General features: G+C 64.0%; 50 protein-coding genes and 1 riboswitch (1 of these 51 running past the window's edge). Of the genes, 25 read left to right on the forward strand and 25 right to left on the reverse strand.

Going from position 1 to position 56699, the window contains the following annotated elements:
- Window positions 1–129: 129 nt before the first annotated feature.
- Complete coding sequence (locus tag IB277_RS27730) at window positions 130–564, forward strand: GFA family protein (protein WP_034798487.1); 435 nt, start codon at window positions 130–132, stop codon at window positions 562–564.
- Between the two features lie 59 nt (window positions 565–623).
- Here the strand turns inward: IB277_RS27730 and IB277_RS27735 are convergent, their stop codons facing one another.
- A complete protein-coding gene (locus tag IB277_RS27735) occupies window positions 624–2294 on the reverse strand; it encodes a SulP family inorganic anion transporter (protein WP_034798485.1) in 1671 nt (556 codons plus the stop codon).
- Between the two features lie 307 nt (window positions 2295–2601).
- Between IB277_RS27735 and IB277_RS27740 the strand changes: the two genes are divergently transcribed.
- On the forward strand, window positions 2602–2919 hold the full coding sequence (locus tag IB277_RS27740; protein WP_034798484.1) for a potassium channel family protein: 318 nt from the start codon (window positions 2602–2604) through the stop codon (window positions 2917–2919).
- A gap of 43 nt (window positions 2920–2962) precedes the next feature.
- On the opposite strand, the gene IB277_RS27745 is transcribed toward IB277_RS27740, so the two are convergent.
- The 3 genes from IB277_RS27745 to IB277_RS27755 all read right to left on the reverse strand — a co-directional run bounded on the left by IB277_RS27745 (window position 2963) and on the right by IB277_RS27755 (window position 4251).
- Complete coding sequence (locus tag IB277_RS27745) at window positions 2963–3565, reverse strand: nitroreductase family protein (RefSeq protein ID WP_060583919.1); 603 nt, start codon at window positions 3563–3565, stop codon at window positions 2963–2965.
- A gap of 62 nt (window positions 3566–3627) precedes the next feature.
- Window positions 3628–3891, reverse strand: coding sequence for a hypothetical protein (locus IB277_RS27750; protein ID WP_250807752.1), 264 nt, complete (start codon window positions 3889–3891; stop codon window positions 3628–3630).
- A gap of 165 nt (window positions 3892–4056) precedes the next feature.
- Window positions 4057–4251, reverse strand: a complete 195-nt coding sequence (locus IB277_RS27755) for a hypothetical protein (protein ID WP_034798505.1) — start codon at window positions 4249–4251, stop codon at window positions 4057–4059.
- Between the two features lie 106 nt (window positions 4252–4357).
- Between IB277_RS27755 and IB277_RS27760 the strand changes: the two genes are divergently transcribed.
- From IB277_RS27760 to IB277_RS27775, 4 genes are all read left to right on the forward strand, one after another.
- Window positions 4358–5257: a LysR substrate-binding domain-containing protein gene (locus tag IB277_RS27760; RefSeq protein WP_060521913.1), complete on the forward strand. Its 900-nt coding sequence runs from the start codon at window positions 4358–4360 to the stop codon at window positions 5255–5257.
- A 129-nt stretch (window positions 5258–5386) separates the two neighbouring features.
- Window positions 5387–6211 (forward strand): N-formylglutamate amidohydrolase, encoded by an 825-nt coding sequence (locus IB277_RS27765; protein WP_060583920.1) that lies wholly within the window; start codon window positions 5387–5389, stop codon window positions 6209–6211.
- A complete protein-coding gene (locus IB277_RS27770) occupies window positions 6208–8091 on the forward strand; it encodes a flavohemoglobin expression-modulating QEGLA motif protein (protein WP_192372158.1) in 1884 nt (627 codons plus the stop codon). Before IB277_RS27765 ends, IB277_RS27770 begins: the two co-directional genes overlap by 4 nt.
- Window positions 8092–8099: 8 nt before the next feature.
- Window positions 8100–9146, forward strand: coding sequence for a glutathione synthetase (locus tag IB277_RS27775; protein ID WP_089042871.1), 1047 nt, complete (start codon window positions 8100–8102; stop codon window positions 9144–9146).
- A gap of 18 nt (window positions 9147–9164) precedes the next feature.
- On the opposite strand, the gene IB277_RS27780 is transcribed toward IB277_RS27775, so the two are convergent.
- The 4 genes from IB277_RS27780 to IB277_RS27795 all read right to left on the reverse strand — a co-directional run bounded on the left by IB277_RS27780 (window position 9165) and on the right by IB277_RS27795 (window position 13414).
- Window positions 9165–9641: an RbsD/FucU family protein gene (locus tag IB277_RS27780; protein ID WP_060644571.1), complete on the reverse strand. Its 477-nt coding sequence runs from the start codon at window positions 9639–9641 to the stop codon at window positions 9165–9167.
- A gap of 145 nt (window positions 9642–9786) precedes the next feature.
- Window positions 9787–10800, reverse strand: a complete 1014-nt coding sequence (locus tag IB277_RS27785) for an ABC transporter permease (RefSeq protein ID WP_060521908.1) — start codon at window positions 10798–10800, stop codon at window positions 9787–9789.
- A gap of 1 nt (window position 10801) precedes the next feature.
- The gene (locus IB277_RS27790; RefSeq protein WP_060522066.1) at window positions 10802–12364 is read right to left on the reverse strand and encodes a sugar ABC transporter ATP-binding protein; all 1563 of its coding nucleotides are present in this window, start codon (window positions 12362–12364) and stop codon (window positions 10802–10804) included.
- 117 nt (window positions 12365–12481) lie between these two features.
- Window positions 12482–13414: a sugar ABC transporter substrate-binding protein gene (locus IB277_RS27795; protein WP_034798471.1), complete on the reverse strand. Its 933-nt coding sequence runs from the start codon at window positions 13412–13414 to the stop codon at window positions 12482–12484.
- A 297-nt stretch (window positions 13415–13711) separates the two neighbouring features.
- Between IB277_RS27795 and IB277_RS27800 the strand changes: the two genes are divergently transcribed.
- Complete coding sequence (locus IB277_RS27800) at window positions 13712–14713, forward strand: LacI family DNA-binding transcriptional regulator (RefSeq protein ID WP_112976639.1); 1002 nt, start codon at window positions 13712–13714, stop codon at window positions 14711–14713.
- Window positions 14714–14764: 51 nt separating this feature from the next.
- On the opposite strand, the gene IB277_RS27805 is transcribed toward IB277_RS27800, so the two are convergent.
- From IB277_RS27805 to bioB, 5 genes are read right to left on the reverse strand one after another with little or no spacing between them, the layout of a single operon-like run.
- Window positions 14765–15754 (reverse strand): beta-ketoacyl-ACP synthase III, encoded by a 990-nt coding sequence (locus IB277_RS27805; protein ID WP_112976638.1) that lies wholly within the window; start codon window positions 15752–15754, stop codon window positions 14765–14767.
- Complete coding sequence (locus IB277_RS27810; RefSeq protein ID WP_192372160.1) at window positions 15751–17019, reverse strand: adenosylmethionine--8-amino-7-oxononanoate transaminase; 1269 nt, start codon at window positions 17017–17019, stop codon at window positions 15751–15753. Before IB277_RS27810 ends, IB277_RS27805 begins: the two co-directional genes overlap by 4 nt.
- Window positions 17016–17654, reverse strand: a complete 639-nt coding sequence (gene bioD / locus IB277_RS27815; protein ID WP_134887773.1) for a dethiobiotin synthase — start codon at window positions 17652–17654, stop codon at window positions 17016–17018. The genes IB277_RS27810 and bioD overlap by 4 nt, the downstream gene beginning before the upstream one ends.
- On the reverse strand, window positions 17651–18796 hold the full coding sequence (locus IB277_RS27820) for an 8-amino-7-oxononanoate synthase (RefSeq protein WP_112976635.1): 1146 nt from the start codon (window positions 18794–18796) through the stop codon (window positions 17651–17653). Before IB277_RS27820 ends, bioD begins: the two co-directional genes overlap by 4 nt.
- Window positions 18793–19809 (reverse strand): biotin synthase BioB, encoded by a 1017-nt coding sequence (gene bioB, locus IB277_RS27825; RefSeq protein WP_192372162.1) that lies wholly within the window; start codon window positions 19807–19809, stop codon window positions 18793–18795. The genes IB277_RS27820 and bioB overlap by 4 nt, the downstream gene beginning before the upstream one ends.
- Window positions 19810–20233: 424 nt before the next feature.
- A riboswitch (TPP riboswitch) is annotated at window positions 20234–20354 on the forward strand.
- A 161-nt stretch (window positions 20355–20515) separates the two neighbouring features.
- Here bioB and thiO point away from each other — a divergent pair.
- Genes thiO through IB277_RS27845 form a run of 4 tightly spaced genes read left to right on the forward strand, consistent with a single transcriptional unit; the run spans window position 20516 to window position 23060 of the window.
- Window positions 20516–21487, forward strand: a complete 972-nt coding sequence (gene thiO / locus IB277_RS27830; RefSeq protein WP_192357022.1) for a glycine oxidase ThiO — start codon at window positions 20516–20518, stop codon at window positions 21485–21487.
- Window positions 21484–21681, forward strand: coding sequence for a sulfur carrier protein ThiS (gene thiS / locus IB277_RS27835; protein ID WP_060583946.1), 198 nt, complete (start codon window positions 21484–21486; stop codon window positions 21679–21681). Before thiO ends, thiS begins: the two co-directional genes overlap by 4 nt.
- Window positions 21682–21684: 3 nt before the next feature.
- A complete protein-coding gene (locus IB277_RS27840) occupies window positions 21685–22458 on the forward strand; it encodes a thiazole synthase (protein WP_192372164.1) in 774 nt (257 codons plus the stop codon).
- Window positions 22455–23060, forward strand: a complete 606-nt coding sequence (locus IB277_RS27845) for a thiamine phosphate synthase (RefSeq protein ID WP_060529364.1) — start codon at window positions 22455–22457, stop codon at window positions 23058–23060. Before IB277_RS27840 ends, IB277_RS27845 begins: the two co-directional genes overlap by 4 nt.
- A gap of 34 nt (window positions 23061–23094) precedes the next feature.
- On the opposite strand, the gene IB277_RS27850 is transcribed toward IB277_RS27845, so the two are convergent.
- Window positions 23095–24780, reverse strand: a complete 1686-nt coding sequence (locus IB277_RS27850; protein ID WP_192357020.1) for an amidohydrolase family protein — start codon at window positions 24778–24780, stop codon at window positions 23095–23097.
- Window positions 24781–24951: 171 nt separating this feature from the next.
- On the opposite strand from IB277_RS27850, the gene IB277_RS27855 reads away from it, so the two are divergent.
- From IB277_RS27855 to IB277_RS27865, 3 genes are all read left to right on the forward strand, one after another.
- Complete coding sequence (locus IB277_RS27855) at window positions 24952–29067, forward strand: adenylate/guanylate cyclase domain-containing protein (RefSeq protein WP_192372167.1); 4116 nt, start codon at window positions 24952–24954, stop codon at window positions 29065–29067.
- Window positions 29064–30623: a radical SAM protein gene (locus IB277_RS27860; RefSeq protein WP_090296481.1), complete on the forward strand. Its 1560-nt coding sequence runs from the start codon at window positions 29064–29066 to the stop codon at window positions 30621–30623. Before IB277_RS27855 ends, IB277_RS27860 begins: the two co-directional genes overlap by 4 nt.
- A gap of 169 nt (window positions 30624–30792) precedes the next feature.
- On the forward strand, window positions 30793–31854 hold the full coding sequence (locus tag IB277_RS27865; RefSeq protein WP_192372169.1) for a GH25 family lysozyme: 1062 nt from the start codon (window positions 30793–30795) through the stop codon (window positions 31852–31854).
- A gap of 43 nt (window positions 31855–31897) precedes the next feature.
- On the opposite strand, the gene IB277_RS27870 is transcribed toward IB277_RS27865, so the two are convergent.
- Window positions 31898–33376: a patatin-like phospholipase family protein gene (locus IB277_RS27870; RefSeq protein ID WP_192357014.1), complete on the reverse strand. Its 1479-nt coding sequence runs from the start codon at window positions 33374–33376 to the stop codon at window positions 31898–31900.
- A gap of 225 nt (window positions 33377–33601) precedes the next feature.
- Between IB277_RS27870 and IB277_RS27875 the strand changes: the two genes are divergently transcribed.
- Together IB277_RS27875 and IB277_RS27880 are read left to right on the forward strand one after the other, a co-directional pair.
- Window positions 33602–34276, forward strand: coding sequence for a response regulator transcription factor (locus IB277_RS27875; protein ID WP_192372171.1), 675 nt, complete (start codon window positions 33602–33604; stop codon window positions 34274–34276).
- Entirely contained in the window at window positions 34273–35643 is a 1371-nt protein-coding gene (locus tag IB277_RS27880) for a HAMP domain-containing sensor histidine kinase (RefSeq protein WP_192372173.1), read from the forward strand. Before IB277_RS27875 ends, IB277_RS27880 begins: the two co-directional genes overlap by 4 nt.
- A gap of 113 nt (window positions 35644–35756) precedes the next feature.
- Here the strand turns inward: IB277_RS27880 and IB277_RS27885 are convergent, their stop codons facing one another.
- The 6 genes from IB277_RS27885 to IB277_RS27910 all read right to left on the reverse strand — a co-directional run bounded on the left by IB277_RS27885 (window position 35757) and on the right by IB277_RS27910 (window position 44702).
- Window positions 35757–37130 carry an alpha-glucosidase/alpha-galactosidase gene (locus IB277_RS27885; protein ID WP_192372175.1) on the reverse strand — a complete coding sequence of 458 codons (1374 nt, stop codon included), beginning with the start codon at window positions 37128–37130 and terminating at the stop codon, window positions 35757–35759.
- 23 nt (window positions 37131–37153) lie between these two features.
- A complete protein-coding gene (locus IB277_RS27890) occupies window positions 37154–38827 on the reverse strand; it encodes an ABC transporter ATP-binding protein (RefSeq protein WP_060583954.1) in 1674 nt (557 codons plus the stop codon).
- A gap of 12 nt (window positions 38828–38839) precedes the next feature.
- Complete coding sequence (locus IB277_RS27895) at window positions 38840–39967, reverse strand: ABC transporter permease (RefSeq protein ID WP_060583955.1); 1128 nt, start codon at window positions 39965–39967, stop codon at window positions 38840–38842.
- Window positions 39964–40974 carry an ABC transporter permease gene (locus IB277_RS27900; RefSeq protein WP_060521888.1) on the reverse strand — a complete coding sequence of 337 codons (1011 nt, stop codon included), beginning with the start codon at window positions 40972–40974 and terminating at the stop codon, window positions 39964–39966. Before IB277_RS27900 ends, IB277_RS27895 begins: the two co-directional genes overlap by 4 nt.
- Window positions 40975–41043: 69 nt before the next feature.
- On the reverse strand, window positions 41044–43128 hold the full coding sequence (locus IB277_RS27905) for an ABC transporter substrate-binding protein (protein WP_060583957.1): 2085 nt from the start codon (window positions 43126–43128) through the stop codon (window positions 41044–41046).
- 110 nt (window positions 43129–43238) lie between these two features.
- Window positions 43239–44702, reverse strand: coding sequence for an alpha-glucosidase/alpha-galactosidase (locus tag IB277_RS27910; protein WP_060583959.1), 1464 nt, complete (start codon window positions 44700–44702; stop codon window positions 43239–43241).
- Between the two features lie 188 nt (window positions 44703–44890).
- Here IB277_RS27910 and IB277_RS27915 point away from each other — a divergent pair, with 188 nt between their 5' ends.
- Entirely contained in the window at window positions 44891–45832 is a 942-nt protein-coding gene (locus IB277_RS27915) for an AraC family transcriptional regulator (protein WP_060583960.1), read from the forward strand.
- A gap of 12 nt (window positions 45833–45844) precedes the next feature.
- Here IB277_RS27915 and IB277_RS27920 read toward each other — a convergent pair whose 3' ends face one another.
- The 3 genes from IB277_RS27920 to IB277_RS27930 all read right to left on the reverse strand — a co-directional run bounded on the left by IB277_RS27920 (window position 45845) and on the right by IB277_RS27930 (window position 47523).
- Window positions 45845–46342, reverse strand: coding sequence for an EVE domain-containing protein (locus IB277_RS27920; protein WP_159415747.1), 498 nt, complete (start codon window positions 46340–46342; stop codon window positions 45845–45847).
- 126 nt (window positions 46343–46468) lie between these two features.
- Entirely contained in the window at window positions 46469–47188 is a 720-nt protein-coding gene (locus tag IB277_RS27925; protein ID WP_060583961.1) for a GNAT family N-acetyltransferase, read from the reverse strand.
- Window positions 47189–47376: 188 nt separating this feature from the next.
- A complete protein-coding gene (locus IB277_RS27930; protein WP_064817045.1) occupies window positions 47377–47523 on the reverse strand; it encodes a DUF1127 domain-containing protein in 147 nt (48 codons plus the stop codon).
- 260 nt (window positions 47524–47783) lie between these two features.
- Between IB277_RS27930 and IB277_RS27935 the strand changes: the two genes are divergently transcribed.
- Together IB277_RS27935 and IB277_RS27940 are read left to right on the forward strand one after the other, a co-directional pair.
- Window positions 47784–48494, forward strand: coding sequence for a GntR family transcriptional regulator (locus IB277_RS27935; protein ID WP_034798498.1), 711 nt, complete (start codon window positions 47784–47786; stop codon window positions 48492–48494).
- A gap of 113 nt (window positions 48495–48607) precedes the next feature.
- Complete coding sequence (locus tag IB277_RS27940) at window positions 48608–49570, forward strand: dihydrodipicolinate synthase family protein (RefSeq protein ID WP_034798428.1); 963 nt, start codon at window positions 48608–48610, stop codon at window positions 49568–49570.
- A gap of 102 nt (window positions 49571–49672) precedes the next feature.
- On the opposite strand, the gene IB277_RS27945 is transcribed toward IB277_RS27940, so the two are convergent.
- Window positions 49673–50710: an Ldh family oxidoreductase gene (locus IB277_RS27945; protein ID WP_060584817.1), complete on the reverse strand. Its 1038-nt coding sequence runs from the start codon at window positions 50708–50710 to the stop codon at window positions 49673–49675.
- Window positions 50711–50866: 156 nt separating this feature from the next.
- Between IB277_RS27945 and IB277_RS27950 the strand changes: the two genes are divergently transcribed.
- The 6 genes from IB277_RS27950 to IB277_RS27975 all read left to right on the forward strand — a co-directional run.
- Window positions 50867–52384, forward strand: coding sequence for an aldehyde dehydrogenase (NADP(+)) (locus IB277_RS27950; protein WP_060529350.1), 1518 nt, complete (start codon window positions 50867–50869; stop codon window positions 52382–52384).
- A gap of 219 nt (window positions 52385–52603) precedes the next feature.
- Window positions 52604–53410, forward strand: coding sequence for a transporter substrate-binding domain-containing protein (locus IB277_RS27955; protein ID WP_034798420.1), 807 nt, complete (start codon window positions 52604–52606; stop codon window positions 53408–53410).
- Window positions 53411–53481: 71 nt separating this feature from the next.
- Window positions 53482–54147 (forward strand): amino acid ABC transporter permease, encoded by a 666-nt coding sequence (locus tag IB277_RS27960; RefSeq protein WP_060529349.1) that lies wholly within the window; start codon window positions 53482–53484, stop codon window positions 54145–54147.
- Between the two features lie 13 nt (window positions 54148–54160).
- A complete protein-coding gene (locus tag IB277_RS27965) occupies window positions 54161–54811 on the forward strand; it encodes an amino acid ABC transporter permease (RefSeq protein ID WP_192372177.1) in 651 nt (216 codons plus the stop codon).
- Entirely contained in the window at window positions 54804–55526 is a 723-nt protein-coding gene (locus IB277_RS27970; RefSeq protein ID WP_034798411.1) for an amino acid ABC transporter ATP-binding protein, read from the forward strand. The genes IB277_RS27965 and IB277_RS27970 overlap by 8 nt, the downstream gene beginning before the upstream one ends.
- Before the next feature lie 7 nt (window positions 55527–55533).
- Window positions 55534–56699, forward strand: the 5' portion of a protein-coding gene (locus tag IB277_RS27975; RefSeq protein WP_060584815.1) for an FAD-binding oxidoreductase. The gene runs 82 nt beyond the window's last position; 1166 of the gene's 1248 nt are visible here — the first part of the coding sequence; its start codon is at window positions 55534–55536; its stop codon lies beyond the right edge, outside the window.

The following is a 56699-nucleotide window of genomic DNA, read 5'->3' on the forward strand; positions in this document are numbered from 1 at the left end:
CGGCCCTGTCCAGCGGAACGAAGACCATTGAGCCGATCGGCAAAAAGGCCGGTCAGAACAAAACCGAACCCAAGGAAAGCCGCCAACTCAAGGCGTTCTGCCCCTTGCGTTCTTTCATTGGAGAAAGTCATGGCAGCGAACGGCAGCCTCAACGGAAAGTGCTTCTGCGGCGCAGTCGAGATCGAAGTGAGCGGCGATCCGGCCGCCATGGGTTATTGCCATTGCAGTTCCTGCCGAAGCTGGTCGGCAGGCCCGGTCAACGCCTTCACGCTCTGGCCACCGGAGAAGGTCAAGATCGTCAAGGGTGCGGACAATCTGGTTGGCTACCAGAAGACGGCAACGAGCGTGCGCAAATGGTGCAAGGCCTGCGGCGGGCATCTCATGACCGAACATCCGCTCTGGGGTGTCACCGACGTCTTTGCAGCGGCAATCCCGTCGCTTGCCTTCAAGCCGATGCTTCATGTCAACTATCAGGAGACGGTGCTGCCGATGAAGGACGGCCTGCCGAAGTATCGGGACTTCCCGCCGGCCTTCGGCGGAACGGGCGAGATGATGGCGGAATAGCTCATTTTCTGAGCACAATTCCGGACGGAAAACCGCTGTGCGCTTTTCCTGGAATTGCTTTACGCCTGCGCGGCGCCGGCCAGATAGTGCTGGAGCGCCGTGCGGGTATTGACGAACAGGCGGTCAGGGCCGAGCTGATCGGCAAAGCCGGATGCGCGCACATAGGCAAGCACGTCCGGGTTCAGCTCGGCCAGCCAGACGGTGACGCCGTGTTCACTGATGCGGCGCTCGCCCTCCATCATCATCTGCAGCGCCGAATATTCGATGTCGAAAACCCGGCTCATGTCGAGCACGACAACTCTGGGCTTCTGCTTTGCGACCAGCATCTGCGCCTGGTCGGCCACCTGCTGGGCATTGCCAAAAAAGAGCCGACCCTCCGGGCGTAGGATCAAAAGTCCCTCGAAGGTCTCGTCATCGGGGTGTGCGGACGAGAGCGGCCGCAGCCGATCGGTGCCGCGCTTGCGGCCGACGACATAGACCTTCGCCGAGGCCGCCTGGCGCGCGAGCCCGATGAACGACAGCACGATTGCAACGATGATGCCCTGCAGCGTGCCGAAAAACAGCACGCCGAGAAAGGCGGCCAACGCCCAGTGAAACTCCATCAGCCGGACCTTGCGGACGGAGAGGAAATCCGCGGGCTTGATGAGCCCGACCGAGTAGACGATGACGATCGCCGCAAGCACGGCCTGCGGCAGCAGGCCGAGCAGCGGCGCCAGGACCAGCATGGTCGCAGCCGCAGCCGCCGCGGTGACCAGAGACGCCATCTGGCTGTGGCCGCCGACCGCTCGCACCACGGCGGTTTGCGACGTGCCGCCGCCGGCACTCATGGCACCGAAAAAGGCGCCCCCGAAATTCGCGGCACCCGTCGCCAGCAACTCGCGGTTCGCCCGGATCGGCGGGTCGGACGGAGCGGCAAAGGCCCGGCCGGCGGCAATGGTCTCGGTGAAGCTCATCAACGCGATGCCGAGCGCGCCCGGCAAGAGTTCCTGAACAAGACCCAAGCTCGGAAGTGTCAGCGAAGGCAGCGATTGCGGGATGAAGCCGACGGTGGAAACGCCGAGCGCGGCGAGACCCGCGAACCAGGAAAGCGCGATGCCCGCGGCCACCGCCAGAAGCGGCGCCGGCGAATGCGGCCAGAGGCGCTCCATCGCAAGCAAAGCCACCAGAGCCGCGGCCGCAATCGCGAGCGTGAGCATCGAGGTCTCGGACAGGTGCCCGGCGATGCTGAGGATATCGCGGAAGAAGCCTTCCTTGGTGATGTGAATGCCGAGCAGCTTCGGCACCTGGTCGAGCACGATGACAAGGCCGATGCCGGCCTTGAAGCCGATCAGCACCGGCGACGATATGAAATTGGCGACAAAGCCGAAACGCAGCAGCGATGCCAGGAACAGTAGCGCGCCGGTGAGCGCCGTCAGCGTCGCGGTCGCCGTCAGCAGCTTGGCCGGATCGCCATCCGGGACGGCAAGGCCGAGCTGCGTGCCGGCGAGGATCGCAAGCGTGGTGGTCGACGAGACGCTGAGAACGCGCGACGTGCCGAGAAGCGCGTAGATGATCATCGGCACGAAGGCGGTGTAGAGGCCGACACTGACGGGCAGGCCGGCGACCGTGGCATAGGCCATCGCCTTGGGCAGGACCACGGCGGCGGCCGTAAGACCTGCGATCACGTCGAGCCGCAGGCCCGCGGAGAGAGAGCGGCCGTCGCCGGCAAGTGAATGCTCATGCGATGCCATCCGGGTTGTCCTTTGGCAGGAGCTTTCATGAGATTATTCTAAAGCGATAGCACTCGGCCAAAGCGGTTGCAAGAAATGCAACTGACTGCATCGCATCCCGTTTGCCGGCCGGAAAACAGGCGCTGGAAGCCGACCCGACTCAGGGCTATCTTCAGAGCGGCGGCGGTGCGTTCGCGAAGGGATTTCGACGGCGGCAAGCGAGCCTTGGGCCGACCGTCCTGGGGGCGTGGCTGGTTCGCCTTCCGGGCCTATCCGCGAGAGGGAGGATTGCGTGGCGGAATCTCAACGCCGGCGGCAGACGAAGAGAATGCGACGCCGGTTCTTCTCCAATCTCTACCAGCAGCTTCAGCTGCTCTGGCCGATCTTCTCAGCAATCCTGATCGTAATGGCAGGAACCGGCGTCGTCATCGGCCGCATCGAAGACTGGCGGCTCGACGAAGCGTTCTATTTCACCTTCGTCACGGGCCTGACCATCGGCTACGGCGACATCACGCCGAAGCATCTGAGCGCTCGGGTGCTGGCGCTGGTGATCGGTTTTTCCGGCATCGTACTGACCGGTCTCGTCGCTGCGGTCACCGTGCAGGCGCTGAATGAGACTAGCCGGGATGAGACCGACGACCACTGAGGGGGCAAGCCGGCAAGCCTTGCCCGCCCCCTCGTTTGACGGGTCAGCCGGCCACGAACCGGCCCTCGGATACGATCTCCGACAGCGCCTTGCGCGGGCTTGGCTGCTCGCGCTGCTGCAGCGCTTGCGGAAGCAGCGCCTTGTCGCCGAGACGCCCGATCGCAACGGCCGCTTCGATCCGGTAGTTCTCGGGCACGCCGAGCTCCGTTCGCGCGCGCTCATAGTCGAGACCGGCCATACCGTGCGCCTGCCAGCCGGAATGCGCTGCCTGCAGCGCAAGCGCACCCCAGGCGGCACCGGCATCGAAGGAATGGGTGTAGGACGCCACCTCTTCGCTACCGCCGGGCGGCAACAGTGAAGTCTTCGACAGCACGAAGATCAGCGCCGATGCCTCCGCCGCCCAACTCCGGTTGAACTCGTTCAGGAGGCCGAGCAGCCTCTCCCAGCCTTCACTGCCGCGGCGCGCATAGACGAAATGCCAAGGCTGGGCATTGTAGGCGGACGGCGCCCAGCGAGCAGCCTCAAGAATCTCGAACAGCTCGGGCTCGGAAATCTCGGCACCCGAATAGGCGCGCGGAGACCAGCGCTCGAGAAAAAGCGGGTTGATCGCATAATCTGCGACACGGGAATTTACATGCAACGTCATGGGGATGTTCCATTCATCGACGGCGTGCCGCCGTCACTTCAGGTAATTGTTGGCGGATTTGGTCACTGACGGCCGAAGCTTTGATAGCGTCCGCAGCGGCTTTTCAAGGTCGAGATCTCATCGGAAAGTTCGGCAATGCGATCCTTAAGCTCATGGACCGTGCCATCCTCGATATCGTCGAAACCAAAACAATCGCGTGACTCGTGCAGTTCCAGCCGGCCCTGCAGGACCTCGCGGATTGCACTCAAACGCTCGTATTGCCGCAACATGCTCATCATGGACCTCATCTCAGGCGGCCGCCGCAAACTCGCGCCGGCCGACACCACTGAGATTATCCACTTAAACAGTAGATTAAAGGAATTCTGACCCAAAGAGCGGGCGGGACGTGGAAAACTGCTCCGCCCGGGCGACGACGCTGCGTCGCGGGCAAGAAAAGACCCGGGCGGTGGGAGGTCCGCCCGGGTCTTTTGAAATCATGCGGTTGGGCGAAATCATGCGGTCGGGAGGTCGTGCCCGTCGGGGCGGTTGCCGTCGAGAAAGCCCATATCCCGCTTCAGGTGATCCGACAGATCCCTGACGTCGACGACATCGGTCGTCCGGCTCTTCCTCGCGAACAGGAGCGCCAGCCAGGAACCGACGGAAAAATCGTTTGTCGACGAAAAACTACGTACTTGAATAGTTGTCATAGCCGTCATCCTCTTCATCAATCCGTCTAATGGACGGACCTTGAAAATGGTTGTGGACGGCATCAACTTCCAATCGAATATCGGTCACCATGCATAAGGCCATTTGATGCATAAGACACTTCCGCTTCCCCCATTGACGGCGATACGGGTCTTTGAGGCGGTCGCGCGCCATGGAAGTTTCACCAATGCCGCAAGCGAACTCGGCATGACGCAAGCTGCGGTGAGCTATCAGATCAAGGTGCTGGAAGATCGGATCGGCGCACCCCTGTTCCTCCGCCGCCCACGCCAGATCGCGCTCACCGAGGTCGGCCAGCGGCTTGCACCCGTGGTGACGCAGGTCTTCGAGCAGCTCAGCGAAGCCTATGTGAGCGCGCGCGGCGGCGCCCAGGGAACACTGGTCATCAGTACGATCGCGACCTTTGCCTCCAACTGGCTGGCGCGGCGCCTCGGCTCGTTTCAGATCACTCACCCCTCGCTTGCCGTGCGACTTCAAACCGAGCCGCATCTCGTCGACTTCAGTCGCGAGGAGGTCGATATCGGCATTCGCTCAGGCCGCGGCGAGTGGCCGGGACTTGCCGCCCACCGTCTGATCAACGCCGATTTTTCGCCGATGTTGAGCCCAGGCCTTGCGGCCAGCATCGGTGGCGTGAAGGAACCGGCCGACCTCCTGCGCCTGCCGCTTCTCGACCCCGGTGATCCCTGGTGGGCGCAGTGGTTTGCCGCCGCCAACGTGCCGGTGGAAGGGCTTGCGAGCCGGCCCGGCTCCAGCATGGGCGCCCAAGTCTATGAGGGAAATGCGGCCGCGGCCGGACAGGGCGTGGCGATCCTGACGCCGGCCTTCTTTGCCGCGGAACTCGCCGACGGGCGTCTGATCCAGCCCTTCGATCTGCTCTGCGACGAGAGCCAGGCCTTTTGGATGGTCTATCCGGAAAGCCGGCGAAACGCCCCGAAAATCAGCGCCTTCCGCCAGTGGATTCTCGGCGAGATCGGCCAACAAAAACGTTGAGGGCGGCTGTCGAAGCGGGGTGGCCTTGCGTCTCGACCGCCCCGGAAATTTCTCCCGTACTGGAACCCTTCGGGCCACCGGGGAGTTGCACCCCCGTAGCGACCAGAGCGAGGGAGTGCGGGAGCGAAGATGCAAAGCGAGCCGACGGAACAGTTCCGCTCAGCCAGCGAAACCACCTGGTGGACCGCACACCGCGGCGATGGGCCGATCGTCGGCACGGCGATCCACAACGGGCACGCGATGCGCAGCGACGCCCGCGCGCTCACCGCCCTGACGGACGAGGAACGGCTGCGCGAGGAGGATCCGTTTACCGAGTTCGTCATCCGCGATCTTGCCAACCGCATCGTCGTCCACAGGTCCCGCTTCGAGGTCGACCTCAACCGTGCCCGCACGGGCGCGGTCTATCTTCAGCCGGCTCAAGCCTGGGGCCTTTCCGTCTGGCGGGAACATCCGCCCGTCGAGATGATCGAGGCGTCCCTCGCCGTCCATGACGAGTATTATGCCATGCTGCATTCGATGCTGACGGCGATCGAGCGCCGCCACGGTCGCTTCATCGTGCTCGACATGCACAGCTACAACCACCGGCGACAGGGACCGGACGCCGCGCCTGCGGCTCCCGACGAAGCCCCGGAAATCAACATCGGGACCTCCTCGATGGATCGGCCCAGATGGGCCGGCGTCATCGATACGCTGATGTCGGCGCTCGGCACCGCCTCTATCGACGGCCGGCCGGTGGATGTACGCGAGAACGTCGCCTTCCAAGGACGCGGAGAGCAGACGCGCTTCATCCACGAGCATTTTCCCGAGACCGGCTGCGCGATCGCGATCGAGTTCAAGAAGACCTTCATGGACGAATGGACCGGCAAGCCGGATATCCGGGCGCTTCGTTCTCTGCGGGCACTGGTCTCTTCCCTCGTCCCGATCCTGACAGAAACGTTGGTGAGGCAGCGATGACGGAGGAGAAAGCGACGCCCGTAAGTCTGGCCCCGGCCTGGCTCGACGAAGCGATCGGCCGGCTGACGGATGGCCGCGCCGTGCGGCGCGATTTCGGCGAGGGCGGACGGCTGCACATCGACCGCCTCGTTCCCTTCCTCTGTGTGCACATCGCCGCCGAGCACCAACAGCCGGTGGCGCGCGACATCGCCCAGGCGAACGCCGCCTATCTACTGGCGCCCGACATCGATACCGCCGCCGCAATCATCGAACGTGTCGGGCGCGTAATCGAACAGCGACTCGGCCTTTTCATCGTGCTCGAATTCGGTGAGCTCGAAAGCGATGAACCGCCGGCCAAGGACGCGCCCTTCCTGCCGCCCTTCTTGATCGAGGTGGTCGCCGGCGCGCGTGCCGCCGAGCAGGTCGCCGCCAAGGCCTTGATCGAGACGGCGGCAACGATCGAAGGAAAATTCCGCACGCCGCATGTGACGCTCGTCGAGCGCCCAGCGGCGACAGCGACAGGCCGAAAGGCGCTTGCGCTCGACACCCCACACCTGACGGTGCGCTTCGCGCCGATCTACTGCGAGCCGGGAACGCGCCGCATCTATCCGCAACTGCGCGAGCGGCTGGTCGCGAGCATCTTCGACGCGGGGCTAAGAGCCGTTGCTGCTTTCGCCCGCGCAAAATCGGACAGTTTTCGGCTGCCGACGCACCGCGCCTTCGGCCGAAAAGCCTTCGTCGATGCCGTCGTGCGCGCCGACCGCGGCATCGACGAGATTGCCTCCAGCTTCGACTTCCTTCTGGCGGTGACGCCAATCAACGCCGAAGCCGCTTGGACGGAGTTCGCTTCGGGCGGCTTCTCCAAGAGTCCGCGCCTCTACTACCGGCCGCTGACGCTGCAGATCGAGACGGCCAAGCGGAAGCTCTTTTCCCTCAACTTCGAACATCTCGAAGATCCGCTGCTCTACGCCCTCTACCGGGAAAAGCAGCAGGAGGTCGATCTGCAGTTGTCGATGATCTCGGCGCGGGAGACGCGCACCTTCGTCGAGTTCGGTCGCGCCCTCTATGGCCCGGTGGAAGCCACGCTTCATGACGCCGCCTCCGAAATCCTGGCGCGCACTGCACCCGACCGCGATGCACGGTCTTCGGCCGCAGACAGGCGCGATTGCGAGTACATAAGGGAGCGCGCCCAGGCGATGATATCGGCCTATCGGCGCCAGTCGGCCGATTTTTCCGCCTCCGTCGACATTCGCGACGACCTGCCGGCTGGCTTGCTCGTTTCGCGCGGCCAGCTTTTGATCGCCAGGAGTTCCGCGCTCGACGCCGATCGCGTCGAGGCGCTGCTCAACCACGAGATTGGTGTGCATCTGCTGACCTATTTCAACGGTTCGGCCCAGGGGCTGCGTATCCTTCGCTCCGGACTGGCCGGTTACGAAGGCATGCAGGAGGGGCTCGCGGTCTTTGCCGAATATCTGAGCGCCGGCATGACGATAGACCGGCTGCGCGTGCTGGCGGCACGGGTCGTCGGCTGCGCCGCCATGCTCGACGGCGCACCCTTTCCGCAGACCTACCGGCTGCTCGTCGACGGTCATGGCTTTGCGGCCACCGAGGCCTTCAACATCACGCTGCGCATCTATCGCGGCGGCGGGCTGGTCAAGGACGCGATCTACCTGCGCGGCCTCTTGCAGCTTCTCGATCACCTCGCCGGCGGCGGCACTCTCGAACCGTTCTGGATGGGCAAGATCGCCGCCTCGCATTTCGGCGCGATCCAGGAACTCAGCCTGCGCGGCCTCCTTGGTACCGCGGCGCTCCGCCCTATCTTTCTCGATGAGGTCAAAGCGCGCGACCGACTTCAGCGAGCCCAAAGGGGACTGTCCCCGCTCGACTTGATCTCAGAGTAGGAAACCGAATGCGCATTGCCTTTCTCGTCAACTCCATCGAGGGCGAAGAGACGTTCTATGCGACGACGTCGCTGGCACTCGCCGCCCTCGCCCGCGGCCATGAGATCGTCTACCTCACGCCAGGCGATTTCGTTCTGACACCCGACGGCCGCCTGATCGTCCATGCGCTTTCTCTCGGAACTGCAAAGCCGCGCAAGGCTGAAACCTTCATTGCGGCACTGCGGGGTGATGCGACGCGGCGCGAGGTCCTGGACATTACGGATATCCAGATCCTCTTTCTGCGCAACGACCCCTCGGAGGATGCCGCAACGCGTCCCTGGGCGACCCAGGTCGGCATCATCTTCGGGCGGCTCGCCGCCGAGCGCGGTGCGATCGTCGTCAACGACCCGGACGGATTGGCGGCAGCACAGAACAAGCTCTATCTGCAGGGTTTTCCCGAGGTCGTCCGTCCAACCACGCTGATCACGAAACACATGGAGGAGGTCCGGTCCTTCCTCGACGCCCATCCCGAAGGCGTCATCCTGAAGCCGCTGCAGGGCTCCGGCGGCAAGAACGTCTTCAAGGTCGGCTCCAGCCATGAGACGAACCTCAACCAGATCTTCGAGGCCGTCAGCGAGATGGGCTATGTGATCGCGCAGGAATACCTGCCGGCGGCGACGGAGGGCGACGTCCGCCTGTTCCTGATGAACGGCCGGCCGCTCAAGCGTGGCGACACCTATGCCGCCGTGCGGCGCGTTCCGGCGGAAGGCGAGTTGCGCTCCAACATGCATGTCAACGGCCGGCCCGCCGCGGCCGTCGTCACCCCGGCGATGCTTGCCGTCGCCGAAGAGATGCGCCCCAAACTGGTGCGCGACGGCATGTTCCTGGTCGGCCTCGACGTCGTCGGCGACAAGCTGGTGGAGGTCAATGTCTTCACGCCCGGCGCCCTGCCCGAGATCGCCGAGCTGACCTCGATCGATTTCAGCGAAGACATCGTCGCCGAGCTCGAACGGAAGGTCGAGATAAGGCGGGCCAATGATGGCGTGCTTTCCAATCGGGAGCTTGCGACCCTTTGATGGCGGCCAAGGTGGCTCTCACCCGGCGACGGCCTCGTGCCAGTGGCTGGCCGGCGGCACCACGCCCTTGGTGAAGAGGAAGCTGCCGAAGCGGCGCGCCTCGCCCGTCACGATGATACAATAGGCGCGCTTCGCTTCCTCGTGGAAGGCGAAACGCTCGATCGCATACATCTTCGAAAGAATACCATCCGCACGCACGAGCTCGGCCTGCACCTCGCGCTGGACGTCCGGCAGTTCGCCCGCCTCTCCGTCCGGCGTCAGCCGCGCCGCCGAGGGCTGCAGCGGCGTGTCGAGCGGCATGACGGAAAGAATGGCGCGCACCGCACGCGCGGCCGAGACATTCGCAATGTGCAGCGGTAGGCCGAGCCGGGTGTGGCGGGCGATCGTGTCGGCGGGAAAATTCGCGTCAACGATCGCGATCCGGTCTCCATGTCCCATTGAGCGTAGTGCATGCAGCACGTCGGCGTTTAGCGCCGGATCGATGTTCTTGAGCATCAGCCTAACCTTCCCCATTTGCTTCTGCGTGAAAACCAGGCCGCAGAGATCCCCGCGGGCGGGTCTATCGACCCGACCACCTTGTCCTTCACCGCGTTTCGTCGATTGCGGCGGGCTGCGATCCGTCCGCACGTGGCTCCCGGTCTTAGATGCCGGTCAGCCGCTCGCGATACTTGTCGATGATCACCGCGAGGATGATGACGACACCGGTGATCATCTGCCGCATGAAATCGCTGAGCCCGAACAGGATGAGGCCGTTGGCAAGCACCCCGGTGATGCAGGCACCGAGCAGGGTGCCGATCACCGTGCCGCGGCCGCCGTTGAGGCTGGTGCCACCGATGATGACGGCGGCGATCGCGTTCAGCTCGAAGCCGATGCCGATGATCGGGCTCGCGATGTTGAGGCGGGCCATGTAGACCATGGCGGCGATGCCGACGAGCGCACCGGCAATCGTGAAGGCCGCCACTTTGTAGAACATCAGCGAATGGCCGGCGAGACGCACGGCCTCCTCGTTGTTGCCGATGCCATAGAGCAGCCGGCCGAACACCGTCTTTGACAGTACGAACCAGGCGATCGCGACGAGCAGCAGCGCGATCAGGAAGACGACGGGGATGCCGAAGATCATCTGCGAGCCGAAGGCGTTGAAGCTCGGCGGAAACGAATAGATCGTGCGTGCGTCCGTCACCTGCAGCGCGGCACCGCGGGCGATGTTCAGCATGCCAAGCGTGACGATGAAGGAGGGCAGCCCCCAGAAGGCGCTGATCCAGCCATTCAGGAAGCCACAGACGACGCCGGTGCCGACAGCGGCGAGCGTTGCCAGCGCCACGGCCTGGAACACCGAGAGATCGGGAATCGTCAACACCGTGCCGCCGACGACGGCGCAGAAGGCCAGCATCGAGCCGACGGAAAGATCAATGCCGCCGATCAGGATGACGAAGGTCATGCCGACGGCGAGGATCAGGTTGATGGTGATCTGCGTCAGGATGTTGGAGATGTTGTTGGCCGTCAGGAAGTGCTCGGTCGAGACCGAGAAGAAGAGGATCAAAAGCAGGAGTGCCAGGCCGATGCCGGCATCGCGCAGGAGCACCTTTGGCGACCAGCCCGGCAGCTGGCGGGCATGGACGGTTTCGCCGGCTTGTGTCTTTTCGAGTGCTTGCATCTTACTGCCTCGCCTGTTGCTGCTCGCCCTGGTAGGCGAATTGCAGAATACGTTCTTCGGAGAATTCCGGCCGCGACAGCTCGCCGACGACACGGTGCTGCGACATCACGAGGATACGGTCCGACAGGGTCATCAGTTCCGGCAGCTCCGACGAGACGATCAACAGCGCCAAGCCACGTTCGGCGAACTGGCGGATCAGGGCATAAATCTCGGCCTTGGCGCCGACGTCGACGCCGCGTGTCGGCTCGTCGAGCAGCAGTACCTTCGGATTGCGCGCCAGCCATTTGGCGAGCACCACCTTCTGCTGGTTGCCGCCCGAGAGCGTCGCGGCATTCTTGCCGGGTCCGCCATATTTCAGCTTGAGCTCGGCGCCGAGCCGTTCCGTCACTTCGATTTCCGCCTTCCTGTCAAGGATGCCGGCACGCGAGACATCCGAGAGGGACGCGAGCGTGACATTGGCCGAAATCGGCATGTTGAGGATCAGGCCTTCCTCCTTCCGGTCCTCGGTCACGAAGCCGATACCGGCATTGATCGCCTCGCGCGGCGAGCGGAAGGAGGCGCGCTTCCCCTCAAGGAAGAGCTCACCGGAGAGCGGCCGTTGAGCGGCCGCGATCGCCCGCAGAAGCTCGGTGCGGCCGGAGCCGACAAGCCCGGCGATCCCCAGGATTTCGCCCTTGTGCAGGTGCAGTGAAATGCCCTCGGCATGCGGCGATTGCGGTGGGCGAAACCGGGCAAGCGACAACGCCTGTGCCGGCCGAGCAAACGAGACCACTTCGCTCGCCATCTGCTGCTGCAGCTTGCGGCCCACCATGGCGCGCACAAGTTCGTCCTGATTGGTCTCGACGATCGGCCGCGAGAACACCGTCTCGCCGTTGCGCAGCACCGTCACCCGATCGCAGATGCGGAAGACCTCGTCGAGATGATGCGACACGAAAACGATCGAGACGCCGCGACGGCGAAGGTCGCTGACGATCTTGAACAGCCGCTCGGTTTCGCGCGACGTCAGCGTCGCCGTCGGCTCGTCGAGGATGAGAATACGGCTTTCCGTCATCAGCGCGCGCGCCACCTCGACCAACTGTCGGTGGGCGATGCCGAGGCGCGCGACCGGCCAGCGCACGTCGACGTCGCTGAGGCCGATGGCGTCGAGTGCGGCCCGTGCGCCGGCATGCATCTGCTGCCGTCTGACGACGCCGAACGCATTGCGCGGCAGATGCTCGATGAAGATGTTCTCCGCCACCGACAGATGGGGCAGAAGGTTGAATTCCTGGTGCACCACCTGGAGACCATTGGCCTTGGCCTCGCGGGGCGTGGCCGGCGCATAGGCCCGGCCTGCAAGATTGATTGCGCCCTCGTCCGGACGGACGATACCGCAGAGAACCTTGATCAAAGTCGATTTGCCGGCCCCGTTCTCGCCGATGAGGCCGTGCACTTCGCCCGGCTGAATGGAGAGGCTGACGCCGTTCAGTGCCTTGGTACCCCCGAAGGCCTTCTTAACATCGTGCAGTTCCAGAACCGGCGGCATCGAGACGCCAGCCGCTTCCGCCTGCACGGTTTGCGTGTTCATCATGACCTAGCCCTTTTGAAACGCAGCAATTGCGCAAGCAAACCATTGGCCTGCGGCGGATGCTGTCCTTGCCGACGCGCACCGGGCAGCGCCCGGTGCGCACGCGCGGTCTCAGAGCTATTTCACGTTGTCCTTGGTCACGAGCTCGATGTCGGTCTTCACCCAACCTTCGAGTTTGGGCCCGCCGGCCACGACTTCGAGCGCCTTGTCGATTGCGTTCGCCGCCATCTGCGAACCGAACTGGTCGACTGTCGCCAAAAGCTTGCCGTCCTTCAGCATGGGGGCTACCGCCGGCACATTGTCGAAGCCGACGACCTTGATGTCGTTTCGGCCAGCCGCGTCGAGCGCCTTGACGACACCGATCGCCATGGAATCGTTGGCGGCGAGCACACCCTGGATATCGGGATGCGCCGTCAGCATGGTCGAGAAGACGGAATTGGCCTCTTCCGTTTCCCAATGCGCCGTCCGAGAATCGAGAAGATCGAGCTTGCCCGCCGCGATCGCATCCTCGAAGCCGAGCTTGCGCTGCGCTGCATTGTCGGCGCCCGGATTGCCCTCGAGGATCACGACCTTACCGCCGGCGCCGAGATCCTTGGCGAGCGCATCACCGACCATCTTGGCGCCGCCTCGATTGTCAGGGCCGACGAAGGCCAGATCGACGCCGGCATCCTTCTTTGCCTGCTCGTCGAGCGAAACGTCGAAATTGATGACGACAATGCCCGCATCCATCGCCTTCTTCAGCGGCGCGACCATGGCGCGGGAGTCGGCCGGCGCAATCACGATCGCATCGACGCCCTGGGTAATGAAGTTCTCGACGCCATTCAGCTGGCTCTCGAAATCGGTCTCGTTCTGCATGCCGATGGCTTTAAGCTCGTAGTCGCCACGCTTCTGCGCATGTGCTTCGGCGCCTTCCAGCATGTTCTTGAAGAAGTCGTTTGCAAGCGACTTCATGACGAGGCCGACGACGGGTTTATCGGCAGCCATGGCAAGTGTCGGCAATGCGGTGGCAACGGTAAGTGCGACGATAGACGCATACAGGGAAAATTTCATGGGTTCTCCTCCGGTGAAAAGATGGTCCTCCAACCATCAATGAAACGTTTCATCACATGAACATGCGTGGCCCGCTTCGACCTTTAGAAGACAGAAAGGCGGTATCGCTGTCAATATGAAACGTTTCATCGCTGAGAAATTTGTGCTGGAAGCCGCTACCGGTTCGCGGCATTCTCTGATCTAAGAGGAAGGCCAGCTGCCGTCGGGCGGATCCGCGGTCGCTGGCGTAAGACTTTGATCCGTTGCATGATTTTTCCCTCCTGATCGATGCAGCGAACGTGATAGGGAGCCGACCGTTTGAACCCGACGATCAAGGATGTTGCCCAGCGCGCCGGGGTGTCCGTCGGCACGGTTTCGCGTGTGCTTGCCAAGAACAAGACGGTGAGCGAGGACATCAGGGCGAAGGTCGAAGCAACGATCGACGCGATCGGCTACCGACCGAACATTCTCGGTCGCAGCCTCCGGCTCGCCAAGACCGACATTATCGGCCTCGTCGTGCCTGACATCACCAACCCCTTCTTTGCCGAGCTTGCCAAACAGGTGGAGATGTTGGCTTCCGCCGAGGGCTACTCGGTGCTGCTTGCCAACACCCATGACGACCCGGACGCCGAGAAGCAGCAGATTGAAACCCTGCTCGGACGGTTGCCGGCCGGGCTGATCCTCGTTCCCGTCAGCAACAGCCTCGCCGATGGATTGGCGTCGCGCACGCGCACGGTGACCGTCGACCGGCCCTTGAGCGGCCATGCGCTCGTGTCCGTCGACAATCGTCAGGGCGGTTATCTCGCCGCGGACCACCTGCTTTCGCTCGGCCATCGTCGGCTTGGCTATATCAGCGGTCCGGGCACGACCGAAGTCTCCGGCGAGCGCCGCGGCGGTTTCGTTCAACGGCTCGAGGAATTCCGGAAAAGCCACCCAGGCGACTACGTTCCGCCGCAGATCGTCGAGGGGCACTTCGACTACCGCTCAGGCGAAGAACTTGGTAAGCAGCTGCTGACGCAACACGTAGCAAGTCGCCCGACGGCGATCGCCACCGCCAGCGACCAGCAGGCAATCGGCTTGCTGCGCGCCGCCGACGACATGGGGCTTCGGGTCCCGAACGACCTTTCGATCGTCGGCTTCGACGACATTCCTCTGGCTTCGCTGGTGCTGCCGCGGCTCACCACCATTCGCCAGCCGATCGACGAGATCGCCCGGCTGGCACTCGAAGGGGTGCTCGGCAGCCATGCGCTGCAGGAGGAATACAAGCTGCAGCCAATGCTGATGAAACGCGGCTCTTGCGCCGCGCCCTCAACACCCTGACATCACGGCGCGCGCCCCAGGTTACGCGGCGTGGCTGCCGTCGACGCGTCATCAGATCGCGAGCACTGCCGCCCCTCCCGCAAGCCCCGCGCCGGCCGCCGTCAGCAACAGCTTTTCGCCGGAGACGAAGGGTTTTTCTCGGTGCGCCAGCGATAGCGACAGCGGGATGGTCGCGGCCGACGAATTGCCGTAGTCCGAGATCGTGCGCACCGTTTTCGACGGCGCGATGCCGAGACGATCGCAGACGGCGTCGAAAATGCGGGCATTGGCCTGATGCGGCACGAAGCGGCTGATGTCCGGGGCCACGCAGCCGGCGGCGCCCATGGCGTTCACGGCACAGGCCGTCATCATCTCCACCGCCCGCGCGAACATCTCGCGCCCGTCACGCATTGTCATCAGCAGATCCTCGGGCCTGGTGTCGGCGGAAAACGGCCTGTTGCTGCCGCCGGCGGCAATCGAGATCAGATCGTAGCGACTGCCGTCGGCGGCAAGGTCAACGCCGACGAGGCCGGTTTGCGGGTCATCGGACGGCGCGACGACGACGGCGCCGGCCGCATCGGCAAAGAGCACGGCGCTCGCCCGCTCGGCCGGATTGATCCTGCGGCTCAAGATGTTGGCCGCCACCACCAGCACCGGCTTTCCCTGAGCCCGCGCGAAACCGTCGGCAAGCGTCAGGGCGTAGAGGAAACCCGAGCAGGCGCCGGCAAGGTCGATCGCACCAGCGTTGGAAAGGCCGAGGCGATGGGCGAGCAGGGGTGCTGAAGGCGGCAGCAGGTGATCGGGCGTCGAGGTCGCAAGCAGGACCAGGGCGATATTGCCGGCCGGGGTGCGGGCATCCTCGAGCGCCATTGCGCCCGCCTTTTCCGCAAGACCCGACAGCGTGTCTTCAGACGCGGCCCAGCGCCGCTCGCGAATGCCGGTGCGGCGCTCGATCCAGCCGGGCTCAAGCCCGAGCGTCGTCTCGATTTCGCCGTTGGCGACACGCCGCTCCGGCAGCGCATGGCCGAAACCGACGATCCGGGATGAGCGAACAAGCCTCATAGCTGCCCTGCCCCGAAGAGCGACGCCGCCTGGTCGATCCCGTCATAGGCCCGCCCGAGATCGGCATCGGTGACGCAATAGGGCGGCATCAGGTAGATGACGTTGCCGAGCGGACGGATCAGCAAACCACGCTTGCGGAAAAACGCCCTGAGCTGCGGGCCGACCTCGGCGAGATAGCCGCCGGACGGCACCGTGAGGTCGAGGGCTGTAATGGTGCCGATTTGGCGAACGTCGACGAAGCGAGGATCATCGGCGAAGCGCGCCAGATGTCGACGCTGGCGCGCGACCAAGGTTTCGATACGCGCGCCCACCGGCTCCTGTCTCCAGACGGCGAGATTGGCAAGTGCCGCGGCACAGGCGATCGGGTTGGCCGTGTAGGAACTCGAATGGAAGAAGGTCTTGCGTCGGTCGACCGAAAGATGCGCCTCGAAGATCTCCGAGGTGCAAAGCGTCGCGGCCAGAGGAAGCGCGCCTCCAGTCAGCCCCTTCGAGGTGCAGAGAATATCGGGCGCGATCCCGGCCTGCTCGCAGGCAAACAGGCAGCCCGTCCGCCCCCAACCGGTCATCACCTCGTCGGCGATCAGCAGGCTGCCATGCCGTTCGGCAATGCGTTTCAGCTCGGACAGCACGGAAGCCGGATAGGTCTTCATGCCACCGGCGCCAAGCAGCAGGGGCTCGATCAACAGGGCGGCAACCTTGCCGGAAGCGCAAGCCTGTTCGAAGGCGTCGAGCGTTGCCTGCTCCCGGCCCGGCTCCGGAAAGGGCAGGCGATCGACGGCGAAGAGCAGCGGCGCGTAGGCGGCATTGAAGACGCCTCTTTCGCCGGCCGACATCGTGCCGATCGTGTCGCCGTGATAGCCATGCTCCAGCACACAGATCCGGCTCCGCGGCTGGCCGCTGTTGTGGAAGAACCCGAGCGCCATCTTCAGCGCGACCTCGACCGCAGTCGAACCGCTATCGGAATAAAACACATGGGCGAGCCCGGGCGGTGCGATCTCGATCAGCCCGCGCGCCAGGTCTTCCGCCGGTGCGTGAGTATATTCGGCGAAGATGATCTGGTCGTAGGTCTCCGTAGCCCTGCGGATCGCCTCCATGATCGTGGGGTGACGGTGGCCGTGGGTGATAACCCACCAAGACGAAATCGCATCGAGGATCGACGCGCCATCTTCGTCGACGAGATACGCTCCTTCGGTGCCGACGATGCGGCGCATCGCCGGTTCGAGGGCATGCTGGGTGAAGGGATACCAGACGGCGGAGCTCTTCATGCCGGCATCCCTCGAAAATCGGCGATGTTGAAATTCTCGGCGAAGGCGTGGCGCAGGCGGTCGGGCGTCAGCGGGTCGAGCCGCGGCAGCCGCCCGAGCCGGCGCACCCCGCCAAGGCGCGTGATGATCGCTTCGCTGTCCTCCTGCGCGTCGCCAATGAAGGCGACGCCGAGAACGGGAATTGCGCGGCGGCGCAGCGCTTCGAGCGACAAGAGGGTGTGGTTGATCGTGCCGAGCCCGGTGCAAGCGCAGACAACCACCGGGATCAGCCAGCGCGCAAAGACATCCGCAAAGACCGTGTGCTCCGTCAGCGGCACCAAAAGCCCGCCTGCGCCTTCGATCACCAGCGGTCGTTCCACCGCCTGCGGGGAAAGATGCTCCGGGTCGATGGTGACGCCGTCGATCCGTGCTGACAGGTGCGGCGACGCCGGTGTTGCGAGCCTGTAGGCTTCGGGCAGGACGCGGTCACACGACAGCCGACCGAGCCGGGCGACGGTCTCGCTGTCGGTTTCTTCGTCGAGCCCTGACTGCACAGGCTTCCAGTAGCAACCGTCGAGCGCATCGGTAAGCGCCGCGGAAAAGATGGTCTTGCCGATGCCGGTATCGGTACCGGTGACTACGATACGGGTTTTCATGGCCGCTCCTTCGCGATCGTGATCTTCAACTGCTGCAGCATCTGCACGATTGCGGCCCGGTCGACATTGAGGGTGATGGCGATCCGAAGACGCGCGGTGCCTTCCGGCACCGTCGGCGGGCGAATTGCCCTGACATCGTAACCCTCGGCCCGCATGCGGGCGGCGATGCGGACCGCTCGGCCGTTATCACCGATCGGGATGGGCAGGATCTGCGAGCCGCTGCCTTCGATGCCGAGCACCTCGGTGAGCGCCCGGTTGGCGAAGGACCTGAGGCCGTCGAATGCGGCGCGGCGTTCCGGCTCGTCGACGAGGGCGGCGAGTGCTTCACGCACCGCGGCCGCGATGAGTGGCGAGGGCGCGGTCGAATAGATGAAATTGCGGGCGCGGTTGACGATATAATCGCAAAGCACGGCGCTTGCTCCGACCAGTGCGCCGGAAACACCGAGCGCCTTGCCACAAGTATGCAGCATGACGACGTTCTCCCGGTCCTCCAGCTCAGCCGCGAGACCACGACCTTCCGGCCCGAAGACGCCGGTCGCGTGCGCCTCGTCGATGACGAGAAAGCCGTCATGCTGCGCGGCAAGCGCTAAGAGGTCGGCGAGCGGCGCCCGATCGCCATCCATCGAATAGAGGCTTTCGACGGCAATCCACGGGCGCCCTGTGCCGCCGGCGCGGCGCCATTGGCCGATCGCATCGGCAAAGGCGTCGATATCGTTGTGCGCTGCCGCAACCGAATCGGCCTTGCTCGCAGCGATGCCTTCATGGGCGCTCGCATGGATCAGGGCATCGTGGACGATGAGGTCGTCGCGCTGCGGCAGCGTCGAAAACAGGGCAGCATTGGCGGCATAGCCGCTGCCGAAGAAGAGCATTCGTTCCGCGCCGAAGAAGGTGGCCGCTTCCGCCTCAAGTGCCTCGTGTTCTTCGTGATTGCCGCGCAACAGCCGTGAGCCGCCGGAGCCGACCGGCACGCCGCGCGCGATGGCACCCGTTATCGCCGCCTTCAGCCGCGTCGAAGCGGCGAGCGCCAGGTAGTCGTTCGAGGTAAAATCCAGGCCGCCAGCGGGGGCAAGTGCGCGCCGGCGGCCCTTGCGATCAAGGCCCTCCAGCGTCTTCTCATAGCGCGCAAACAGACCCAGGGTCATTCGGCCGCATCCTGCCTTGCCGCCGGAGCCATCAGCTTCAACCCCAGGCGTCGGAAGAGCGCCGCATCATGGTCCTCGCCGGGATTGTCGGCGGTCAGCAGGGTTTCGCCGACAAAGATCGAATTGGCGCCGGCGAAGAAACAGAGCGCCTGCGTCTCGTCGCTCATGTCGGTCCGGCCGGCCGAGAGCCGGACATGCGATAGCGGCATCAGGATGCGGGCAAGCGCGATGGTGCGGACGAAATCGATCGGATCGACGGGCACTGCATCGGCCAGCTTCGAGCCCGGGATCGGGATCAGCATGTTGATCGGCACGCTTTCGGGCGGCACCGGCAGATTGGCGAGCGTCACCAGCATGGAGATCCGGTCGTCGGCGGTTTCGCCCATGCCGAGAATGCCACCGGCGCAGACCTTGATGCCGGCGTCGCGGACATTCGCGAGCGTCTCCAGCCGGTCGGCAAAGCTGCGGGTGGTGATGATCTCGCCGTAGAATCGTTCGGAGGTATCGACATTGTGGTTGTAGTAGTCGAGCCCGGCCTCGGCGAGCCGCACGGACTGGGCCGGCGTCAGCATCCCGAGCGTCATGCAGGTTTCCATGCCAAGCGCCCGCACACCGCCGATCATGGCGACGATCGCGTCCATGTCGCGGTCCTTCGGGCTGCGCCAGGCGGCCCCCATGCAATAGCGCGTCGCACCGCCGTCGCGCGCCTGTCGCGCCTCGGCAAGCACACGCTCGACCTCCATCAGCTTCGATGCCTTGAGCCCGGTCGGATAGTGGGCGGACTGGCTGCAATAGCCGCAATCCTCGGCGCAGCCTCCGGTCTTGATCGAGAGCAGCCGGCTCATCTGGATGGCGTTGGGATCGAACTGCGCACGATGGACCGTGTGTGCGCGGTAGAGCAAATCGTTGAACGGCAAATTATAGATTTTTTCAGCTTCCGCTTGGGTCCAGCGGGATTCGCCCGCGTCGCCCGGGGTAAAATTAGCGCCAGTTGATAGGGTTCCGTCCAGCATTTCGGCTCGTCCTCCAGGTCATCGCAAACGCGAAATAGATAGAATCTGATATTATCTATAATTTTGTCGACGAGCAAAGTTCGCAAGCACCCAGGTGGAGAGTTTGTGTTAGCAAATACCCTTCTGGTTGTATTTTGACCGTGAGTGAATCTGGAAACCGCCGAGACGGGGCAACAATCACCAATCAATCGGTCGCATCTCCCATTTCCGAAATCGGGCGTAACGCACCCGAGAAACGAGGACGAGCCCGGGCTTCTCCGGTATTTTTCGACCCGCTCTGCCCGCCTGACACTCCTCCCTTCAGCACGCCGCCAACGCTTCCGCTTTCTCGTCGAAAAATTATAGATAATTTTTTCGGCAGATGAGATCACATCGCACACGAATGCTGGCTCTTGACAAAAACCGCCCCGAACGGTCAGCTTGGAGCATTCACCAGGGGTGTCCCGCTAAGGGGCTGAGATTCTGCTATGCGATTTGCGCGGCGCAGTGACCCGTTGAACCTGATCCAGTTCATACTGGCGTAGGGACGGTGCAGACATCGCTGCCGCAAACGTCGCCTTCACGCGACCATTCAACGGCAAGGCGTCCTTGCCCTTCCTTCGCTCGTGAACTGGGTCTCCACAATCGGAGCCTCGGCATGCACACCGCCAACACCATCCCGCTTCCCTCACGACGGCCCGCCCACGCCTCGCGGGAACACTGAGCCATGCGGATCCTCGTCAAAGGTGCCGGCGTCGCAGGGCTCTGTCTGGCGCATGAACTTAGCGCCCGCGGTGTCGCGGTGACGGTTGTCGAGCAAAAACCAGGCTTTGCCGGCGCGGCCTCCTGGTTTGCCGGCGGCATGCTGGCACCCTGGTGCGAACGCGAAAGCGCCGAAGAGGTGGTGCTGACGAAGGGCATCGGCGCCATTGACTGGTGGGACGACGCCCTGCCAGGCGAGGTTTCCCGAAACGGCACGCTTGTCGTCGCCCCGCCACGGGATGCGGGCGAACTCAAGCGCTTTGCCTCACGCACCTCCGGCTTCGAATGGCTCGACGCCGCCGCGATCGAACGGCTGGAACCGGCGCTTGCCGGACGTTTCCGCGAGGCGCTGTTTTTTCCCGGTGAGGCGCATCTCGACCCGCGCCGGGCGCTGAGCCGGTTGCGGCAGAAGCTTGTCGATCACGGCGTCACCTTCCTCGATGAGACGAGCGACGATGGCCACCACGATCTCGTCGCCGACTGCGCCGGCGCGGCACGCATCGGCGAAACGCCGGGCCTGCGGGGCGTGCGCGGTGAAATGCTCTACCTGCAGACAAGCGACGTGGAGCTGTCGCGGCCGGTCAGGCTCATTCATCCCCGCATCCCGCTCTACATCGTGCCGCGCGGCGGCGGCCTCTTCATGTGCGGGGCGACGATGATCGAGACGGATGACGGCGGACCGATCACCGCCCGCTCCCTCATGGAACTGCTGAACGCCGCCTATGCGCTGCATCCGGCCTTCGGCGAAGCGCGCCTCGTCGAAACCGGCGCCGGCGTCCGCCCCGCCTTCGCCAACAACCTGCCGCGCGCCCTGCGCACCGGGCAGACCATCACGATCAACGGGCTTTACCGCCATGGCTTCCTGCTTTCGCCGGCCCTGGCGGCGGAAGCAGCCGACCTCGCGCTTGCGCAGGACCTGAAGGGAGATGCCGCATGAGACTGACCGTCAATGGCGAGGATCACGACCTCGCCGTCACCACCCTCGCCGAGCTTCTGGCCGCCCTTGATTTCGAAGGCGACTGGCTCGCCACCGCCGTCAACGGCGAACTGGTGCACCGGGCCGACCGTTCGGGTCATGCGCTCAGCGACAGGGACCGGATCGAAATTCTCTCGCCGATGAAAGGAGGCTGAGACATGCTGACGCTTTATGGACAGGACCTGCGCTCACGGTTGCTGCTCGGCACCGCCCGCTACCCCTCCCCCGCCGTTCTGGAAGATGCGGTGCGATCGTCAGGCACTGAGATCGTCACGGTCTCGCTCCGGCGCGAAACCGCCGGAGGCCGCCAGGGCGGCGCCTTCTTCGAACTGATCCGGGCGCTCGGCGTGCACGTGCTGCCGAACACCGCCGGCTGCCACTCGGTGTCAGAGGCGGTGCTGACGGCCAAGATGGCGCGCGAGGTCTTCGGCACCAACTGGCTGAAACTCGAAGTGATCGGCCACCACGATACGCTGCAGCCCGATGTCTTCGGGCTGGTCGAGGCGGCGCGCATCCTCTCGGCCGAAGGGTTCGAAGTCTTTCCCTACACCACGGATGATCTCGTGGTTGCCGAACGGCTCCTGGAAGCCGGCTGCAAGGTGCTGATGCCCTGGTGCGCGCCGATCGGCAGCGCCATGGGGCCGCAGAACATCCAGGCGCTCAGGGCAATGCGGGCCAACTTTCCCGATGTGCCGCTGATCGTCGATGCCGGCATCGGCCGGCCCTCGCACGCAACGACGGTGATGGAGTTCGGCTTCGATGCCGTCCTGCTCAACACCGCTGTAGCCGGCGCCGCCAAGCCCGCGCTGATGGCCGCTGCGTTCGCGGGCGCGATCGATGCCGGCCGGCAGGCCTTCGAGGCGGGCATGCTCGAACCGCGCGATTTTGCCGTCCCTTCCACCCCCGTCATCGGAAAGGCGGTGTTTGCGTGAAACTTGACCCCTTCTATCTCATCGTCGACAGCGCGGATTGGATCGAGCGGCTGGTGCCGCTCGGCGTCAAGCTGGTGCAGCTACGCGTCAAGGATCGTACGGAAGCGGAGATCCGCCGCGAGATCCGCGCGGCCAAGGCCGTTTGCGACGAGCAGGGCTGCCAGCTCATCGTCAACGACTACTGGCAACTGGCGATCGCGGAAGGCTGCGACTTCGTCCATCTCGGCCAGGAGGACCTGGCGGAGGCCGACCTTACTGCAATCCGCGCCGCCGGCCTGAAGCTCGGACTCAGCACCCATGACGAGACGGAACTGGAGACAGCACTTGCTGCCAAGCCCGACTATGTCGCGCTCGGACCGGTTTACCCGACCATTCTCAAGGCTATGAAGTGGGCGCCGCAGGGACTGCCGCGCCTTGCCGCCTGGCGGAACCGTGTCGGGTTGCTGCCGCTGGTCGCCATCGGCGGCCTCAACGTCGAGCGGATCGCCGGCGTCTTCGAGCACGGCGCCGACATCGCCGCCGTCGTTACCGACATCACCCGCAACGCCGACCCGGAAGGCCGGACGCGCGAATGGATCGCCAGAACCGCACCGTGGCGATAGGCACGTGCCGGACCGCGGGTAGCAGTCTCCGCGGTCAGGCGATCTCCAGCTGCGAGAGCCAGGAGGCGTCCAGGCCACGCTTGCGACAATAGGTGGCGAGCCGCTGGCGGGTCGGCCCCGGCCGGTCGAGGCCGAGGTAACGGGAGGCGTTCTTCCAGAAGATGTTCTGCTGGTCCTCCTCGCTGACATTGGCCTCCTTCAGTTGCTGGGCGATCCGCGGGACGTAGGCGTTGTAGTCCTTCTCCAGCGCCATCATCGACCAGTCGGTGCCGAACATCAGATGGCGCGCATCGGGATCGTAGTCCCGCAGCCATTTGTCGAGCAGCGCGCGGATTTTTTCGTGCAGCCCGGGCGTGTTGTCGGTGACGAGCTCGCTCAGATAGCTCAGGTCGGCAAACAGGTTCGGTCGGCGCCCGTGGTCGATCGTCTTGCCGATGATGTCCTCCCAGGTCGGCGGACCGGAGAATTTGTCCTGGGCGCAGGACACCATGACCCCCGTCGGCGCGCCCGGGCGAATGACTTCATCGAAAGCGCCGAAATGCGCCAGATTGATCCGCAAGTCATTGTAACGGTTGGTGTCGAGCAGCTTCTTCCAGTAGACGGGGCTCGCCATATTGCCATAGCCGCAGCCGGCGCCGATGCTGTTTTCCGCATGCGCCATGATCGGCACGCTGTTGTCGCGGCACCAGTCGTAGAGCCGCTTCAGCGCCGCATCGATCGCCGGATCCGCATTGCCCCATGCCTTGAAGCCCATCGGCGGGTAGATCTTCACGCCGATGAAGCCCTTTTCCATGATCGCGTAGCGGACGTTTTCCAGCGACGAGCCACGCTTCTGCGCCTCCCGGTGCGGATCGAAGCCGACGAAGCTGTGCATATGGATGCCGTGCCGCTTGATCACCAGCTGCTGGATCTCGTCCATCACGTCGATCTGGTCGTGCTGCGGCGATGCCCTGCCGCCGATCGACTTCTCGAAATCGAGGATGCTCGGCGTGATCATGGAAAACCGGCATTTCGACGCGAAGATCCGGGCATAGGTTTCCGCCAGGTTTTCTCGGTAGTCCTGCATGAGGCGCACGAAGGAAAGGTAGTTGCCGATCTGGTCGTGGGCCTTGGCGGCCGACGCCAGGGCATCGACATCCGTCTCCTCCACGCTGCCGGAGCGCCGCTGCAAGCCCTGGGGCAGGCCGGGGGTGCCGCCGATCTGTTCCAGCAGGCCTTGATAATCCGGCGTTTCGGCGCCGCTTCGTGCGGTCAACGATGCGCGCTGCTCGCCGGCTAGCGCGACCAGTTGCTTGACGGCGATGCGCAACTGCTCGTCCTTCCGCCGCTCGAACTCGGCGTCGGAGGGGCGCGGCACCCGCTTCTTGAGAATAGCGTCCTCGGCCTTAGCCTTGGGCGCGACGTCGCCAAGGGCCGTCACGAGGAAGACCACCAGGGCATTTTCCAGGCGCTTCGACTGCAGCGGATCGGCGGAGAGCTTTGCTTCCGGCAGTTTCTCCCGCAGCGCCACATAGCGCACCAGCCCTTCCACGGGCACATCGGCCGCGTTGAAGAAATGGCAGTGAACGTCGACGATCGGGTAGGGAAGCTCGCAGGCCGCGGCCGGTGGCCAGTCGTGTCGACACCCGGAAAGCACATTCGCCATCACGCCTGCCGAGAACAGCCGCAAGACATTGCGGCGTGTCACGGCGGCGACCGGACCAGCCCAGTCGACCCCCATCATCCCCTCCTGTTGCGAGACCCCCTCGAACAATCGGGCAAACATTACTCCGTTCGCAAGCGGCGTGGAACAGATATTTACTTGCCGTTACTGGAAACCCATAGGTCAACACGGGCGGCCTTTAAGTGCGAAAGGAGGCATGTTACTCTAAAATCTTGGGGAGAATTTTGCGTGGTAGGTGGCGCCGGCAAGAATGAATTCCAACGTTACCTGTCGGGAGCCCTGGTTCGATGGTCTGCCCCGGCGGCGACGGATTCGGCTGGCCCGACGCGCGAGGACTTTCCCGGCGCCTTGCTGTTCGCCGACATCTCCGGTTTTACCCGCCTGACCGCCAAATGGTCCGAAAGCGACCGCGCCGCCGGCGCCGAACGGGTGAGCCGGCTGCTCAACGGCTACATGGGGCCGCTCGTCCGGCATATCGAGGAACATGGTGGCACCGTGTTGAGCTTTGCCGGGGACAGCCTGCTTGCCGGCTGGCAGGCTGCCTCCGACAGCGAGCTGGAGCAGGCCGCCTGGCGCAGCTGCTATTGTGCCGGCCGCATCCGTGAAGAGATCGGCGGCCCGGGCGGGCCGGAGGACGCGCTGCAGCTGCGCATCGCCGTCGGCGTCGGCACCATCACCCTGCTGCACCTCGTTCCCCGCATCGACCAGCGCTGGCTGATCGTCGGCGGCGACTGCCTAGCGCAGGCGGACCATTGCGGCCTTTTGAGCGATGCCGGCGAAATTCTCGTCTCCGACACCGTGTGGCAGCTGATCGGCAAGCGGGCAACCGGCCGGCCCGGCCGGGAGGGCACCGCCCGCCTCGAACGCATCGATCCCTATTCGACCGCAACCGGGCAGCCCCACCCCCTTTCGGGCTTCGCCAGCAAGCGGCTTGAAGCCTACCTGCCGCTTTCGCTGCGCGGTCGGCTTCTCTCGCCGCTTTCGGAGTGGCTGGCGGACCTGAGAACCATTACGGCCCTGTTCGTGCATATCGTTGGCCCGGACCTCGAGAAAGATCTCGATCGGCTGAACCAGCTCGTTGCACGGTCGATCGCCGTTGTCGGCCGCACCGGCGGGGAAATCCTCCACACAGCCCTTCACGCAAACAGTCTCGAGATCTTCGCGGTCTTCGGTCTGCCCGGCCCCAAACATGCCGACAATGCGCGCCGCGCGATCGTTGCGGCGTTGCGTCTTTCAGGCGAGCTCGACGATCCCGATGTCGGCCTTTCGGCCGGCATCTCCACCGGCGAAAGCTTCTGCGGCGCGCTCGGCGCCAGCCACCGCGCGGACTACACGGTGGTCGGCGCCGCCGTGAACATGGCCGCGCGCCTGGCAAGCGTTGCCGCCGGGCGCATCCTTGTCGACCAGGCGACGGCAAAGGAGACGGCCAGCCAGATCGCCTTCTCCGGACCGTGGTCGCTGGCCATACCGGGCGTGCGCGGCGGCGTGTCTGCCTTCGCGCCGATTGCCGAGACGGTCGCAACGATCGACACCAAGTCACCGGCACTCCTCAACCGTGCGGCCGAAATGACGGCCCTTTCCGCCTATCTCGAAAGCGCGCGCAGGGGGCAGTCCGGCATCATGATCGTCAAGGGCGATTCCGGCGTCGGGAAGTCGGCCCTTCTGCGCGCCTTCGTCGAGCGCTGTCGCGACCGCGGCAACCGCGTGCTCGTCGGCAATGCCGACGACATCGAAAGCGACGTCCCCTATTTCGCCTGGCGCGGGGTTATCCGCGACCTGCTCGGTATCGGCGATCTGCGCGGCGCCGAGGCCACGGACCAGGTGGCGCTCTTCTTTGCGGAAAGACCGGAGCTTGCTTCCCTCGCGCCGCTGCTCAACGATGCCATCAACCTCACTTTGCCGGATACGCCGGAGACCCGGGCCATGTCCGGCGACGGGCGCTCCCATCGGCTGCGCGAGCTGCTGAGCGAGCTCATGGCCGACAGTCTCGCCGGGGGACAGGGCTTCGTCGTGCTCGAAGATGTGCACTGGCTCGACGAGGCGTCCGGCCAGCTGCTCGGGCGGCTGGTTTCAGGGGCGGCACCCGTGCCGGTGGTCGTATCGACCCGGACGACCCGCACACAGGAAGACCTGACCCGGTGGACCGGCCTGCACCACAACGGCGCCCAGACGCTCGATCTTTTGCCGCTCGACTTCGAGGGTACGATCGCGCTCGTTCGCGCATCAATCGGCAGCAACTCGCCCGCCGACGGCTTCGGCGAGGCGGTCTATGCGCAGTCGGCCGGAAACCCGCTGCTGATTTGCGAAATCTGCCGGATGATCGGCGAGCGCCGGCTGCCCAAGGCGGCCGAGCCTGCCGCAGCCGTCTCGCTGCTCTCCGAGCCCCGCTCGAACGATGCGACCCTGCTCAACACCGCCAAGGTTACCGTGATTGCCCGGACCGACCAGCTTCCGGCAGAGCTGCAGGTTCTCCTGAAGATCGCAAGCGCCATGGGCGCGACCTTCTCGCTTGCCGAGCTTGGCGCGCTGCCGCCGATCAGGAAGACGTCACTGGACATCGAGGCGAGCATCGAGCGGCTGCAGACGGCGCATCTGATCAAGCCCGCCGACGACCGCCCGGGCCGGTTCATGTTCAGCCATGCCGTCATCCGCCAGGCGATCTACGAAAGCCTGCTGTCGGAACAGCGCCATGAAGCGCATCGCGCGATCGCCAAGGCGATGGAGGAAGGCGGGCAGCCGGACAATGCGGAAAACCTGCCGCGCGTACTCAGCCACTGGGAGCGCGCAGGCGACGCCGCGCAGGCCTTCAACTATCTGGACCGCGTTGCCGAACTGCGGCTGCGCCAGTTCGACAACGCCGCCGTCGTCGATCTGATCGAGCGCTTCTTCAAGACAGCGCGCGACCTTTCGATCACCATTCTACCGGCAAGACGGGCGGCCGCCTGCTTCCTGCTCGGCGAAGCCAGCCTCAATCTTGGCCGCGCCGAAGCGGCCCGCCATGCCTATGAGGAAGGACTGCGGCTTTCCGGCCTACCGCTGCCGCGCACCTCTGCCGGCCTCGCGCTGCATCTCGTACTCGATCTCGCCGAACAGGTGTGGCGGCGCACCATCCACCGCGACGCGGACTGGATCCTGAAGCGCGAAATCTCGCGATCGCCGTCCGATCCCTTCCTGCTTGCGGCGAAGGCGCATGAGGACCTGACGCGGATCTATTACTTCACCAGCGAGAAGCTGCGGCTGATCCATGCGACGCTGAGGGCGACGAACCTTGCCGAAAGAAACAAATACGTCTCCCCGACGACCGCCGCCAATTATGCCAGCCTCGGCGCCATATGCGGCGTGATCCCGCTGCACAGCCAGGCCGAACACTACAGTCGGCTGGCGGCAGCACTTTCCGAACGCGTCGACCAGTTGGGAACGCGCGTGCGGGTCGACTTACTGTCGGGCATGTACCAGATCGGCATCGGTCATTGGCACGCGGGCAAGCGGGCGTTCGAGGCCGGCCTGAACAATGCGGCGACGGTCGGCGACCTGAGGCGCTGGTGCGAAGTGGCGGTCGGGCTGGAGACGATTTCCGGCCCTTGGCTTTTGACCTCCGCCTTCGAGGGCATCGCGCCCTGGGAGATCCTCGTGCAGCGGATCTGCGAGGAAGGGCGCCGGCGCGGGGACATGCAGGTGCTCGGCTGCGGCCTGCTCGGCCGTCTCAGGGGCCACGCAGCACTTGGCCGCTGGAACGCGATCGACACCGACCTCGACGAACTCGAACAGATCCTTCGCGAAAAGGGTGACGGGCTGGAACTCGTCCATTCAATCGAAGGCGCATCGCTTCTGAGCGAGGCCGCCCGGCGCCGGGGCAACAGCACGGAGGCCGCAAGCTGGCTCGAGCGCGCGCTTTCCTGGTGCGAGACGCTCAACCCGGCGATGAAGACGCGAACGCTACCGGCGCTCGCCCGTCTCTTCGATGTCGCCAGCGACCCTGACGGAGGCGACCTGCTGGCCGCACAGCTCGTCCTTAGAAAACTCGAGCGCTTTGCGCGGGTTTACCCGATCGGCCGACCGGTGGCAGCGCTCGGCGAAGCGACCCTGCATCTGCGCCGCGGCCAACAACGCCGCGCCGAGCGCGTCACCCAGTATGCCCTCGCGGAGGCGATCCGGCTGGAGATGCCGGCCGTCGCGCTTGCCGCCCTGCAGCATGCCGCCGGACCGAGAGACGCCGAAGCGCGCCAGGCGTTCGAGACGATGTTTTCGCTGCGCCGGGCCACGTGGTGCGAGGTTCTTCCGCTTGGCCAAACCGACCAGACGCCGCATGTCCAGTTTGCCAGATCTCAGGGGAGCCGCGCATGAACCGTCCCAGTCCTCCCCGCATCCTGATCGTGCTAGCCCATTTCGACGAAACCCGGAACCCCAGGGGCCGCCCCGACTTCATCCCCCAGGGAACCGGCCACCTGTTCCTGGCGGGCGCCTTTGCCCGCGACCGCGTGGACCTTCGCGCCTACAGCGAATTCCATGACGGACCGCTCGTCGACGAGGCAGCCTTTGCCGACCTCGACATGCTGGTGTTGACGGGCGTGACCGCAGCCTTCGACCGGATGCAGCACCTGACGGCCTATGCCCGCACCAAGTCACCCGGTTGCGTCGTCGTCGCGGGCGGGCCGGTCGTGCGCAATCTACCGGTTTCGAGCGCCGAAACCTTCGACTACGCCTGCGACGGTGACGTCGAGGAGATGCAGGCGGTCATCAGGGAGGTGTTTGGCGAATGGGCCGTCTCCGAGACGATCCTGCCGCGCTTCGACCTTGCCAATTGGCGCGGTCCGGTCAGCTACATCGAGACGAGCCGCTACTGCAATTTCAAGTGCAGCTTCTGTGCGCTAACCGCCGAAGGCAGACGCTATCACAGCTACGACCCCGCCTATATCGAGGCGCAGCTGCGCAACGCCCCGCCGAAGAAATACGTGCTGTTCATCGACAACAACTTCTACGGCAACAGCAAGGACGTCTTCTATGACAAGCTCGAAGTGATCCGATCGCTGTGGCGGGAGGGGCTGTTTCAGGGCTGGATTGCGCTCGTCACCGGCGACTTCTTCCGCGATCCCGCCAATCTGGAAGCCGTGCGGGCGGCCGGCTGTCTCGGCCTTTTCAGCGGCGTCGAAACGCTGAACGAAGCGCAACTGAAACGCTACCAGAAAAAGCAGAACCTGGTGGTGCCGCAACTGGAGGCGATCCAGACCTGCCTCAACGCCGGCGTCGCCTTCCAGTATGGCTTGATGTTCGATCCGTCGTCGCAGACGATCGAGGCTATGCAGGAGGAGCTCGCCTTCATCACCGGCGAAACCACGATGCCTCTGCCGGCGTTCCTAAGCCTGACGATCCCGCTGCTCGGCACGCCACTCTTCGACGAGTGCGTCGCCGACGAACGCTTCCTGCCCTCGGCCAAGCTGCGCGACATGGATGGCTTCACCCTGATGACCCGTCCGCTCGATGGTCTTGAGGACGTGGCCCTCTTTGCCCGCAAGTTGTCGCGCCTCGACGGCAACCGCGCCCGTATCCTGCGCCATTGCCTGGGGTTCTACCGCAACTACCGCCACTCGCTTTCCGGGCGGCAGATGATCCACCTGCTGGCCAACAGCCTGCGCCTCGCGCTTCCTTCGGTCCTGCATCGCCACGGCCTGCCGACGCGCTCGGGAAGCGACGAAAATCTCACCTATGTGACGACGACACAGCCGCTCGGCCCGCTCTACACACCAGCCTTCCGGGTCGGCGAGGGTTTCCGTTCGCATTTTGCGCCGACGATGATCACCGACGCGTCCGGCGCGCTCGACGACACCATCGCCCGCAACCTCGAATTCCGCACCAGCCGCCGGCAACGGACAGGCACCGGCATCGAACATTCGTCCAGCTGACAGCGCCACCACGCCTGCGTCAAAGTGCCCGGCCCGATGCAACCTCCAGTGCGTGAAATTGGGTTCGCTTGGTAAGATTGGATTCAAACTTTTTGGGTAAGCTTCCGTTAGCTATTTCACACCTGTCGGCCGGCGATCGCCGTCGACCTTGTTTTGCGTACGGGTGCCCATGCGTCTTTCAGCTGCGACCGCAATCCTTTTTGCCGGCCTCATTTCGGGCTGCTCCTCCAGTTCGAGCCTGGACACCATCGCGCCGCCCTCGCGCGAAACGACGAGTTCGGTCGCGATGTCGGCCGCACCGGTGCCCGCCGCCAATGTCGGCGCGCGGGTCGCGCAGATGACGCCGCCGCAGAACGTTCAATCGGCACCGCCCCAAGAAATGCTCGCCTGGGCCGGACCGGTCCCGGAGCCGGAAGCCTTTGCACCCGCGGCAAACACCACGACGACGCTCGCCGCGCCTGTTCCGGACGCGCGGCCGGTCGCTTTCGTCGCGCCGGAAAATCCGGTGACCCAGGCGATGCCACAGGGCCGCTCGCGGATCTACGGTCATCGTTTCCGTGACGCCAAGCCGATCAACTTCGGCCGCGCCAAAAATCCGCGCAAGATGGCCGTGCATGGCGTCGACGTCTCGCGCTGGCAGGCTGACATCGACTGGGCTCGGCTGCGTACACAAGGGGCGAACTTCGCCTTCATCAAGGCGACCGATGGCGGCGACCACCTCGACCCGATGTTCAAGAAGAACTGGCGCGCTGCCAAGGCGGCCGGCATCCGCCGCGGCGCCTATCACTTCTTCTACTGGTGCCGCACGGCCGGCGAACAGGCCGACTGGTTCATCCGCAACGTTCCGCGTGAACCGGGCGCGCTGCCGCCTGTCATCGACGTCGAATATAACGGCGAATCGAGCTGCAAGCGTCGCCTGTCGCCCGAGCGCGTGCGCGAAAAGATGCAGGTGTTCATGGACAAGCTCGAGGCCCATTACGGCCAGCGTCCTATCATCTACACGGCGCCGGACTTCTACGCCGACAACCTGCAGGGCGCTTTCAAGAACTATCCGTTCTGGCTGCGTGCCGTCGCCCAGCACCCGTCGATCGTCTACCCGAACCGCAAGTGGCTGTTCTGGCAGTATTCCGGTTCTGGCCTTTCTCAAGGCGTCGATGGCAAGATCGACCTCAACGTCTTCCACGGCAGCGAGGACCAGTGGCACGACTGGCTGGAGACACGGGCGAACTGAGCCGGCAGGCTCTCGCTAACCTGCCTTCTCAGTCTGCAACCTCTCAATCCGCGCGGGCCAGCTTCGGCCCGCCATGGTTGACGCGGTCGAGGAACCGCCGATAGCCGGCATTGTCGCGCAACAGGCGCCGGCCGAGATCCGCAAGAAAATCGACGTCCTTTTCGTTGAGGCTCAGCCGATTGTGCAGCCCGAGGATCCGCCGCGCCAGCACCGGGTCGGATACATCCGACAGCGCCAGCCGGATGATATCGACATCGAGATCGCCGCAGCCCCGCTTGGCGCCGCTGCTGCCGCACCGCCAAGTCACGAAGCTTTCCCGCCAGGCCGGCAGATGATCGCGCAGCGCATCGAAGCTCTGAAGATTGGGAATATTGATCATCGCGTCGATGGCGGCGACGATCGCATCGGGAGCCTTGGGGTTGTCGACTGTCTTCGAGATGTCCCCGCCGATCCGCGTGGAGGCATCGACGACGATGACAACCAAATGCCTGAGACGGAAGGCGCGCTCCGCTGGGATGGGTTCCGGAGCACCCCGGCCCATCAGGTGCAGCAGGCTTTGCGTTCCGATGCCATCGACCAGGCCGCCATCGTAGAGTTTCAGATAGTTGAGATCCCTTGCCGTTTCATAGCGCCTGAGGGAGCCAGCGTATTCGCGCGCAACGAGCGAGCCCGGCGCGCGAACCCCTGTCTTCTGTGTTTTCGCTTCCGGCAACGCCTCGCAACCGCTTCGGAAGTTCTGCAAGGTCAGCGGCGCGAAAACGACCGGGACGGCGGCCGAGGCCGCAACCGCATAGGCGAGCGGATAGTCGTCGTAGCTGCTGCAGATGGCGGTGAACGAGGCACGGTCGAAGATGAACGGTGAGCGGTTATAGAGATCGGTCGCGTGGATCACCAGGCGCGGATGGCCGGAGCGCGAGATGTTGCCGAGCGTTGCGCCGTTAAACAGGTTGGCGTCGAGCCAGGCCGGAAAACCGGAGAGATCGTTCACCCCGCCGCGATAGCCGCGCAGGATATTGGGTGGTGAAAACGACGTCCTGAGCGAGGCCTCGACATCGCGTCCGAGAAACCGCTTGCGGAAATCCTCAAGGCCCGCGCGGCCGTTCAAGGCAAAATAGGAGGCGAGCACAGCACCTCCGGAGACGCCGGCAACAACCCCGACATCGTCGGCAAGCCGGCGCCCTCGCCCGCCCGGGGACGGCGCCTCGGCCAACGCCGACAGGACGCCGTAGCCGAAGGCAGCAGAGCGGGCGCCGCCACCGGAAAAGGCAAGGATGATGCCGGTGTCGCTCACATCAAACGTCGACTGCGCAAGCGGCACGGCACCCGTCGTCAGTTCAAGTCGTCTGTTGGTGGGCATCACGTCCGGGCCGGCGCAGCCGGCGGTGGCAAAAGCGAGCGCCAAGGTACCGTGACGCAGGAAACGACCTGCGCGCGCAAGTGCAACCGGATGCGCTGCACGCCAGCCAGCCGGCCTTTCCCTGCGTTGTCTGAGTGTAGGCGACGTCCGTTTGCTGAATGTCATGCGCCGTGATCCGGGTTGGCTTTGCCCGCGAACCCCGTTCTTGAGGTTTCACTGCTGCACAGCCTAAGGATCAAGATTGAGACAGCATGTCATGCAGGGCGCCCGCAACGAATGATTGTGCGGCGACAAAGATCGGGATTACCTTGCGGCGGGATGACAGGTTCCCTCAATGAAGCGGCACTAGGATCGCGCGCGTAGGCAAGTTGCACGGGGTAAAGCGCATTCATGCGGGTCTTGCTGGTCGAAGATGAGAAGGAGCTCGCGGGGGCGCTGAAGGCCGCGTTGAGCCATCACCGGATGATCGCCGATCATGCGCGCGATCTCGCTGAGGCCGCGCTGATCCTCAACGACGCCGTCTATGACGTGGTCGTGCTCGATCGCAAGCTGCCCGATGGCGACGGGCTCTCGCTCATCCCAGTGATACGGGCGCGCGGCAACACCGTGCCGGTGTTGATGCTGACGGCGCTCGACGACCTCGCCGACCGGGTGGCGGGGCTCGATGGCGGCGCCGACGACTATATTGGCAAGCTCTTCGCCTTCGAGGAACTGCTGGCGCGGCTGCGCGCGCTTGCCCGTCGCCCGGTTCCGGTGCAATCCGATGTCGTCACCGTCGGTCGGCTCTCCTTCGATCTCGCCCATTGCGAGGCGAGCGTGGCCGGCACGCCGCTGAAGATGCCGCGGCGCGAGCTTCTGGTGCTTGAAACGCTGACCCGTCGCATGGGACGCATGGTGCTGCGTGCCGCCCTGATGGAGGCCGTGTTCGGGCTCGACGACGAGATCCAGTCCAATGCGCTCGACACCCATATCTCGCGCGTGCGCCGCAAGCTGACGGACGCAGACGCGGGCGTGACCATCAACGGCATCCGCGGCGTCGGCTATCTTCTCAGAGAAGACCAATGAGCGGCCGCGCTTCCCATTCCTTCAAATGGCGGCTCGTCGGCTGGCTCGTGCTGTTCGAAACGGTAGCGACCCTTGTCGTCATCGCCATTGCGGTCGGCCTGCTCTGGGTGACCGGCTATCTCATCGACGGCTACGAGAACGGCAATGTTGACGTCTTGAAGGACGCGATCACCCGCAAAGCCGATGGCGGGCTCGAACTTCAGGAAACGCCGGAGCTGCAGCGGCTGCGCCAACAGGCGGGAAAGATCTGGTTCATCGTTCGCGACAGACAAGGGCACAGCCTCTCGGACGGCACGGTGCCGGAAGAATTCGCCTTTGCGGTCGCCGGGCTCGAGCGCATGAACGACGCCCGCTTCCGGCTTTCGCCCGACAAGAATGCCCGTCCGGAAGCGGTCGTCAAATGGCTCGAGTCGCCGGCCGGCATGGTCCAGATCTTCAGCGGCACGGAGGGACAATTGACGCTCGGCCGCCTGCTGCTCAGCACCACCGGCGCCTTCCTCAGCATCTTCGTGCCGATGCTGCTACTGCTCGCCTTTGCGACCGTGGTCGTCACCCCGATCGTCGTTCGAAGGATGCTCTCGGGCCTGTCGCACGCGGCCTCGCATGCCGCCCACATCGAATATGACCAGCGAGGCATCCAGATGCCGGTGACGGGTGTTCCCAATGAGTTTCTGCCGCTGGTGACGGCCGTCAACGATGCGCTGACAAGGCTCGATGACGGCTATACGATACACAAGCGCTTCCTGGCCCAGGCGGCGCATGAGTTGCGCACGCCGGTCGCCATTCTCGGCGCTCGCATCGCCTCGCTGCCGCCGGGACCGGACAAGACCCGCCTCAACGAGGACGTGACGCGCCTTTCCATTCTGGCGGGTCAGCTTCTCGATCTCGAACGGCTCGACGCCCAGAGGGATGATTTCAGGCCCATCGATCTCGCAGCGCTTGCCGAGCGGGTGATCGTCGCGCTCGCGCCACTTGGCTTCGGGGCAGGTTACGAGATGACATTCGAGGCCGATCAACACCCTGTCATGGTGGCGGGAGACGAGGCGTCGCTGGAGCGAGCGCTCACCAATCTCGTGCAGAACGCCATCGACCACGGCGGAAGGCGCGGCACAATCACGGTCAAGGTCGATCCTCAGGGCGTGATCGTTGTCTGCGACGACGGCGACGGCATTCCGCGCAGCGAAACCGACCGGATCTTCGAGCCGTTTCAGCGGCTTCGCAAGGACGGCAAGGGCGCGGGCCTCGGCCTCAACCTCGTGCAGAAGATCGTGCACCTGCATGGCGGCTACGTCGACGTCTCCCGCTCGGCGTCCGGCGGCGCCTGCATGCGGATCGTGTTGCCGCTGGCGGCAGCCGTAACAGCTTGAGAAGAACAAGCCCCGGAACCGGCGCTGTCGGTCTTGCCCCGTAAATCGGCTAGGACATGGGGGAAGACGACATGCGGTTCCGGGGTTCGACGCGGCCTGACCGGGAGAAAAAGTCAGGCTGCCTGGACCTTTTTCGAAACGCGCGCCCATTCCGGGATCCAGTCGCGATGCGCGACGAGCAGGTCGTCGACGAGCGACCAGATCTGGTCGAGATCGAGTTCGGCCGCCGTGTGCGGATCCATCATTGCGGCGTGGTAGAGATGCTCGCGGTTCTCGGTCATGAGCGCCTGAACCGTCAGCTCCTGCACGTTGATGTTGGTGCGGATCAGCGCCGTCAGCTGCGGCGGCAGATCGCCGATGAAGGTCGGCTGGATACCCGAGGCATCGACGAGGCAGGGAACTTCAGCGGCGCAATTTTCCGGCAGCGAGGTGATGCAGCCGTTGTTCCTGAGGTTGCCGTAGATGACGGAGGGTTCGCCGGTCCAGACCGAGTTCATGATCGAAGACGCGTATTCGTGGCTCTCGGCCACTTCGATCGTCTCGGCTTCCTTGAAGGCAGCCGCCTGCCCCTTCCAGCGTTCGATCTGCTCGACGCAGCGCTTCGGGTACTCGTCGAGCGGGATGCCGAACTTCTCGATCAGGTCGGGACGGCCGTCCTTGATGAAATAGGGCGTGTACTCGGCGAAATGCTCGGAGCTTTCGGTGACGAAATAGCCGAGCCGCGTCAGCATCTCGTAGCGCACCTTGTTGGGGCAGCGCGGGTTCCAGTGGCTGGGCTTGGGGAAGCGGCCTTCGCGGTAGCCGCGCACCAGATCCGGATAGAGATCGCGGAAGCTGCCGTCGGCCTGTTTGTGTTCGAACTTGAGGAAGAAGGCCATGTGGTTGATGCCGGCGGCGCGGTAGCGGATCTCCGAAACCGGGATGTCGAGATCGCGTGAAAGCTCGTAGGCCGTGCCCTGGACAGAATGGCAAAGGCCGACCTGACGGATCGTCGGATACTTCTCGGAGATCGCCCAGGTGTTGATCGCCATCGGGTTGACGTATTGCAGCAGGATCGCGTTCGGGCAGACCTGCAGCATGTCCTCGCAGATCTTCCAGAGATGCGGCACGGTGCGAAGGCCGCGCATGATGCCGCCGACGCCGAGCGTATCGGCAATGGTCTGGCGCAGGCCGTACTTCTTCGGCACCTCGAAATCCGTGACCGTGCAGGGCTCAAAGCCGCCGATCTGGAAGGCGACGACGACGAAGTCCGCACCCTCCAGCGCCTTTCTCTGGTTGGAATGGGTCTCGATATCAGCCTTGACGCCGAGCGTGCGCACCAGCTTGCCGGCGACGACCTCGCTTTCGCCGAGGCGCTCGGGGTTCACGTCCATCAGCGCGATCGTCGCGGCCGACAGCGCCGGACGCTGCAGTACGTCGCCGATGATGTTCTTCATGAAGACGGTGGAGCCGGCGCCGATGAAGGTGATCTTGGGTTGTCTGGTCATGGATTGCCTCTGCTTTCTAGCGGTCATGCTGCCACATCGAAGGCGGCTCTCACGAGCCTTTCGGTGTAGGCGGTCTTGGGATTGGACAGAATTTCGCTCACCGGCCCCTCCTCGACTATTCTGCCGTGCTGCATCACCACCACCCGATGGCAGAGCGCGCGCACGACCTTGAGGTCATGGGAGATGAAGAGGTAGCTCAGGCCCCGCTCGTCCTGCAGCTTGCGCAGCAGTTCGATGATCTGGGCCTGGACCGAGAGATCGAGCGCCGAAGTCGGCTCGTCGAGCAGGATGAATTCAGGCTCAAGCGCGATGGCCCGGGCGATCGCAATGCGCTGGCGCTGGCCGCCGGAGAACTCATGCGGAAAGCGCGACAGGATGTTGCCCGGCATGCCTGCGGCGTTAAGCGCATCCACCACCCGGTCGAGCCGGTCCTTCCGGTTCTCACCGATGCCGTTGACGACCAGCCCCTCCTCGATGATCTGGCCGATCGACATGCGCGGGTTGAGCGAGGCGAAGGGGTCCTGAAAGACGATCTGGATGCGCGAGCGCAGAGGCCGCATCTGGGTCCGGTCCTTGTCGTGGATCGGGATGTCGTCGAAGTAGATCTCGCCGCCATCGGGGTTGAGCAGGCGGATCAGCGCCTGGCCGAAGGTCGTCTTGCCCGATCCGGATTCGCCGACGAGCCCCAGCGTTTCGTGCTTGCGCAGATTAAGGCTGAGCTTGTCGACCGCGACCAACTCAGAAAACTGCGAGCGGAAAAGACCGCCCTTCTTCAGCATGAAGGAGACCTTCACGTCCCGCCCGTCGAGCATGATCGGGGCGTTGTCCGGTAGCGGTTTAGCCGCACCCGACGGCTCCGACGAGAGCAGCCGTTTGGTATAGGCATGCAACGGGTTGGCGAAGAGCGCGGCCGTGGTGTTGTGCTCCTTCACCTCGCCGTACTGCATGACGTAGACGTAGTCCGAGAACTGCCGAACCACCGTCAGGTCGTGGGTGATCAGGATCACCGCCATGCCGAGCTCGCGCTGCAGGTCTCGGATGAGGTTGAGGATCTGCGCCTGGACGGTGACGTCGAGCGCCGTCGTCGGCTCGTCGGCGATCAGCACATCCGGATCGTTGGCGAGTGCCATCGCGATCATCACCCGCTGGCGCTGGCCGCCGGAGAGCTGGTGTGGATACTGATTGATCCGAAGCTCCGGGTCCGGGATCCGCACGTGGCGCAGGAGCTCCAGCGCCCGCTCGGTCGCGGCGCGTCGGCTTATCCTGCGATGCGCCCGGATCGCCTCGATGATCTGCGTGCCGACCGTGTAGACCGGATTGAGCGAACTCATCGGCTCCTGGAAGATCATCGCAAGGCGATTGCCACGCAAACCGCGCCGCTCACGCGGCGAGAATTTCAGCACGTCCTTGCCGTCATAGTCGATGCGCGATTGGGGGGCGATCGTGGCGCGCTTGGAGAGCAGCCCCATGACGCAGCGCGCGGTAACCGACTTGCCCGAGCCGGACTCGCCGACGATGGCGATGGTCTCGCCGCGGTAGAGCTGGAAGGAAACATCCTTCACCGCCTCCACCGTGCCGTGTTCGACCTTGAATCGAACCGCGACATTGCGCGCGTCGATGACCGGCCGGCCGTCCCGGTTCGCAAGGTCCTTGCGCTCGGGCGGAGCAGCGGTGAGGACGTCGATTGTCTCTGTCATGATGCGTCCTCCTCAATAGGGATCGATGGCGTCGCGCAGACCGTCTCCAAGCGCATTGAAGGCGAAGACCGTAACAAGCACGAAGGCGACGGGCGACAGGATCCAGGGGTAGGACCCGATGACGGAATAGGTGGAGGTATCCTGCAGCATCAGCCCCCAGGAAATGAGCGGCGGCTTGACCGCAAAGCCGAGGAACCCGAGGAAGGATTCGAGCAGCACCACCTGCGGGATCGACAGCGTGACGGCGACGATCACATGGCTCATCACGTTCGGCAGGATGTGCTGGAAGATGATGCGCCGGTCGCTGGCGCCGACGGCGATCGCCGCCCGCACATAGTCGATGCGGGCAAGCGCCAGCGTCTTGCCGCGCACCTCGCGCGACATCTGCGCCCAGCCGAGCGCCGACATGACGATGATGACGAAGGCGAGGAAGACATTGGTGGGTGCCGTCACCGGGATCAGCGAGGTCAGCGCCAGATAGAGCGGCAATTGCGGGAAGGCGAGCACCAGTTCGACGAAGCGCTGTGTCCAGACGTCGAAGCGCCCGCCGAAATAGCCCGACGCCATTCCGACGGTCGTGCCGACGACGGTGACGATCGAGACGACGATGAGGGCGATCATCAACGAGATGCGCGAGCCGACGAGAATGCGTGACAGCACGTCGCGGCCAAACTTGTCGGTACCGAGCAGATGCACCGGCGAGCCATCGACCGCGCCAAAGAAATGGCGCTCGGCCGGGATCAGGCCGAAGAGACTGTAGGGCGCGCCCTTGACGAAGAAGCCAAGGATCTGCGGATTGTCGTAGTCGGGGCCGATGATCGGCTGAAAGGTGATCGGGTCGAGTTCCGTACCTTCGCTGAGCGGATAGCTGCGCGGCGAGAAAACGAGGTTGCCGTCCTTATCGGTAAAGCTGATCGCCTGCGGCGGCGCAAAGGCGACGCCCGTGGCCTTCGGATCGACCGGCGACAGGAAGTCGGCAAAGACCGCCATGAAGAGCAACAGGCCAACGAGCACGAGGCCGAGCATGCCGGTCCAGGAGCGCTTCAGCCGGCGCCAGACGAGCGCAGGATAGCTTTCGTTGTGCTGCTCGTTCTTGGGTTCGACGACGAGCGGAAGGGTTGTTTGCATCTCGACGGTCATGCTGGGGCTCCTCCGAGACGCACGCGCGGATCGAGTGCGGCCAACAGCATGTCGGCGATGATGTTGCCGAGGATAAGGGTCGCCGACAGAACCAGCATGAAGGTGGCGGTGACATAGACGTCGCCCACCCACATGGAGCCGACGATGGCCGGTCCGACGGTCGGCAGCGCGAAGATGATCGCCGTCTCGATCTCGCCGGTCAGCATGTAGGGCAGCACAACGCCCTGGTACATGATCAGCGGATGCAGGGCATTCGGCACCGCATGGCGCATGACCACCGCGCCTTCGCTCAGGCCCTTCGCCCGGGCGGTTTCGACATATTGCGCGTTCAGCGTGTCGAGCAGATTGCCGCGCATCACCCGCATATTGTAGGCGAGGCCGCCGAAAGTGGCGATCGCCACGACCGGCCAGACATGTTTGACGAGGTCGACGAATTTGTCCCAGGACCAGGGCGCACCGCCATAACGGGCCGAGTGGAAGCTGTTGATTTCGCTCACATTGAAATGGAAGACGAGGATGTAGACGATGATCAGCGCCATCAGGAAGCGGGGCACCGTCATGCCGAGGAAGGCCACCGTCGAAAGCAGGCTGTCGATCCAGGAATACTGCCGTGTCGCGGCGATGATACCGAAGGATATGCCGATGATGGACGCCAGGATGTGGCAGACGAGCGCCAATGCCAGCGTGCGCGGCAGGCGTTCGCCGACGACATCGGCAACAGGCTTGTTGTAATAGAGGCTGTGGCCGAAATCGCCGCGCGTCAGGATGCCGGTCATCCAGTTGACGTATTGAACCGGCAGCGGCTTATCGAGGCCATGCTCCTTGCGATAGGCCTGCGCCTGGGCTTCGGCTTCCTCATAGGATGCGCCACCCTGGTTGATCAGCTGCGAGCGGATGTAATCGCTGTAGTCTCCGGGCGGCGCCTGGATGATGGCGAAGGTCGCCACGCTCAAGACAAGCAGCACCGGAATGGCAGAGGCGATGCGGACAAGCAGAAACCTGAACATGCCGTTTCCTTCTGTCGGTTAAGATGAGGCGCCGCCCCTCCGGCTTGGGGCCGGAGGGGCGGCCTTCGATCAGTTGCTCAGGCTCTTCTCGCCGGGCTTGCCCGGGAGCTGCTCGGCGAAGAGCTCGAAGTCACCCTGCTTGTCGGCGGGGACAAAGAGACGCTCGCGCATGATCGTGTCCTCGGCCCAGTTGAACATGAAGATCGGCGCTCCTGTCGGCACGTTGGCGAAGCGCTTGTTGATGATCAACGCGCCCGGATATTCGGTAAGGCCGACTGTATCGAGGTTCGTCGTCGCGACCTTCTGGTACTGCTTCATCAAGTTCGCGCGCTCGGCATTGTCGTTGGTGGCGATGAACTTGTTGATGATGTCGACGAGTTCCTGTTCGAAGGGCATCAGGTCAAGCTGACCGCCTTCCGGTGCACGGTGGTGCCAGCTGGTGCGCGGACCGGCGGCCGCCAGCTGCGGCGTGTTCTGCACGACGGAGGCATATTCGGCGGCGTTGCGGTGAACCATCCAGTCGAACTTGCCGGCGTAATTGGTCGCGTCCCGCTGCTTGCCGTCCAGCGAGTTCAGAACCACCCGGAGGCCGAGCTTTTCCATCTGGCCGATAAGACCCTCGGCCAGGTTGCGGTCGGTCGCATAGCTGTTGTCGATCAGAAGCACGATCTCCACGTCCTTACCGCCGGCCTTGCCGTCCGCGAAGTTGACGAAGCCGTTGCCGTCGGTGTCCTTCAGCCCCGCCTTTTCGAGCAGAGCCTTGGCGCCATCGAGGTCGAAGGGATAGTAGACGGTCGATTCCCGGTCGTAGAAGCTGGTGCCGGAGGAAAGCCCGCCGGGATAGATCGCGGTGAAGGGGCCCTTTACGAGCGCCTCGCCGAGCTTCTTGCGGTCGACCGCCATGGTCACCGCCTTGCGGAAATCCTCGTTGCGGTTGAGTTCACGCACGGCCTGGGCGCGTTCGTCCGGCTCCCCCCAGCCATTGGCCGAGAAGTTCATGTGCAGATTGTAGCCGATGAGGCGCGGGCCGAAGGCAAGCCGGGCGGGGGCCGTATCCTGGGCGGCGCGCTTCAGCGACTCCACGAAGTTTTCCGGCTGCTCGAGGTTCGAGAGATCGGCGGAACCGGCAATCGCCTGTACGTCGCGGTCGGCCCAGGTCGAGAGCTTGTAGTGCAGCTCGTTGATGTAGGGCAGCTGGTTGCCGGCCTCATCGACCTTCCAATAGTACGGGTTCCGGCGCAGCACGATGATATCGTCGGGGCGATAGGCGACAGGGACCCAGGCACCCATGACCGGGATGTTCATGTACTCGGGCGGGAAGGCATTCTTGTACTGGTCGTAGGTGGTACCGGCGTATTTCGGATGCTTGGCCTTGAGAATATGCGACGGGCCGGGGCAGAAGGTGCCATAGGCCATGGCATAGAGGTGCTGGCGCGGGAAGGCCTCCTTGAAGGTCCACTCGACCGTATACTGGTCGATCTTCTTCAGTGTCGTGCCGGCGCCGAAGGTCTCCGGCGTCGCGCCGTTCAGCGGCGTCACACTCGGGTCGAGCACGTTGTCTTCCCAGTAGAACATTACGTCGTCGGCATCGAAGAGGTCGCCATCCGACCACTTGGCGCCCTCGACCAGATGCATCGTCAGCTTGTGGCCGTCAGAAGACCAGTCCCAGCTCTTGGCAAGGTTCGGCAGAGGCTCGACGTCCTTCGCTTCCACCTGGAAGAGCGGCGCCGTACGCGTCAGGCATTCGGACATGCCGATATCGATGCCCCCCCAACCCTGGCTCTGGCCGGCTGAGTAGTTCCAACCCTCGGGACGACCGCCGATGACGTGGCGTAGCGTGTCGCCGTAGACACCGACGCCATCAGGCATGTTGCCGGTCTTGAAGACCATCGGCTCCTTCGGCAGCCGTTCGGCGACCGGCGGCAGCTTGCCGGTCTTGACGTATTTCTCGGTAACCCAGGTCGGTTCCTTGTATTCCGGCAGCGCCTTGAACTCGGCGATCGAGTCGCGCGGCACATAGGTGATCTTGCCCTCGGCGGGAAAGGCCGGCTGCTGGGGCACGACGGTCGGCTCGGAAGCGGTCGCCTCCAAGGCAAAGGTCGAGATGCCGACAAGCAGCAGGCTCGCCATTTTCATCAGTCTGTGGCTGGTCATTGGCTTAGATTCTCCCTCTTTGCCGCGCCGGGACGCGGTCTCCTCCTTGAAAAGTCTGCACTTCAGGCAGCGCTGCCCACGTCTCCTCACGGAAGCAGCGTTGCAATCGATCAGCCGGCGGCGCGGACCTGACGCTCGGCGCGCAACTCGTCGAGCGAACGCACCTCACGCCGCGCAGCACCCTTCCATTCGCGCGTCTTGACGGTTGCGCGGCCAAGCCGCTCCTTCGCGCCGTCGATGGCATGGGCGTATTGCGGCAGCCACTGGCTTTGAGCGACCACCATCTCGTCGACCATCTGCCAAACCTCCTCCGGCGTGCAGATGGCACCGACCAGCGGATCATGCAGCATCGCCAGCTTTAGAAGATCGAGATCGCCGGTCACGGCCGCATGGACCGACATGCGCTGGACGTTGATCGAGGAAAGGCAGGTGGCGGCACAGGCCTCGGGAAGGGTGAGGCCCGAGACCATGTTGATGCCGAAGCGATCGACGAAGCCGGGGGATTCGATGATGGCGTCGGCAGGCAGGTTGGTGATCACGCCATTGTTCTTGACATTGAAATGGCCGCGATAGACCCGGCCCGTTTCCAGGGCCTCGAGAATATGGCTCGCATGTTCGTTCGAGCGCTTCTGATGGTCGAGCGGCCGGCCGGCTGCTTCGAGGAACTGCGGAAACTCGGTTTCGAACCAGTTGCGCGTCTCGGTCGAATGCCTGAGATAGCCGCCGGTCTCGCCGTGGATCCAGTCGGACATATCGATCCAGTGGGTAATTTCCTCCGGGCGCTTGCGATACCAGGGAAGATATTCGGAGAGATGGCCGTTGCTCTCGGTCGAATAGACGCCGAACCGCTTCAGCACGTCGATGCGGAGCTTCTCCTGCTTGGAGAACACCGGGTGCGCCTCGAAGGCCGCAACCAACTCGTCCTTGCCGATCCTGCGGCCCTTCAGCCTCACGTCGACGAACCAGGTCTGATGGTTGATACCCGAGCAGATGTAGTCGAGTTCGCCCTCGCCGGCTCCCAAGATTTCGGCGATCTGCTCGCCGCCGTGCTGAACACCGTGGCAGAGCCCGACCGTATCGACCTTGCCGTATTCGATCGCTGCCCAGGTGTTCATCGCCATCGGGTTGGCATAGTTCAGGAACTTGGCACCCGGTTCGGCGACCGCGCGGATATCCCGGCAGAAGTCGAGGATGACGGGGATGTTGCGCTGGCCGTAGAGGATGCCGCCGGCGCAGATCGTATCGCCGACGCATTGGTCGACGCCATATTTAAGGGGGATGCGGATGTCGTCGGCATAGGCTTCGAGCCCGCCGACACGGACGCAGCTGATGATGTAGCGGGCGCCTTCGAGCGCTTTCAGCCGGTCGGTGGTTGCCGTGACCTTCGTCGGCAGGCGGTTGACTTCGACAATCCGGTCGAGGATCGCCTTGATCATCTCCAGATTGCGGGCGCTGAGATCTGTCAGCGCAACCTCGATTTCGCGCAATTCCGGCACGGCGAGAATGTCGGTGAAGAGCTTCTTGGTGAAGCCTATGCTGCCGGCGCCGATGATGGCGATCTTGAATGTTGCCATGCCCTCACTCCTCATGAACTGCATGCATCTCTGACAAAGGGTAAAATCAATTCACGGTTTTTCACCGTCTCTGCGCGCAACTTCGATGCATCCCCTCATTTCTTACGGGCCAAAAGCACCGCCTGTTGCGCTGTTGGTGGTCATTATGTGTATAATCGCCGACCCCGCCAGAGCGGTATTGTGCTTTCATGGGTAATTTTATGCTGCAAGAATTGATCGACAACGGCCCGGTTATGCGCACCGTTTCGCTGCCGCGGGGACGCCAGAGCCTGCACGCGATGCCGACCAGCACCGGCTATGAAATCCGCAACAATGCGACCTATGACTGGGACGGCAGAAAGCGCGGAAACACGCCCTTTACCGTGCTCCAGCATACGATCGCGGGTGCCGGAAACCTGCGATACGAAAACCGCAGCTATCGGGTGCGCGAGGGCGAGACGCTGCTCCTGCTCGTGCCGCACAATCATCGCTACTGGCTGGAAGACGGCGGGCGCTGGGAGTTCTTCTGGATCTCGATGAACGGCGACGAGGCGCTGCGCATCCACCGCGCCCTGCTCGCCGTCACCGGTCCGGTATTGAAGCTGCAACCGGAAACGATCGAGCATCTGGCCGACTGCAGCATGCGGCTGATCCGCGGCGGCGAGACGCCAGGCAGAGCCTCGGCGATTGCCTACGAGGCGGCGATGGCGCTCTACGACGACGTCTTCGGCTCGCACCCGGTGTTCAGCCATGAACACAGGACGATGCACCGGGTCGTCGACCACATCATGAACAACTTGCAGAACCCGCTTCCGGTGGAGGAACTGGCACGCGTGTCGGGCTTGAGCCGGGCGCATTTCTCGCGCGTCTTCGCCGCCAGCGAAGGCATGGCGCCGGCCGAATATGTGCTGCAGAAGCGACTGCAGCGTGCGGTAAAACTGCTGACGAAAACCGCAAGCCTTCCGGTCAAGGAAGTGGCCATTCTCTCGGGCTTCGAAGACCCCAACTATTTCGCCAAGGTGTTCCGCCGCTCCTTCGGTCTGAGCCCGACGGAATTCAGAACCACCGGCATGTATGCCAGCATCGCCGCCGGCTCGGTGGAGCAAGCGGTCGACACGGCGGAGGACGCAACGGTGCTGCTGCCGGGTTGAAGACGCGAACGATCAGCCGGCGAGTTGCTGCCGAAAGGCCGGCACCCTCGGGAAAACCATGCCGAGGTCTGCATGCATGGCCCGCGCGATCACACGGAAGTCACGCTCGCTGATGGCAAGATGACCAAGACGAAGCTTCTGGTCCCAGTTACGGTTGCCTTCGGCAAATTCAAGGCTGTCGAGCCACGGCCGAACCGGCGCCTCCATGCTGTCGGCCCAGTCGATGTCGCCGCGATGCGGGGCGACACCGCCCATGGCAAAGAAGTAGGGCGGGCGCTCCTTGACGACACCGATGGCGGCAAAACATGCAAGCCCCGCCCTGCCGTTAAAGGCGGCGTTGGGCGCATAACCGATGAAGCCATCACCCGCCTTCATGCGCGTCATCGCCTGGACATTGCCGTAGCCGTAGCCAAAGCGAGAGAAGCCGTCTTCGGCGGCATGCTGCAGGTCATCGCCGGAAACAGCGCCGATCCAGAAATTGCGCTCGCCTGACCTGTTTGCTGCACCCATCTGAAACATATCCTGCGCCGACATCTGCAATCCCTCGATCTCTTATCCTGGGACCACTTTACGCGCGACCCCTGCCAGATTCTGTCAGCATCGTTTTGACGGCCCGGCATACCGTCGAGCCGCGTCTCAGCCGTCTTCGGAGGGCGCTTCCCATTGGCCGAAAAGCGTCACGCCTACGGCTCCCGCAAGCGCCACCGACGCGTGGTTGTCGAGTTGGCAGCGATATTGCGGTTGGTAGCCCTTTTCGAGGGCGGCCCTGCTGATTGCGCGCACGACCTTGCGGGCGTGGCCCTTACCCCTATCGGACACAAGCGTCAGCACACCGAGATCGGCGATCTGCCGCTCCTGCCAGGGATATATGCTCGCGGCACAGACCAGCCTGTCACCATCGAAGGCTCCGTAGACCAACCAGTGATCCAGTTCGACATAGGCTGCATCGAGATCCTCTTCCGAGGCGGAGCCCTGGAACAGGGCGAACGCGGCCGCATCCTTCGCCGTGAGCGCGCGCACATGGGCGCCTGAATTCTCCCGCAACAGCACAGCCTTATCCGCTTCGGTGAAGTAGAAGAGGTTGTCAGCACCGTTCAGGACGATGCCGGCATCGCGCAGCCCTTGGCGAAGGGTCGCTTCGGTGAGCACCTGACCCGCCGCTGACGACAGCGCGGCGCCGAGCGCCGGGGACAGGGCCACGATCACGCCGTTTTCAGCAGTGTGCAGCACCATGGCCGGGCTGTCCTCGTCGAGGTCGGGATTGACCACGACGGTAAACCGATCCGCGCTTGCGCGAACATCGCCCGCAAAGGACGCGTTCCAGAAATCGGTAATCTCAGAGGAAAACGGCGGCATGGCACTCAGTCTCTTGAACGAACACCGCGCCTGTCGGCGGCAAGCGGCGCGATTAATGGAGTAGTCGATTAATCAAATCGCAGTGCCAGCGATGTGTGGGACGACAATGGCGCAATGAAGGCGCCAAAAAGCAAAAGCGCCCGCAGGAGATGCAGGCGCTTGGCAATTATTCAGTCTTTAAGATCGCCTTAGCGGGCGAAGGCCGTACGTGCGACGCGGTCGATGTCGGCGCGTTCGATGCCGAGGTCGCGAAGTTCGCGGTTCGACATGCGGCCCAGTTCGGTGACCGTCTGACGGTACTTGCGCCAGTTGTTGATGGAGCGTGCGATGTTCATTTGATCCCCCTTTCAATGGGCTTTCGAAGCCTGGCTGCCAGTCCGTGGCGCCTCGTTTCGCTTCGATGAACACCTTATAGCTCAGGCTTTCCGTGAGTTGCAGCGCTCAAAACTCAGCGCTCCCATGTGGGAAACGCATGGGTCGCCACAACAACCTGTGCACGCAGGTGCGGATAACAGCTTCGCGCAATGACGGCAGCGGAAACTGTTGATCCCGGCGACAGAGACAAGTATTTCTTTTGTCGACAAAGGAATCTGACATGACCGATATCGACACCGACAACAGCCCCATCCCCGAGCGCAAGCGCGGCTCCGGCGTAAAGATGGTCTATGACCTCTTGCGCGACGAGATCCTCGACCTGGTGCTGCCGCCGGGCAGCCCGATCGACGAAGTGCAGCTTGCCGAGCGGCTGAAGATGTCGCGCACGCCGATCCGCGAGGCGCTGGTGCGTCTTGCCGGCGAAGGGCTGATCGACACGCTGCCGAACCGCTCGACGATGGTCGCGAACATCGACTTCCTCAATCTCAATCCGTTCTTCGACGCTCTGGTGCTGATGTACCGCGTCACCACGCGGCTTGCGGCGCAGAACCACCGCCCAGAAGACCTGGCGATCATTCGCGGCTTCCACGAAGACTATGCGGCAGCCGTGCAGACGCGCGACCCGCTCACGATGATCGCCACCAACGCCGCCTTCCATGCGGCAATCGCGGAAAGCGGACGCAACCCCTATTTCACCAGCCTGTTCCGCCGGCTGCTGGACGAAGGGCGGCGCATTCTCCGTCTCTATTATCAGTCCTATGACGAGCAGTTCCCCCAGCGCTTCGTCGACGAGCATGCGGCCATGATCGCCGCGATCGCCGCGCGCGACGTCGAGGCTGCGGATCGGCTGGGCAAGGCGCATGCTGAGCAGATCGTCGAGCAGGTGCAGAAGCTTTTTGCCCGCAACAACAAGCTCGATATCGCTTTGTAGCGACCTTTGTATTTTTCTTGTCGACAAATAAAATACAAACAGCTATTGTCTGGATCAAAGGCAAGGGCGCAGGTGCGCCGCTGCCCTGAAGACAAAGCCGAGAGGAGTTTCAGATGAAGGCTCAGATTTTCACCGGCGTCATCCCGGCGCTGATGACCCCCTGCAAGGAAGACCGCACCCCCGATTTCGACGCGCTGGTGCGCAAGGGCAAGGAGCTGATCGCTCAAGGCATGTCCGCCGTCGTCTACTGCGGCTCGATGGGTGACTGGCCGCTCCTGACCGACGAACAGCGCATGGAAGGCGTCGAGCGCCTCGTCAAGGCCGGCATTCCGGTTATCGTCGGCACCGGCGCCGTCAACACTGCTTCGGCCGTCGCTCACGCGGCACATGCCGAGAAGGTCGGCGCCCAGGGCCTGATGGTCATCCCGCGCGTGCTTTCGCGCGGCTCGGTTGTCGCTGCCCAGAAGAACCACTTCAAGGCCATTCTCTCGGCCGCCCCGAGCCTGCCGGCTGTCATCTACAACAGCCCGTACTACGGCTTCGCCACCCGCGCCGACCTGTTCTTCGCGCTGCGCGCCGAACATCCGAACCTCGTCGGCTTCAAGGAATTCGGCGGCGCTGCCGACATGCGCTATGCGGCCGAGAACATCACCAGCCGTGACGATGGCGTCTCGCTGATGATCGGTGTCGACACGGCCGTTTTCCACGGCTTCGTCAACTGCGGCGCAACCGGCGCGATCACCGGCATCGGCTGCGTTCTGCCGAAGGAAGTCATCCACATGTGCAACCTGTCGCGTGCCGCCGCCGAAGGCGACGTCGACGCACGTCTGCGCGCACTGGAACTGGAACAGGCGCTCGCCGTTCTCTCGTCCTTCGACGAAGGTCCGGACCTCGTTCTCTACTTCAAGCATATGATGGTGCTGAAGGGCGACAAGGAATACACGCTGCACTTCAACGAGAGCGACGTTCTCTCCGACAGCCAGCGCGGCTATGTCGAAGCCCAGTTCAAGCTGTTCAACAGCTGGTACGCCGAGTGGAGCAAGCTCCCGGGCGCGGTGCAGAAGTACAAGGCCTGATCGCTCGATCGGCACTCAAATAGAAAAGGCCCTCCGGTTGGAGGGCCTTTTTCGTTTGGCAGTCTCGACGGGTCGATGACCGACGAAAAGGTTAGCCGTCGCTTACGCGACGGCGTCCAGTCCAAGAGCAAGCAGCCGCTCGAGCTGCTCGATTTCAGCCGTGTTGAGAACGACACCTTCGGCTTCCGACTTGGCGCGCGCCACGAAGCGACGCTGCGACGGCAGGCGGGCGCCCTGGCCGACGATCGCCTCGAACAGCACTTCCGCACGGGCGAAGGGATTGCCCGGGCGTCCGGCTGCAAATTTCTCCGGCGAGAAGGCGACGATCAGTTCGCCGTGGAACGGTGCAAGCGTCGTGGTGCCGAGATAGTCGAGCACTTCCGGGCTCGTCAGGTCGCCGATCATGATGCCGGCAAGAAGCTCGACCATGGTGCCGATCGCCGAACCCTTGTGGCCGCCGAAGGGCAGCATGGCGCCGGCAAGCGCTGCTTCCGGATCGGTCGTCGGATTGCCTTCGGCATCGATCGCCCAGCCCTCCGGCAAGGGCTTGCCGGCACGGCGGTGCAGTTCGATCTCACCGCGGGCGGCAACCGAGGTGGCGAAGTCGAAGACGTAAGGCGGCTTGTTTTCGCGCGGCCAGCCGAAGGCGAAGGGGTTGGTGCCGAGCAGCGGTTTGTTGCCGCCGGTCGGCGCAACGGTCGCATAGCTCGGGCACATCACGAGGCCGGCAAGTCCCTCGCCGGTCAGGCCTTCGACCTCAGGCCAGAGCGCCGAAAAATGGGTGCAATCATTGATGACGAGCGCGGCGATGCCCAGCGAGCGAGCGCGTTCGGCGAGAAGCGGCAGGCCGAGCTCGAAGGCGGGATTGGCAAAACCGCCCTTGGCGTTGACCTTGACGATAGCGGAACCTTCGCCCGCTTCGAGCTCCGGTGTTGCATCCGGCTTCACCTTGCCCGCCTTGACGGTGCGAAGCGCTCCTTCGATGCGGTAGATGCCATGCGACTTGCAGGCATCCCGCTCGCCGGCGACGATCACGCGGGCCAGTGCACCGGCCTGAATGGCGTTGAGCCCCGCCTTCAGGAAGATCGCCTCGACGCGCTCGAAAAGTGCTGCGATCGTCAGGGTGTTGGTTTCGCTCATCTCTCTCCCTCTCAAATGCTGCGCCTGATCCGGAAGGGCCAGTCAGGCGATTGATGTTCTGCATACATATAGTATACAAAGATCCGACAAGTGCAATTCAGCCATGATCCCCTCTGCCAGAAAAGGCAATCCGGGATCGAACGAAAGGATCGGCAGATGGCCTTCACCCCCAAAGGAAAACACCTTGTCGCCGGCGAATGGCTCGACGGCGCGGGCACCTTCGCATCGGCACCCGCCCACGGTCCGGTCCATCAGTTCGCCACAGGCACCGTGGAACTGGTCAACCGCGCGGCTGACGCCGCCGAAGAAGCCTTCCTGAGCTATGGCTATTCGACCCGGACCGAGCGCGCCGCCTTCCTGCGCGCCATCGCCGACGAGATCGAGGCACGCGCCGAAGCGATCACCGAAATTGGCACCCAGGAAACCGGCCTGCCGGAAGCGCGCCTGCAGGGCGAACGCGGCCGCACCACCGGCCAGCTCCGTCTCTTTGCCGACCACATCGAAAAGGGTGAATATCTCGACCGCCGTTTCGATGCGGCCCTGCCCGAGCGTCAGCCGGCGCCGCGCCCGGAAATCCGCCTTATCCAGCGCCCGATCGGCCCGGTCGCCGTCTTCGGCGCCTCGAACTTCCCGCTGGCCTTCTCGACCGCCGGCGGCGACACGGCTGCCGCCCTTGCTGCCGGCTGCCCCGTGGTCGTCAAGGGCCACTCGGCCCATCCGGGCACCGGTGAGATCGTTGCGCAGGCCGTCGAGGCCGCGATCCGCAAGACCGGCGTTCACCCGGGCGTCTTCTCGCTGATCCAGGGCGGCAACCGCCAGGTCGGCGAAGCGCTTGTCCAGCATCCGCTGATCAAGGCCGTCGGCTTCACCGGTTCGCTCGCCGGTGGCCGCGCGCTCTTCAATCTCTGCGCCGCACGTCCGGAGCCGATCCCGTTCTTCGGCGAGCTCGGCTCGGTCAACCCGATGTTCCTGCTGCCGGAAGCACTGAAGGCACGCGCCGAGACACTCGGCCAGGGCTGGGCCGGTTCGCTGACCATGGGTGCCGGCCAGTTCTGCACCAACCCCGGCATCGCCGTTGTTGTCGAAGGTGCTGACGCTGATCGCTTCACCACGGCCGCCGTCGAAGCGCTCGGCAAGGTCGCGCCGCAGACGATGCTGACGGACGGCATTGCCAAGGCCTATCACGACGGCCAGGCGCGCTTTGAAAGCCGCAACACGGTGAAGCCGCTGCTGACGACCGAATCGTCCGGCCGCTCGGTCTCGCCGAACCTGTTCGAAACGACCGGCGACCAGTTCCTGGCCGACCATGCGCTCGGCGAAGAGGTGTTCGGTCCGCTCGGCCTCGTCGTTCGCGTCGGTTCGACCTCTGAAATGGAACAGCTTGCCCGCGGCTTCGAGGGACAGCTGACCACCACCATCCACATGGATGCGACCGATCTCGAGACCGCCCGTCGTCTGCGCCCGATCCTTGAGCGCAAGGCAGGCCGGGTGCTCGTCAACGGCTTCCCGACCGGCGTCGAGGTGGTGGATTCGATGGTGCATGGCGGACCCTATCCGGCCTCGACCAACTTCGGCGCAACCAGCGTCGGTACCCTGTCGATCCGCCGTTTCCTGCGCCCGGTCGCCTACCAGAACATGCCGGAAGGCCTGCTGCCCGAGGACTTCCAGGGCTAAGGCACTCGCCGCTGCGGGCGCCTGCCGCCCGCAGCTGCAAGACACGACAGATCGCTGCGCAGGCATCCCATTTGACGAAACAAATGGGATGCCTGCGCGCGTTCTGCGTTACGAACTTATACTTTTTGTATACTAATTGTATTTTTCTATTGATTTGTGCTGTCTAAAACGGAATAGTGCCTCAGCCGTCAAACGGCACTCATTTCAGGGAGAGAGAAAATGAAGACTTCGGTGCTCGCGCTCGGCCTCGTTGCGGCCGCTGCTCTGACCAGCCAGGCCCATGCCGACAAGCTGGATGACGTCATCGGCTCGGGTACGCTGCGTTGCGCAGTCGTGCTCGACTTCCCGCCGATGGGTTCTCGCGACGAGAACAACAACCCGATCGGTTTCGACGTCGACTACTGCAACGACCTTGCCAAGGCACTCGGCGTCACCGCCGAAATCGTCGAGACCCCGTTCCCGGAGCGCATTCCCGCTCTGATGTCGGGCCGCGTCGACGTCGGCGTTGCCTCGACCTCGGACACGCTTGAGCGCGCCAAGACCGTCGGCATGACGATCCCCTACTTCGCCTTCGAAATGGCTGTCACTGCCAACGAGAAGTCGGGCGTCAAGTCCTTCGAAGACATGAAGGGCAAGGTTGTCGGCGCTACCGCCGGCACGTTCGAAGCGATCGCTCTCGAAAAGCAGGTCAAGGAATGGGGCGCCGGTGAGTTCCGTCCGTACCAGACCCAGGCAGACGTCTTCCTCGCGCTCAGCCAGGGCCAGATCGACGCTACGGTTTCGACCTCGACCGTCGCCCAGGCCAACGTGAAGGGCGGCAAGTTCGCCGGCATCTCCGTCGTCGGCAAGGCTCCGTTCGACACCGACTACGTCGCGCTCTTCACCAACCGCGAAGAATACGGCTTCATCAACTTCCTCAACCTCTTCATCAACCAGCAGGTCCGCACCGGCCGCTACGCTGAACTTTACGAAAAGTGGGTCGGCGGCGAACTTCCGGACCTTACGGCTAAGGGCGTTTACCGCTAATATGCCGTTTATCTGGCGGCGCGAAGTTTAGCTTCGCGCCGCTATTCGTTTCCGAAGAGGTGAGACGAAACATGTTCAGCTATACCTTTCATTGGAACCAGGCGCTGAAAGCCCTGCCACAGATGCTCGACGGAGCGCTGGTCACCCTGCAGGTGGCTCTGCTCTCGATGGTCATCGGCCTGGCACTGGCGCTCGCGCTGACGGCTTGCCGCCTGTCGGGCAATCGCATCCTCGGTGGTTTTGCAACCGCCTGGGTCGAGATCGCCCGCAACACGCCGGCGCTGTTCCAGATCTACATGGCCCATTTCGGCCTCGGCAATTTCGGTATCCACCTGAGCCCCTATACGGCGCTGCTCGCGGGGATCGCCTTCAACAATGCCGGTTATCTCGCGGAAAACTTCCGCGGCGCCCTCAAGGCCATTCCCGATACCCAGGCGCGGGCCGGCCGCTCGCTCGGCATGACCCCGGTGCAGGCCTTCCGCTACATCGTGCTGCCGCAGATGCTGCGCATCGCCTTCCTGCCCGTCACCAACCAGATGGTCTGGGCGATCCTGATGACCTCGCTTGGCGTTACCGTCGGCATGAACACCGACCTTGCCGGCATCACCCAGGAACTGAACGCCCGTTCGTTCCGCACCTTCGAATTCTTCGCGATCGCGGCGGTCATCTACTACCTGATCGCCAAGGCCGTGACGCTGGGCGCGCGCCTGCTCGCCGCGCGCATGTTCCGCTACTAAGGAGAGGTGAGAGATGTTCAATACCGCCCTCACCCTCGCTGATCTCGGCTTCCTGCTGCAGGGCGCCTTGATGACGCTCGCGGTCACCGCCGTCTCGGTTACCGCCGGCACCGTGCTCGGCATCATCTTCGGCGTCGTGCGCAACCAGGTCGGCCCCTATTGGGCCGCCCCGCTCACCTTCGTGCTCGACATCTTCCGTTCGGTGCCGCTGCTGATCCAGCTGGTTCTTGCCAATGCCTTCCAGGCGATCGCCAAGCTCGGCTGGGCACCGTTCACGACCTCCTGCGTGGTGCTGTCGCTCTATACCGCCGCCTATTGCACCGAGATCGTTCGTGGCGGCATCTCTTCCGTGCCACCGACGACGCGCCGCGCCGCCCGCTCGCTCGGCATGACCTGGTGGCAGGACATGCGCTACATCGTGGCGCCGCTTGCGACCCGCGTTTCGCTGCCGTCCTGGATCGGCCTGACGCTCGGCGTCATGAAGGACTCCGCACTCGTCCTCTGGCTCGGCCTGATCGAACTCTTGCGCGCCTCGCAGGTGCTCGTCACCCGCCTGCAGGAACCGCTGCTGATCCTTCTGATCTGCGGCGCCATCTACTTCCTTATCAGCTTCCCGATCGCCCGGCTCGGCGGTTACCTTGAAGAACGGTGGTCCAATGATTGAGATCCAGAACGTTCGCAAATCCTTCGGCTCGCTGGAGGTTCTCAAAGGCATCGACCTCACCGTCAACAAGGGCGAGGTGCTGACCATCATTGGCGGCTCCGGTTCCGGCAAGTCGACGCTGCTGACCTGCATCAACGGTCTCGAGCCGATCGATGCCGGCCGCATCCTCGTCGACGGCACCGAGGTCCACGCGAAATCAACAAACCTCAACAAGCTGCGCAGCAAGCTCGGCATCGTCTTCCAGCAGTTCAATGCTTTCCCGCACCTGACCGTGCTTGAAAACGTCATGCTGGCGCCGCGCAAGGTGCTCGGCCTCTCCAAGGAAAAGGCCGAGGAGAACGCCGTCAAGCAGCTCACGCACGTCGGCCTCGGCGAGAAGCTCGGCGTCTATCCAACCCGCATGTCGGGGGGCCAGCAGCAGCGCATGGCGATCGCCCGCGCACTCGCAATGTCGCCGGAATACATGCTGTTTGACGAAGTGACCTCGGCGCTCGATCCGCAGCTCGTCGGCGAAGTGCTCGACACGCTGCGCATGCTGGCCTCCGAGGGCATGACGATGATCTGCGTCACCCATGAAATGAAGTTTGCCCGCGAAGTTTCCGACCGCGTCGCCTTCTTCCACAAGGGCGTGATGGCGGAAATCGCCGCACCGGAAGCGCTCTTCGGCGCGCCGAAGGATCCGGAACTCCAAAAGTTCCTCGCAGCGACGCACTGAGCCGATCATGAAGGATGCAGTTCAGCCTGACGTCATCGTCATCGGCGCCGGCGTTGTCGGCCTTTCTGCGGCGATCGCCGCCCAGGCACGGGGACTTTCCGTCACCGTGCTCGACCGGGAAGGCCCGGCAGCAGGTGCCTCGGCGGGCAACGCCGGGGCCTTCGCCTTCACCGACATCCTGCCGCTCGCGTCACCCGGCATCCTGAAGAAGGCGCCGAAGTGGCTGCTCGACCCGCTTGGGCCCTTGAGCGTGCCACCGGCCTATGCGGCACAGATCGCGCCGTGGATGTTCCGCTTCTGGCGCGCCTGCTCGGCAAGCCGCGTGGCCCATTCGACGACCGCCCAGACGGCGATGATGGACCTCTCCAAGGCCGAGCTCGAACCTTTCCTCGCCGAGACCGGCACCCTGCCGATGCTGCGCAAGGAAGGCAATCTGCAGGTCTATGAAAGCGAAGCCGAGCTGAAGGCCTCTCTTCCCGGCTGGACCGCGCGAGCCGAACACGGCATCGAGTTCCGGCACATGGGCGCGGCCGAGATGGCCGAGATCCAGCCTGGTCTCGCATCGCGCTTCACCCATGGCACCTTTACCCCCGGCTGGTATTCCATCGCCGATCCCAAGCTCTACACGCTGGCGCTGGCAGACCATTTCCGCGCCAAGGGAGGTGTGATCGAGCGTGCCGAAGTTACGGCACTGAAGCCGATCGAAGGTGGCGTCGAACTGACGGCCGACGGCAAGACGCGGCGGGCAGAACAGGTCGTGCTTTCAGCCGGCGCGTTCTCGCACCAGGTCGCCCGTACGCTCGGCGAGCGTATCCCGCTCGAAACCGAGCGCGGCTACAACACCACGCTGCCGCAGGATGCCTTCGATCTGCGCACCCAGATCACCTTCGGCGGACACGGCTTCGTCGTCACCAGGCTTTCGACCGGTATCCGCGTCGGCGGCGCCGTCGAACTCGGCGGGCTGAAGCTGCCGCCGAACTTCCGCCGCTCGGAAGCCATGCTGAAGAAGGCGCAAGCCTTCCTGCCGGGCTTCAAGAGCGAGGGCGGCGTGCAATGGATGGGCTTCCGCCCGTCGCTGCCCGACAGCCTTCCGGCGATCGGCCGCGCCCGCGCCACCGGCCGCGTCGTCTACGCCTTCGGCCACGGCCATCTCGGTCTCACGCAATCGGCCGG

This window comes from Ensifer sp. ENS07, from assembly GCF_014852185.1.
GTDB classification, from domain to species: Bacteria; Pseudomonadota; Alphaproteobacteria; order Rhizobiales; family Rhizobiaceae; genus Ensifer; species Ensifer adhaerens.

Coding starts and splice junctions, on each gene's coding strand:
- IB277_RS27940 (WP_034798428.1), top strand. CDS start 48,608: ATGAAGGCTCAGATTTTCACCGGCGTCATCCCGGCGCTGATGACCCCC.
- IB277_RS27790 (WP_060522066.1), bottom strand. CDS start 12,364: ATGAACACGCAAACCGTGCAGGCGGAAGCGGCTGGCGTCTCGATGCCG.
- IB277_RS27955 (WP_034798420.1), top strand. CDS start 52,604: ATGAAGACTTCGGTGCTCGCGCTCGGCCTCGTTGCGGCCGCTGCTCTG.
- IB277_RS27770 (WP_192372158.1), top strand. CDS start 6,208: ATGACGGAGGAGAAAGCGACGCCCGTAAGTCTGGCCCCGGCCTGGCTC.
- IB277_RS27860 (WP_090296481.1), top strand. CDS start 29,064: ATGAACCGTCCCAGTCCTCCCCGCATCCTGATCGTGCTAGCCCATTTC.
- IB277_RS27920 (WP_159415747.1), bottom strand. CDS start 46,342: ATGGGTGCAGCAAACAGGTCAGGCGAGCGCAATTTCTGGATCGGCGCT.
- IB277_RS27795 (WP_034798471.1), bottom strand. CDS start 13,414: ATGAAATTTTCCCTGTATGCGTCTATCGTCGCACTTACCGTTGCCACC.
- IB277_RS27910 (WP_060583959.1), bottom strand. CDS start 44,702: ATGGCAACATTCAAGATCGCCATCATCGGCGCCGGCAGCATAGGCTTC.
- IB277_RS27730 (WP_034798487.1), top strand. CDS start 130: ATGGCAGCGAACGGCAGCCTCAACGGAAAGTGCTTCTGCGGCGCAGTC.
- IB277_RS27930 (WP_064817045.1), bottom strand. CDS start 47,523: ATGAACATCGCACGCTCCATCAACAACTGGCGCAAGTACCGTCAGACG.
- IB277_RS27785 (WP_060521908.1), bottom strand. CDS start 10,800: ATGCAAGCACTCGAAAAGACACAAGCCGGCGAAACCGTCCATGCCCGC.
- IB277_RS27915 (WP_060583960.1), top strand. CDS start 44,891: ATGGGTAATTTTATGCTGCAAGAATTGATCGACAACGGCCCGGTTATG.
- IB277_RS27780 (WP_060644571.1), bottom strand. CDS start 9,641: ATGCTCAAGAACATCGATCCGGCGCTAAACGCCGACGTGCTGCATGCA.
- IB277_RS27810 (WP_192372160.1), bottom strand. CDS start 17,019: ATGAAGAGCTCCGCCGTCTGGTATCCCTTCACCCAGCATGCCCTCGAA.
- IB277_RS27850 (WP_192357020.1), bottom strand. CDS start 24,780: ATGGGGGTCGACTGGGCTGGTCCGGTCGCCGCCGTGACACGCCGCAAT.
- IB277_RS27840 (WP_192372164.1), top strand. CDS start 21,685: ATGCTGACGCTTTATGGACAGGACCTGCGCTCACGGTTGCTGCTCGGC.
- bioD (WP_134887773.1), bottom strand. CDS start 17,654: ATGAAAACCCGTATCGTAGTCACCGGTACCGATACCGGCATCGGCAAG.
- IB277_RS27820 (WP_112976635.1), bottom strand. CDS start 18,796: ATGACCCTGGGTCTGTTTGCGCGCTATGAGAAGACGCTGGAGGGCCTT.
- IB277_RS27805 (WP_112976638.1), bottom strand. CDS start 15,754: ATGAGGCTTGTTCGCTCATCCCGGATCGTCGGTTTCGGCCATGCGCTG.
- IB277_RS27960 (WP_060529349.1), top strand. CDS start 53,482: ATGTTCAGCTATACCTTTCATTGGAACCAGGCGCTGAAAGCCCTGCCA.
- IB277_RS27925 (WP_060583961.1), bottom strand. CDS start 47,188: ATGCCGCCGTTTTCCTCTGAGATTACCGATTTCTGGAACGCGTCCTTT.
- IB277_RS27905 (WP_060583957.1), bottom strand. CDS start 43,128: ATGACCAGCCACAGACTGATGAAAATGGCGAGCCTGCTGCTTGTCGGC.
- thiS (WP_060583946.1), top strand. CDS start 21,484: ATGAGACTGACCGTCAATGGCGAGGATCACGACCTCGCCGTCACCACC.
- IB277_RS27935 (WP_034798498.1), top strand. CDS start 47,784: ATGACCGATATCGACACCGACAACAGCCCCATCCCCGAGCGCAAGCGC.
- thiO (WP_192357022.1), top strand. CDS start 20,516: ATGCGGATCCTCGTCAAAGGTGCCGGCGTCGCAGGGCTCTGTCTGGCG.
- IB277_RS27970 (WP_034798411.1), top strand. CDS start 54,804: ATGATTGAGATCCAGAACGTTCGCAAATCCTTCGGCTCGCTGGAGGTT.
- IB277_RS27900 (WP_060521888.1), bottom strand. CDS start 40,974: ATGTTCAGGTTTCTGCTTGTCCGCATCGCCTCTGCCATTCCGGTGCTG.
- IB277_RS27765 (WP_060583920.1), top strand. CDS start 5,387: ATGCAAAGCGAGCCGACGGAACAGTTCCGCTCAGCCAGCGAAACCACC.
- IB277_RS27880 (WP_192372173.1), top strand. CDS start 34,273: ATGAGCGGCCGCGCTTCCCATTCCTTCAAATGGCGGCTCGTCGGCTGG.
- bioB (WP_192372162.1), bottom strand. CDS start 19,809: ATGCTGGACGGAACCCTATCAACTGGCGCTAATTTTACCCCGGGCGAC.
- IB277_RS27740 (WP_034798484.1), top strand. CDS start 2,602: ATGCGACGCCGGTTCTTCTCCAATCTCTACCAGCAGCTTCAGCTGCTC.
- IB277_RS27965 (WP_192372177.1), top strand. CDS start 54,161: ATGTTCAATACCGCCCTCACCCTCGCTGATCTCGGCTTCCTGCTGCAG.
- IB277_RS27760 (WP_060521913.1), top strand. CDS start 4,358: ATGCATAAGACACTTCCGCTTCCCCCATTGACGGCGATACGGGTCTTT.
- IB277_RS27865 (WP_192372169.1), top strand. CDS start 30,793: ATGCGTCTTTCAGCTGCGACCGCAATCCTTTTTGCCGGCCTCATTTCG.
- IB277_RS27745 (WP_060583919.1), bottom strand. CDS start 3,565: ATGACGTTGCATGTAAATTCCCGTGTCGCAGATTATGCGATCAACCCG.
- IB277_RS27875 (WP_192372171.1), top strand. CDS start 33,602: ATGCGGGTCTTGCTGGTCGAAGATGAGAAGGAGCTCGCGGGGGCGCTG.
- IB277_RS27735 (WP_034798485.1), bottom strand. CDS start 2,294: ATGGCATCGCATGAGCATTCACTTGCCGGCGACGGCCGCTCTCTCTCC.
- IB277_RS27775 (WP_089042871.1), top strand. CDS start 8,100: ATGCGCATTGCCTTTCTCGTCAACTCCATCGAGGGCGAAGAGACGTTC.
- IB277_RS27945 (WP_060584817.1), bottom strand. CDS start 50,710: ATGAGCGAAACCAACACCCTGACGATCGCAGCACTTTTCGAGCGCGTC.
- IB277_RS27890 (WP_060583954.1), bottom strand. CDS start 38,827: ATGACAGAGACAATCGACGTCCTCACCGCTGCTCCGCCCGAGCGCAAG.
- IB277_RS27950 (WP_060529350.1), top strand. CDS start 50,867: ATGGCCTTCACCCCCAAAGGAAAACACCTTGTCGCCGGCGAATGGCTC.
- IB277_RS27870 (WP_192357014.1), bottom strand. CDS start 33,376: ATGACATTCAGCAAACGGACGTCGCCTACACTCAGACAACGCAGGGAA.
- IB277_RS27755 (WP_034798505.1), bottom strand. CDS start 4,251: ATGACAACTATTCAAGTACGTAGTTTTTCGTCGACAAACGATTTTTCC.
- IB277_RS27895 (WP_060583955.1), bottom strand. CDS start 39,967: ATGACCGTCGAGATGCAAACAACCCTTCCGCTCGTCGTCGAACCCAAG.
- IB277_RS27885 (WP_192372175.1), bottom strand. CDS start 37,130: ATGACCAGACAACCCAAGATCACCTTCATCGGCGCCGGCTCCACCGTC.